The 55963-nt window shown below is 46.8% G+C and carries 63 protein-coding genes and 1 tRNA gene (2 of these 64 only partly in view); 56 read left to right on the top strand and 8 right to left on the bottom strand.

Annotated elements, in window-relative coordinates:
* The 4 genes from ACESPQ_RS15505 to ACESPQ_RS15490 all read left to right on the top strand — a co-directional run.
* Nucleotides 1–12 carry the 3' portion of a MutS-related protein gene (locus ACESPQ_RS15505; RefSeq protein WP_257335566.1) on the top strand. It extends 1779 nt beyond the left edge of the window, so the window shows 12 of its 1791 coding nt (coding positions 1780–1791); its start codon lies beyond the left edge, outside the window; its stop codon occupies nucleotides 10–12.
* Complete coding sequence (locus ACESPQ_RS15500) at nucleotides 9–2189, top strand: DNA topoisomerase III (protein ID WP_373144543.1); 2181 nt, start codon at nucleotides 9–11, stop codon at nucleotides 2187–2189. Before ACESPQ_RS15505 ends, ACESPQ_RS15500 begins: the two co-directional genes overlap by 4 nt.
* A gap of 4 nt (nucleotides 2190–2193) precedes the next feature.
* A complete protein-coding gene (locus tag ACESPQ_RS15495; RefSeq protein WP_257335569.1) occupies nucleotides 2194–2613 on the top strand; it encodes a VOC family protein in 420 nt (139 codons plus the stop codon).
* Between the two features lie 286 nt (nucleotides 2614–2899).
* The gene (locus tag ACESPQ_RS15490; RefSeq protein ID WP_002609186.1) at nucleotides 2900–3448 is read left to right on the top strand and encodes a GNAT family N-acetyltransferase; all 549 of its coding nucleotides are present in this window, start codon (nucleotides 2900–2902) and stop codon (nucleotides 3446–3448) included.
* A gap of 669 nt (nucleotides 3449–4117) precedes the next feature.
* Here the strand turns inward: ACESPQ_RS15490 and ACESPQ_RS15485 are convergent.
* Nucleotides 4118–4642, bottom strand: a complete 525-nt coding sequence (locus ACESPQ_RS15485) for an NUDIX hydrolase (protein ID WP_002609184.1) — start codon at nucleotides 4640–4642, stop codon at nucleotides 4118–4120.
* 46 nt (nucleotides 4643–4688) lie between these two features.
* Complete coding sequence (locus ACESPQ_RS15480) at nucleotides 4689–5399, bottom strand: N-acetylmuramoyl-L-alanine amidase family protein (protein ID WP_002609183.1); 711 nt, start codon at nucleotides 5397–5399, stop codon at nucleotides 4689–4691.
* Between the two features lie 134 nt (nucleotides 5400–5533).
* On the opposite strand from ACESPQ_RS15480, the gene ACESPQ_RS15475 reads away from it, so the two are divergent.
* From ACESPQ_RS15475 to ACESPQ_RS15360, 24 genes are all read left to right on the top strand, one after another.
* Nucleotides 5534–5974, top strand: coding sequence for a SpoVA/SpoVAEb family sporulation membrane protein (locus tag ACESPQ_RS15475; RefSeq protein ID WP_038274527.1), 441 nt, complete (start codon nucleotides 5534–5536; stop codon nucleotides 5972–5974).
* Between the two features lies 1 nt (nucleotide 5975).
* Nucleotides 5976–6974, top strand: a complete 999-nt coding sequence (spoVAD, locus tag ACESPQ_RS15470; protein ID WP_008727756.1) for a stage V sporulation protein AD — start codon at nucleotides 5976–5978, stop codon at nucleotides 6972–6974.
* Entirely contained in the window at nucleotides 6971–7324 is a 354-nt protein-coding gene (spoVAE, locus tag ACESPQ_RS15465) for a stage V sporulation protein AE (RefSeq protein ID WP_002609180.1), read from the top strand. Before spoVAD ends, spoVAE begins: the two co-directional genes overlap by 4 nt.
* On the top strand, nucleotides 7324–8700 hold the full coding sequence (locus ACESPQ_RS15460) for a spore germination protein (RefSeq protein WP_373144542.1): 1377 nt from the start codon (nucleotides 7324–7326) through the stop codon (nucleotides 8698–8700). The genes spoVAE and ACESPQ_RS15460 overlap by 1 nt, the downstream gene beginning before the upstream one ends.
* 357 nt (nucleotides 8701–9057) lie before the next feature.
* On the top strand, nucleotides 9058–9795 hold the full coding sequence (locus ACESPQ_RS15455) for a segregation and condensation protein A (protein WP_002609178.1): 738 nt from the start codon (nucleotides 9058–9060) through the stop codon (nucleotides 9793–9795).
* Nucleotides 9788–10336, top strand: coding sequence for an SMC-Scp complex subunit ScpB (gene scpB / locus ACESPQ_RS15450; RefSeq protein ID WP_002609177.1), 549 nt, complete (start codon nucleotides 9788–9790; stop codon nucleotides 10334–10336). Before ACESPQ_RS15455 ends, scpB begins: the two co-directional genes overlap by 8 nt.
* Nucleotides 10337–10825: 489 nt before the next feature.
* Complete coding sequence (locus tag ACESPQ_RS15445; RefSeq protein ID WP_257271881.1) at nucleotides 10826–10960, top strand: hypothetical protein; 135 nt, start codon at nucleotides 10826–10828, stop codon at nucleotides 10958–10960.
* A gap of 183 nt (nucleotides 10961–11143) precedes the next feature.
* Nucleotides 11144–12127: a D-alanyl-D-alanine carboxypeptidase family protein gene (locus tag ACESPQ_RS15440; protein ID WP_002609175.1), complete on the top strand. Its 984-nt coding sequence runs from the start codon at nucleotides 11144–11146 to the stop codon at nucleotides 12125–12127.
* The gene (locus ACESPQ_RS15435; protein ID WP_109770007.1) at nucleotides 12124–12696 is read left to right on the top strand and encodes a spore maturation protein A; all 573 of its coding nucleotides are present in this window, start codon (nucleotides 12124–12126) and stop codon (nucleotides 12694–12696) included. The genes ACESPQ_RS15440 and ACESPQ_RS15435 overlap by 4 nt, the downstream gene beginning before the upstream one ends.
* On the top strand, nucleotides 12689–13201 hold the full coding sequence (locus ACESPQ_RS15430; RefSeq protein ID WP_002609173.1) for a spore maturation protein: 513 nt from the start codon (nucleotides 12689–12691) through the stop codon (nucleotides 13199–13201). The genes ACESPQ_RS15435 and ACESPQ_RS15430 overlap by 8 nt, the downstream gene beginning before the upstream one ends.
* Nucleotides 13202–13230: 29 nt before the next feature.
* Nucleotides 13231–13560 carry a cell division protein SepF gene (locus ACESPQ_RS15425; RefSeq protein WP_002609172.1) on the top strand — a complete coding sequence of 110 codons (330 nt, stop codon included), beginning with the start codon at nucleotides 13231–13233 and terminating at the stop codon, nucleotides 13558–13560.
* Between the two features lie 61 nt (nucleotides 13561–13621).
* The gene (locus ACESPQ_RS15420) at nucleotides 13622–14359 is read left to right on the top strand and encodes a pseudouridine synthase (protein WP_373144541.1); all 738 of its coding nucleotides are present in this window, start codon (nucleotides 13622–13624) and stop codon (nucleotides 14357–14359) included.
* Nucleotides 14360–14583: 224 nt separating this feature from the next.
* Nucleotides 14584–15342: a 16S rRNA (uracil(1498)-N(3))-methyltransferase gene (locus tag ACESPQ_RS15415; protein WP_109770011.1), complete on the top strand. Its 759-nt coding sequence runs from the start codon at nucleotides 14584–14586 to the stop codon at nucleotides 15340–15342.
* Nucleotides 15326–16111, top strand: a complete 786-nt coding sequence (locus tag ACESPQ_RS15410; RefSeq protein ID WP_109770012.1) for an RNA polymerase subunit sigma — start codon at nucleotides 15326–15328, stop codon at nucleotides 16109–16111. Before ACESPQ_RS15415 ends, ACESPQ_RS15410 begins: the two co-directional genes overlap by 17 nt.
* Nucleotides 16112–16115: 4 nt before the next feature.
* The gene (mtaB, locus tag ACESPQ_RS15405; protein WP_002609168.1) at nucleotides 16116–17441 is read left to right on the top strand and encodes a tRNA (N(6)-L-threonylcarbamoyladenosine(37)-C(2))-methylthiotransferase MtaB; all 1326 of its coding nucleotides are present in this window, start codon (nucleotides 16116–16118) and stop codon (nucleotides 17439–17441) included.
* Complete coding sequence (locus ACESPQ_RS15400; RefSeq protein WP_002609167.1) at nucleotides 17419–18879, top strand: UDP-N-acetylmuramoyl-L-alanyl-D-glutamate--2,6-diaminopimelate ligase; 1461 nt, start codon at nucleotides 17419–17421, stop codon at nucleotides 18877–18879. Before mtaB ends, ACESPQ_RS15400 begins: the two co-directional genes overlap by 23 nt.
* Before the next feature lie 123 nt (nucleotides 18880–19002).
* Nucleotides 19003–19182: a 30S ribosomal protein S21 gene (gene rpsU / locus ACESPQ_RS15395; RefSeq protein ID WP_002609166.1), complete on the top strand. Its 180-nt coding sequence runs from the start codon at nucleotides 19003–19005 to the stop codon at nucleotides 19180–19182.
* A 233-nt stretch (nucleotides 19183–19415) separates the two neighbouring features.
* Nucleotides 19416–20312, top strand: coding sequence for an ABC transporter ATP-binding protein (locus ACESPQ_RS15390; RefSeq protein ID WP_257379261.1), 897 nt, complete (start codon nucleotides 19416–19418; stop codon nucleotides 20310–20312).
* On the top strand, nucleotides 20305–21102 hold the full coding sequence (locus tag ACESPQ_RS15385; protein WP_002609164.1) for an ABC transporter permease subunit: 798 nt from the start codon (nucleotides 20305–20307) through the stop codon (nucleotides 21100–21102). Before ACESPQ_RS15390 ends, ACESPQ_RS15385 begins: the two co-directional genes overlap by 8 nt.
* A 307-nt stretch (nucleotides 21103–21409) precedes the next feature.
* Nucleotides 21410–21610, top strand: coding sequence for a YabP/YqfC family sporulation protein (locus ACESPQ_RS15380; RefSeq protein ID WP_002609163.1), 201 nt, complete (start codon nucleotides 21410–21412; stop codon nucleotides 21608–21610).
* Nucleotides 21600–22526: a sporulation protein YqfD gene (locus ACESPQ_RS15375; protein ID WP_118002624.1), complete on the top strand. Its 927-nt coding sequence runs from the start codon at nucleotides 21600–21602 to the stop codon at nucleotides 22524–22526. The genes ACESPQ_RS15380 and ACESPQ_RS15375 overlap by 11 nt, the downstream gene beginning before the upstream one ends.
* Nucleotides 22527–22541: 15 nt before the next feature.
* Entirely contained in the window at nucleotides 22542–23528 is a 987-nt protein-coding gene (locus tag ACESPQ_RS15370; protein ID WP_002609161.1) for a PhoH family protein, read from the top strand.
* Nucleotides 23506–24186, top strand: coding sequence for a response regulator transcription factor (locus ACESPQ_RS15365; RefSeq protein ID WP_008727752.1), 681 nt, complete (start codon nucleotides 23506–23508; stop codon nucleotides 24184–24186). The genes ACESPQ_RS15370 and ACESPQ_RS15365 overlap by 23 nt, the downstream gene beginning before the upstream one ends.
* Nucleotides 24173–25393 (top strand): sensor histidine kinase, encoded by a 1221-nt coding sequence (locus ACESPQ_RS15360; RefSeq protein ID WP_109770022.1) that lies wholly within the window; start codon nucleotides 24173–24175, stop codon nucleotides 25391–25393. Before ACESPQ_RS15365 ends, ACESPQ_RS15360 begins: the two co-directional genes overlap by 14 nt.
* 51 nt (nucleotides 25394–25444) lie before the next feature.
* Here ACESPQ_RS15360 and ACESPQ_RS15355 read toward each other — a convergent pair whose 3' ends face one another.
* Nucleotides 25445–25825, bottom strand: a complete 381-nt coding sequence (locus ACESPQ_RS15355; protein WP_002609158.1) for a helix-turn-helix domain-containing protein — start codon at nucleotides 25823–25825, stop codon at nucleotides 25445–25447.
* A 249-nt stretch (nucleotides 25826–26074) separates the two neighbouring features.
* On the opposite strand from ACESPQ_RS15355, the gene ACESPQ_RS15350 reads away from it, so the two are divergent.
* Nucleotides 26075–26149: transfer RNA gene (locus tag ACESPQ_RS15350), tRNA-Glu, on the top strand.
* A gap of 396 nt (nucleotides 26150–26545) precedes the next feature.
* Nucleotides 26546–27034: a hypothetical protein gene (locus ACESPQ_RS15345; protein WP_002609101.1), complete on the top strand. Its 489-nt coding sequence runs from the start codon at nucleotides 26546–26548 to the stop codon at nucleotides 27032–27034.
* A gap of 54 nt (nucleotides 27035–27088) precedes the next feature.
* Here the strand turns inward: ACESPQ_RS15345 and ACESPQ_RS15340 are convergent, their stop codons facing one another.
* Together ACESPQ_RS15340 and ACESPQ_RS15335 are read right to left on the bottom strand one after the other, a co-directional pair.
* Nucleotides 27089–27379 carry a hypothetical protein gene (locus tag ACESPQ_RS15340; protein WP_002609100.1) on the bottom strand — a complete coding sequence of 97 codons (291 nt, stop codon included), beginning with the start codon at nucleotides 27377–27379 and terminating at the stop codon, nucleotides 27089–27091.
* Between the two features lie 387 nt (nucleotides 27380–27766).
* Nucleotides 27767–28354: a hypothetical protein gene (locus ACESPQ_RS15335; protein ID WP_109770366.1), complete on the bottom strand. Its 588-nt coding sequence runs from the start codon at nucleotides 28352–28354 to the stop codon at nucleotides 27767–27769.
* Nucleotides 28355–28525: 171 nt separating this feature from the next.
* On the opposite strand from ACESPQ_RS15335, the gene ACESPQ_RS15330 reads away from it, so the two are divergent.
* The 5 genes from ACESPQ_RS15330 to phoU all read left to right on the top strand — a co-directional run bounded on the left by ACESPQ_RS15330 (nucleotide 28526) and on the right by phoU (nucleotide 33168).
* The gene (locus ACESPQ_RS15330; RefSeq protein WP_002609098.1) at nucleotides 28526–29476 is read left to right on the top strand and encodes a substrate-binding domain-containing protein; all 951 of its coding nucleotides are present in this window, start codon (nucleotides 28526–28528) and stop codon (nucleotides 29474–29476) included.
* Nucleotides 29477–29554: 78 nt separating this feature from the next.
* Nucleotides 29555–30496, top strand: coding sequence for a phosphate ABC transporter permease subunit PstC (pstC, locus tag ACESPQ_RS15325; protein ID WP_002609097.1), 942 nt, complete (start codon nucleotides 29555–29557; stop codon nucleotides 30494–30496).
* Nucleotides 30493–31740, top strand: coding sequence for a phosphate ABC transporter permease PstA (pstA, locus tag ACESPQ_RS15320; protein ID WP_002609096.1), 1248 nt, complete (start codon nucleotides 30493–30495; stop codon nucleotides 31738–31740). The genes pstC and pstA overlap by 4 nt, the downstream gene beginning before the upstream one ends.
* Before the next feature lie 15 nt (nucleotides 31741–31755).
* A complete protein-coding gene (pstB, locus tag ACESPQ_RS15315; protein ID WP_109770024.1) occupies nucleotides 31756–32517 on the top strand; it encodes a phosphate ABC transporter ATP-binding protein PstB in 762 nt (253 codons plus the stop codon).
* 12 nt (nucleotides 32518–32529) lie between these two features.
* On the top strand, nucleotides 32530–33168 hold the full coding sequence (phoU, locus tag ACESPQ_RS15310; RefSeq protein ID WP_002609094.1) for a phosphate signaling complex protein PhoU: 639 nt from the start codon (nucleotides 32530–32532) through the stop codon (nucleotides 33166–33168).
* Between the two features lie 242 nt (nucleotides 33169–33410).
* Here the strand turns inward: phoU and ACESPQ_RS15305 are convergent, their stop codons facing one another.
* Complete coding sequence (locus ACESPQ_RS15305) at nucleotides 33411–35099, bottom strand: Na/Pi cotransporter family protein (protein WP_002609093.1); 1689 nt, start codon at nucleotides 35097–35099, stop codon at nucleotides 33411–33413.
* Nucleotides 35100–35389: 290 nt separating this feature from the next.
* Between ACESPQ_RS15305 and ybeY the strand changes: the two genes are divergently transcribed.
* From ybeY to ACESPQ_RS15255, 10 genes are all read left to right on the top strand, one after another.
* Nucleotides 35390–35857 carry an rRNA maturation RNase YbeY gene (gene ybeY, locus ACESPQ_RS15300; RefSeq protein ID WP_044904740.1) on the top strand — a complete coding sequence of 156 codons (468 nt, stop codon included), beginning with the start codon at nucleotides 35390–35392 and terminating at the stop codon, nucleotides 35855–35857.
* On the top strand, nucleotides 35826–36188 hold the full coding sequence (locus ACESPQ_RS15295; protein ID WP_038274515.1) for a diacylglycerol kinase: 363 nt from the start codon (nucleotides 35826–35828) through the stop codon (nucleotides 36186–36188). Before ybeY ends, ACESPQ_RS15295 begins: the two co-directional genes overlap by 32 nt.
* Complete coding sequence (cdd, locus tag ACESPQ_RS15290) at nucleotides 36185–36595, top strand: cytidine deaminase (protein WP_002609090.1); 411 nt, start codon at nucleotides 36185–36187, stop codon at nucleotides 36593–36595. The genes ACESPQ_RS15295 and cdd overlap by 4 nt, the downstream gene beginning before the upstream one ends.
* Complete coding sequence (era, locus tag ACESPQ_RS15285) at nucleotides 36592–37491, top strand: GTPase Era (RefSeq protein WP_002609089.1); 900 nt, start codon at nucleotides 36592–36594, stop codon at nucleotides 37489–37491. The genes cdd and era overlap by 4 nt, the downstream gene beginning before the upstream one ends.
* On the top strand, nucleotides 37491–38231 hold the full coding sequence (recO, locus tag ACESPQ_RS15280) for a DNA repair protein RecO (RefSeq protein WP_002609088.1): 741 nt from the start codon (nucleotides 37491–37493) through the stop codon (nucleotides 38229–38231). Before era ends, recO begins: the two co-directional genes overlap by 1 nt.
* Nucleotides 38232–38610: 379 nt before the next feature.
* Nucleotides 38611–39993 carry a glycine--tRNA ligase gene (locus ACESPQ_RS15275; protein ID WP_002609087.1) on the top strand — a complete coding sequence of 461 codons (1383 nt, stop codon included), beginning with the start codon at nucleotides 38611–38613 and terminating at the stop codon, nucleotides 39991–39993.
* A gap of 20 nt (nucleotides 39994–40013) precedes the next feature.
* On the top strand, nucleotides 40014–41780 hold the full coding sequence (dnaG, locus tag ACESPQ_RS15270) for a DNA primase (RefSeq protein ID WP_373144540.1): 1767 nt from the start codon (nucleotides 40014–40016) through the stop codon (nucleotides 41778–41780).
* A gap of 4 nt (nucleotides 41781–41784) precedes the next feature.
* Nucleotides 41785–42981 carry an RNA polymerase sigma factor RpoD gene (gene rpoD, locus ACESPQ_RS15265; protein ID WP_002609085.1) on the top strand — a complete coding sequence of 399 codons (1197 nt, stop codon included), beginning with the start codon at nucleotides 41785–41787 and terminating at the stop codon, nucleotides 42979–42981.
* Entirely contained in the window at nucleotides 42981–43643 is a 663-nt protein-coding gene (locus ACESPQ_RS15260) for a tRNA (adenine(22)-N(1))-methyltransferase (protein ID WP_002609084.1), read from the top strand. The genes rpoD and ACESPQ_RS15260 overlap by 1 nt, the downstream gene beginning before the upstream one ends.
* 140 nt (nucleotides 43644–43783) lie before the next feature.
* Nucleotides 43784–44296 (top strand): NUDIX hydrolase, encoded by a 513-nt coding sequence (locus tag ACESPQ_RS15255; protein WP_109770029.1) that lies wholly within the window; start codon nucleotides 43784–43786, stop codon nucleotides 44294–44296.
* A 198-nt stretch (nucleotides 44297–44494) separates the two neighbouring features.
* On the opposite strand, the gene ispH is transcribed toward ACESPQ_RS15255, so the two are convergent.
* Nucleotides 44495–45406, bottom strand: a complete 912-nt coding sequence (ispH, locus tag ACESPQ_RS15250) for a 4-hydroxy-3-methylbut-2-enyl diphosphate reductase (RefSeq protein ID WP_044904747.1) — start codon at nucleotides 45404–45406, stop codon at nucleotides 44495–44497.
* A gap of 200 nt (nucleotides 45407–45606) precedes the next feature.
* On the opposite strand from ispH, the gene ACESPQ_RS15245 reads away from it, so the two are divergent.
* From ACESPQ_RS15245 to ACESPQ_RS15235, 3 genes are read left to right on the top strand one after another with little or no spacing between them, the layout of a single operon-like run.
* The gene (locus ACESPQ_RS15245; RefSeq protein WP_002609081.1) at nucleotides 45607–46971 is read left to right on the top strand and encodes a DEAD/DEAH box helicase; all 1365 of its coding nucleotides are present in this window, start codon (nucleotides 45607–45609) and stop codon (nucleotides 46969–46971) included.
* Nucleotides 46968–47849, top strand: coding sequence for a deoxyribonuclease IV (locus tag ACESPQ_RS15240; RefSeq protein ID WP_002609080.1), 882 nt, complete (start codon nucleotides 46968–46970; stop codon nucleotides 47847–47849). The genes ACESPQ_RS15245 and ACESPQ_RS15240 overlap by 4 nt, the downstream gene beginning before the upstream one ends.
* 1 nt (nucleotide 47850) lies before the next feature.
* Nucleotides 47851–48381 carry a GNAT family N-acetyltransferase gene (locus ACESPQ_RS15235; protein WP_373144539.1) on the top strand — a complete coding sequence of 177 codons (531 nt, stop codon included), beginning with the start codon at nucleotides 47851–47853 and terminating at the stop codon, nucleotides 48379–48381.
* A 277-nt stretch (nucleotides 48382–48658) separates the two neighbouring features.
* Here ACESPQ_RS15235 and ispG read toward each other — a convergent pair whose 3' ends face one another.
* Entirely contained in the window at nucleotides 48659–49723 is a 1065-nt protein-coding gene (gene ispG, locus ACESPQ_RS15230) for a flavodoxin-dependent (E)-4-hydroxy-3-methylbut-2-enyl-diphosphate synthase (protein WP_002609078.1), read from the bottom strand.
* A gap of 142 nt (nucleotides 49724–49865) precedes the next feature.
* Between ispG and ACESPQ_RS15225 the strand changes: the two genes are divergently transcribed.
* The 8 genes from ACESPQ_RS15225 to comGD all read left to right on the top strand — a co-directional run.
* On the top strand, nucleotides 49866–51938 hold the full coding sequence (locus ACESPQ_RS15225; protein WP_002609077.1) for a peptidoglycan D,D-transpeptidase FtsI family protein: 2073 nt from the start codon (nucleotides 49866–49868) through the stop codon (nucleotides 51936–51938).
* A gap of 53 nt (nucleotides 51939–51991) precedes the next feature.
* On the top strand, nucleotides 51992–52141 hold the full coding sequence (rpmG, locus tag ACESPQ_RS15220; RefSeq protein WP_002609076.1) for a 50S ribosomal protein L33: 150 nt from the start codon (nucleotides 51992–51994) through the stop codon (nucleotides 52139–52141).
* Nucleotides 52142–52179: 38 nt separating this feature from the next.
* A complete protein-coding gene (locus ACESPQ_RS15215; RefSeq protein ID WP_002609075.1) occupies nucleotides 52180–52791 on the top strand; it encodes an MBL fold metallo-hydrolase in 612 nt (203 codons plus the stop codon).
* Between the two features lie 2 nt (nucleotides 52792–52793).
* Nucleotides 52794–53258 (top strand): GNAT family N-acetyltransferase, encoded by a 465-nt coding sequence (locus ACESPQ_RS15210; RefSeq protein WP_002609074.1) that lies wholly within the window; start codon nucleotides 52794–52796, stop codon nucleotides 53256–53258.
* Between the two features lie 116 nt (nucleotides 53259–53374).
* Nucleotides 53375–54370, top strand: a complete 996-nt coding sequence (locus ACESPQ_RS15205; protein ID WP_109770031.1) for an ATPase, T2SS/T4P/T4SS family — start codon at nucleotides 53375–53377, stop codon at nucleotides 54368–54370.
* On the top strand, nucleotides 54306–55313 hold the full coding sequence (locus ACESPQ_RS15200) for a type II secretion system F family protein (protein ID WP_257327202.1): 1008 nt from the start codon (nucleotides 54306–54308) through the stop codon (nucleotides 55311–55313). The genes ACESPQ_RS15205 and ACESPQ_RS15200 overlap by 65 nt, the downstream gene beginning before the upstream one ends.
* A gap of 22 nt (nucleotides 55314–55335) precedes the next feature.
* A complete protein-coding gene (gene comGC, locus ACESPQ_RS15195) occupies nucleotides 55336–55635 on the top strand; it encodes a competence type IV pilus major pilin ComGC (RefSeq protein WP_002609071.1) in 300 nt (99 codons plus the stop codon).
* On the top strand, nucleotides 55601–55963 hold the 5' portion of the coding sequence (comGD, locus tag ACESPQ_RS15190; RefSeq protein ID WP_002609070.1) for a competence type IV pilus minor pilin ComGD. The gene runs 45 nt beyond the window's last position; only the first 363 of its 408 coding nucleotides appear in the window; it begins with the start codon at nucleotides 55601–55603; its stop codon lies off the right edge, out of view. The genes comGC and comGD overlap by 35 nt, the downstream gene beginning before the upstream one ends.

Genomic DNA, 55963 nt, shown 5'->3' with positions numbered 1-55963 from the left:
GAGGAAGTATGAGCAAAACATTTGTACTGGCTGAAAAGCCGAGTGTAGGAAGAGAGCTGGGAAGAGTTCTCGGCTGTCCGATAAAAAAGGACGGTTATATGGAGGGAAACAAGTATGTGGTTTCCTGGGCACTGGGACATCTGGTAGAGCTGGCAGACCCGCAGGATTATGATAAACGTCTGGAAACCTGGGATATGCAGGACCTTCCGATGCTGCCGGACAAAATGCAGCTGAAGGTGATCTCACAGACCGCAAGACAATACAAGCTGGTAAAGAGCCTGCTGCACCGCGGAGATATCCGTGATATTGTAATCGCTACGGATGCCGGAAGAGAAGGGGAGCTGGTGGCCCGCTGGATTCTTGAAAAGGCGGGGGTACGCAAGCCGATGAAGCGTCTGTGGATTTCGTCACAGACAGATAAGGCGATCAAGGAGGGCTTTACGCATCTGAAGGATGCCAGAGAATATGAACCCCTGTACCGCAGTGCGGTATGTCGGGCTGAGGCAGACTGGCTCGTCGGGTTGAACACCACCCGCGCGCTGACCTGTAAATTCAATGCACAGCTTTCTGCCGGTCGTGTGCAGACGCCGACACTGGCTATGATTGTCGACAGGGAAGCGGAAATCCGCAAATTCGTACCAAAGGAATATTTTACACTGCGTGTGGATGCCGGTGCCTTTGTGCTGGATTATCGCAAGAACAACAATGTGTCCATAATGGACCGTAAGCAGGCAGAGACGCTCATGAAGCAGCTGAAGCACAAGCAGATTACGATTCAGGACGTGGAGCGCAAGCGTCACAAGGAACAACCGCCGCAGCTCTATGATCTTACCGAGCTGCAAAGGGATGCCAATCAGCGCTTCGGCTTCAGTGCCAAGGAGACACTGAATTATATGCAGAGCTTATATGAAACACATAAGCTGCTGACCTATCCCCGTACAGATTCCCGCTATCTGAGTCAGGATATCGTTGGGACACTGAAGGAACGGCTGCAGGCGATTTGTATTGATGTGTATGAGCCATTTGCACGTGACTTGCTGAAAAACGGCTATAAGGTAAGCCGCCGCTTTGTCGATGATACAAAGGTATCCGACCACCACGCCATTATCCCAACCGAGGAATATGTGGAGCTGAACAGGCTTTCACCAAATGAAAAGAAAATCTATGATCTGGTGGTTCGCAGGTTTCTGGCCGTACTGGGTAAACCGAGTGAATATGAGAAGACCAGAATTCATGCGGTGTGTGAGCATATGGACTTTTATGCCAGCGGAAGGATTATGATCAGTGACGGCTGGCGCGCACTCTATCAGAAAAACGAACGCTTTGATGAGGATGAAGAGCAGGATGATGATCAGAATCTGCCTTCTCTTGCGAAGGGACAGCAATATCCAATCAGGGATGTGCGCATCACCTCGCATTTTACCAAGGCACCGGCACGCTATACGGAGGCAACCCTGTTATCGGCTATGGAGCATCCATCGAAATTTATCAGTAACAGCCGTATGAAGGCTGTGTTAGAGGATGCGAATGGAATCGGTACCGTGGCAACACGTGCGGATATCATTGAAAAGCTGTTCAAAACCAACTATATTGAAAAACGCGGGAACTCCATCTATCCGCTAAGCAAGGGAATCCAGCTGGTATCGCTGGTACCGGAGGAGCTACGCTCTCCGCTGTTGACGGCGACCTGGGAGGAAAAGCTTACCGCAATCAGCAAGGGGAAGCTGAAGGATAAAAGCTTTATGAAGGAAATGCGCAGCTATGCCAGTGACCTAGTTGAAAAGGTGAAAAACAGTGAGGCAAGCTACCGCCATGACAATATGACGCAGAAGAAATGTCCTGAATGCGGCAGCAACCTGCTGGAAATCAACGGAAAGCGCGGAAAGCTCTTAGCCTGCAGCAGTCCTTCCTGCAAATACAAGCAGAATCTGTCGTTCACCAGCAATGCCCGTTGTCCGAAATGCCATAAGAAGCTGAATATAGTCGGAGAAAAGGAAAAGCGTCTGTATACCTGTGTGTGCGGCTTTCGTGAGAAATTCGACCGCTTCAATGAGCAGCTGAAGGAAAAGCGCAATGTTGCCGGACGTGCAGAGCTGCAGGATTTCAATAAAAAGCAGGAGGCTGAAAAAAAGCAGGAAAAGAGTGCCTTTCAGCTCGCCTGGGAAGCTGCACAAAAAGCAAAGGAGTGAGACTGTGAAACAGGCAATCGTTCACATTGCGCTTGTCGTACGTGATTATGATGAAGCCATTGAGTTTTATACGAACAAGCTGCATTTCACCCTTGTAGAGGATACCTATCAGCCGCAGCAGGATAAGCGCTGGGTTGTTGTGTCACCGCCGGGAGGTAACGCTACGACGATTCTGCTCGCAAAGGCTTCCAAACCACGACAGGAGGCTTTTATCGGTGATCAGGCAGGTGGCCGTGTCTTCCTGTTTCTTGCGACGGATGATTTCAAAAGAGACTATTGGGATATGAAGAAAAACGGCATTCACTTTGTACGAAAACCCAAAGAGGCGGATTACGGCACTGTTGCCGTATTTGAAGACCTGTATGGAAACCTCTGGGATCTGGTACAGTTTCAAGAGGGACATCCGATGTGTAAACGTCTGTAACGTGAATCGCCAGTACTGCAGCTGCACGTATACGGGTGGCTGCATTTTCTTATTGTATGCTGTGTTTGCGGATGAAATAGGATATCGTTAAGAAAAGGAAAACGCCTGCGCAGTAAAGCTTCACGGTGATGTCTATACCGGTGTTTGTTATGCTTATGATCATAATCACTGGCTTTATTCTAACAACGGGAAAAGGAATCAGGCAGTGCAAATCAATCTGCAGAGTGCCTGAAGGCATAGTTACAGTAACGCTAGCGTTAACATAAGAAAAGAAATGGAGAATACGATGAAGGAAATACAATTTTTAAAGGGAGAACGGGTGTATCTGCGCCCGTTTACAGAAGAGGATACGGATTTTTTTGATGTCTGGTACAACGATGCGCTGACAAGGGCGAAGATTGCCGCACCGTATCCGACAACGGCTGCACAGTCTTTACAATGTGTGCAGCGCAGCGGACATGACTGTATATGGCTGGCGATCGTTACCTGTGAGAAACATGAAGTAATTGGAGAAATCGGACTGCTGCGGATGTATCCTGCCTGGGGGACAAGTGATCTGACGATTATCATTCCCCATGAGGCACATCAGGGGAAAGGCTATGGCACAGAGGCAATCCGCCTGCTGATGGATTATGCCTTTGGCGATCTCGGCTTTCACAGGCTGGCCATCGGTGTTGTGGGATTCAATACAGATGCTTTACGATTTTACAAGAAAAACGGATTTAAGAAAGAGGGAATTCAGGAAGACGGCTATTACTACCATTATGAATACCACGATTTCATCATGATGCGGATTTTAAAGGAAGAATTTCTGCAGCTTATAAGACAAAAATAAATAAAACAGTGGCAAAATCCTGATTTCAAACAGGTCACTTTTATTGAGATACGTACGCTGTTATCAAATAGCATAATATGTCTTTTTCAAGTATGCGTATGGATATCCATTCTCGGTTTCTCTTTAAAAAATTTTGGAAACTATCGGGATACAGAGAAAATCTGTCAGAATGGCTAGGGTGGTGGAATCTTAGCGGATAAGGGCTAAATTTGCTTATTTCATTCAGGATGATTCACTATCTCACATGTAGATATGTATAACGGAAAGTAGATCAGAAAAGTGAGCAGTAGATGCATGATTGACATAATACTGACGAAGCGGTTGCAGGAGCTATCGTAGGTTATAATATACAAAAACGATGGAGAGGATAATTGGATTTTTATCTTAACCATCGCTTTTTCTATATTGTATTTTTCTTTTGGAATTCAGTTATTGCTCAAAAAATTGAAGCGATAAGATAAATGCTATACCTATCCAAAAAGATACGGAACAGGCCAGGAACAGTTTCTTATCTTTCTTTGCAATGAAACTAAATAGTATTTCAAACACTATGATTCCCATCAGGACACTGAGCATACAGATTTCCTTCCTTTACCGAAAAAATTCGATTGACCTGTCCTTTGGCAGGCAGAACCGTCACAGACTGTTTTATTGCTTGGCACCTTTCCCTCAGACAAGGTACAGGTTTGCATACTGTATGGCAATGATCGTTTTGGCATCTTTAATCGTCCCATCGTTCACCATAGCGGCAGCCTTGCGGATATCCACCCATAGCGTTTCGATTTCCTCATCCTCATCCATGGCGCGGGGATGCTCCACCGGAATCAGCTTTTTTGTCCAGTACAGATAGATTTTCTCACTGCAGAAGCCGGGTGTCGAGTACATGGCACAAAGCGTTTCCAGCCGTTCGCTCGTATAGCCGCTTTCCTCCTCCAGCTCCCGTAAACCGCACAGATACGGATCCTCTCCCTTTTCCAGCTTTCCTGCAGGAATCTCCAGAGTTTCCTTCTGAATTGCATAGCGGTACTGTTTGACCAGTAAAATTTTTCCATCCCTGATAGCGAGGACACCGACACCGCCGTCATGATGAATCACATCTCTGGGATATGTTTTTCCCTTGATTTCAACCTCATCCCGGCTCATGTGAAAGATCGTTCCCTCATATACCGGTGTAGAAGATATTTTTTTCTGCATTGTATTCACCTCGTGTTCTAATTATAACCTAGAAAAGGTGCGAAAGCTAGAGCTGTTCCAGGATTCCCTGTGCAATGCTTTGAGCGAGTGCATTCTGTCCTTCCTCGCTGCACATATAGGCTGCATCCGCACTGTCGGTGATGAAGCCAAGCTCCAGCAGCATGGCAGGCACAGGGTTGCTGTCAATCACATACAACGAGCTATCCTGTGTGCTTTTCAAGCCGCGATTCTGCGTGTATCCCAGCTGCATCAGCTTCTGCTCAATGGACTGCGCCATGGCTGTAATCGTATCATTTTCATAATCGATATAGGCTTCAAAGCCGCTGGCACCATCCCCGTATTCACTGGCATTGGTATGTATGGAAATATAATAATCCGCTCCTGCTTCCTCTCCAATGGCAACGCGGGTGCGAAGATCGTCCCTGTTATCATTTGACCATATGACCTCATCACTGGTGCGTGTATATACCACCGTATAGCCTGCCTTCTCCAGCTGCTCTCCGATTTTCTGCGTGATCGCAAGGGTAATATCCTTTTCATAAACCCCGTCATAGGAAATGCTGCCGGTATCATATCCGCCATGTCCTGCGTCCAGTACAATCACGTTACCCGTAGTGTAGGATGCTGCTTCCACCTGCAACGGGCTGCCTGTTGATGTGTCAGTAAGCCATGCATAGGTCTTTTGTGCTGCCGCACTCAGAGAACCAATCGCCAGACACAGCATAAGAAGGCGACCCCATCTTCGTATATTTCTCATGTAATCACTTCCTTTTTACAGCTACATTATCAGGGAAATGGCTGTTCGGCACTTGTTTGTTTCGTGATGTTTTTCTGAACTCGTTTTATAACTCCATAAAACATGTGCATACTAGCCATGAAGGAGTGATTATGATGGATAAGAAAACATTGCAGGATACTGCAAAAAAACATGTACCTGCTCAGCACAAGGGCAGAAATGCACTGATTGCATTCATCAGCGGAGGAGCTCTTGCTGTTGTGGCACAGCTGTTTATGATGCTGTGTATGAATATGTTCGATTTGGATAAGGATACCGCGGGTTCGGTGACCGTCGTTACGGTGATACTGATTACAGCAGTGCTGACCGGCTTCGGTGTCTATGATAAGGCAGCACAGAAATGCGGTGCGGGATTGTTTATTCCCATCAGCGGTTTTGCGAACTGTCTGACCTCCTGTGCGATAGAGGGGCGTACAGAGGGACCGATTTTCGGTATCGGCAGCAATATGTTTAAGCTGGCAGGCTCGGTTCTGACTTATGGAATCACAGCGGCATTCGTCTTTGGTACGATTCGCTACCTGCTTTTTGGTGCCTGATATGCATACAGTTACATTTAAAAACGTCTATGTACAGGCGCGCTCTACTGTTGTAGGGCCATTGGAAAAAGAGGGGCCGCTGGGAAGCCTTTTTGATAAGAGCTATGCGGATGCTTACTGCGGGGAGTCCAGCTTTGAAAAGGCGGAACGTGTCCTGCTGGCTGATGCCGTTGACCTGACCCTGCGTAAAGCAGGCAAGGGCGTAAGTGATATTGATCTGCTGGTCGGCGGTGATCTCATCAATCAATTGACCAGCTCGCATTATTTCGCCAAGGATCTGGAGGTTCCCTTTCTTGGAATGTATGGTGCCTGCTCCACTTCCTCTCTGGTTATCGGTAACGGCTCCGTATGGGTAGAGCATGAGCTGGCGAAGCAGGTTTTGGCCTTTACCAGCTCACATGTGGCAACTGCCGAGCGGCAGTTTCGCTTCCCCAACGAATATGGAATTCAGAAAAAGGAAACGACGACCTCGACAGTGACAGGCGCCGGTGCTGTATTGCTGTCAAATCAGAAAAGCAACATCCGGGTAACTGCCTTCACCCCGGGCAGAATCGTCGACTGGGATCATAAGGACGCCAATGATATGGGGCTGGCAATGGCACCGGCTGCCTATGATACGATTACCCGTCATCTGAAGGATATGCATCGTGAGCTGAAGGATTATGACATGATTGTTACCGGGGATTTATCAAAAATCGGATTCTCCTTTCTGGTTGATCTTATGAATCAGGAGGGCTATAACATTGATAACCGCCTGCATGACTGCGGCTTGATGATTTATGATTTTGAGCATCAGGATATCTTCTGCGGCGGCAGCGGATGTGCCTGCAGTATGTGCGTATCCATGGCAAAGCTGCTGAAGAAGCTTGAGGACGGGGAGTGTTCCCGCATTATGGTGGTTGCGACAGGTGCACTGCTTTCACCGGTGGCGGTTGCACAGAAGGGAACCATACCATGTATTGCACATGCCATCGTATACGAAAGGAGTGATGTGAAATGATGACTTTTATCAGCGCGTTTGTCGTCTGCGGCGGAATCTGCCTTGCAGGACAGCTGATCTATGATAATACCAAGCTTACAGCGGGGCATATCACTTCTTTATTTGTGGTGATCGGAGCGGCACTGGATACCTTTGGATGGTATGACAAGCTGTTGGAGTTTGCCGGTATGGGTGCCTCTTTGCCGATTACCAGCTTTGGACATTCTCTGATTCACGGTGCTCTGGCAAAAGCACAGAGTGATGGCATCATGGGGATTCTGCTAGGTATGTTTGACTTGACGGCGGCCGGAATCACCAGTGCCATTCTGTTTGCCTTTCTGGCAGCACTTGTGTTTCGCGCCAAATCCTAATGATGAAGCTGACACAGCGCCTGGAGGAAGTCCGCACTGCATTGTCGCCGTCCTTTGACATTGTCTACCGCCATGTCACGATTCAGAATACACAGGCATGGCTGATATTCCTTTCCTCCCTTTCTGACAGTGAGCTGATCGCATCTCTGGTGGAGGGCTTTGTAATCACAGCAGGAAATGATTTGCACATCACCTTTTATCCCGGTGCAGTTGATAAGGTGACCGATCAAAAAAAAGCAATCACCAATATGCTGAGCGGACAGTGTCTGGTGCTGATGGATAACAACGAGGTCTACTATTGCATAGAAACCAGGCATTATCCGGCAAGATCCACAGCAGAGCCGAATGTGGAGAAAAGCGTACGCGGAGCCCATGACGGCTTCGTGGAAAATGTTATCCTCAATGTCGGCCTGATCCGCCGCAGAATCCGCGATCCGCGCCTGGTTGTCACGATGAACAAGGAAGGTGTTAAGACGCGAACGGACGTTGCCTATCTGTATATTGACGGTCTGGTGGATGTGGATGTGCTGCATGATTTTGAAAGCCGTATGCATACACTGCCGGAGGCGGAAATCCTCAGCGAGCGAAATCTGGTGGAGCTGCTGTATGGGAAAACATGGAATCCCTATCCGCATGTCCGCTATTGTGAGCGTCCGGATATCTGTGCAATTCACCTGCTACAGGGGTATCTGATTGCACTTGTCGATAATTCTCCTACCGGTGTAATCCTTCCGACAACGTTTTTTGAACAGACCAAGCAGATTGAGGAATACACACAGACAACGCTGGTGGCAACCTTTACCCGTGTCCTGCGTCTGATCGGCATTGTGTTTTCTCTATATCTATTGCCGCTGTGGATTGCACTGGTCATCGACCAGAATCCGACATTGCTCAATATACCGATTCAGCATGTTAATGTGTATCAGTTTGGGTTTCAGGTGATTCTGGCGGATATCATTGTGGAATGGATCCGACAGTCTCTGATACATACACCGACCATCCTTTCCAGCATCATGAGCTTTGTGGCTGTGTTTCTGCTGGGGGATATGGCAATTGAACTGGGAGCCTATACAAAAGAGGTTCTCATCATGGTGGCCCTGGTCAATATCGGCAATCTGCTGACACCGAGCTATGAGCTGTCTCTGGCCAATAAGGTATTTCGAATCTTTATCGGCTTTCTGGCACTCATGTTCGGCATCAGCGGCTTCTGCGTCGGTGTCCTGCTGCACATTGTGATACTGCTGTCAACAAAGACCATCAAATTTCCATACCTGTATCCGCTCATTCCGTTTTCCTATAAGGAATGCGGCCGAATTTTATTCGGTGCACCTATCAAGGTCAACCGAGATACATCCTCTAAATCAACCAAGGGTTAATGAAGAACAGATGCGCATTTCTGTTCTTTCCCAGTATCAGGCTTCTGTTTGGTGTCTTCTGTGTTCCTTGGGGAAGGAAAGCGGGTAGGTTACAAAATGCTGTGGAGCCGACCGTGTCTTCTGTTAGGAAAGCTTGTGCGCATGGGAGCTTTTGCGGCTGTCTGTGGCAGGCAGCCTGTACCTTTTCCATACATGGGATGCATGTATCCTACATACAAAAAAGACTTGAAGAAGCTGTCATTCGTTTGTAAACAAGGCGATTCTGCATAAAAAAGATGAAAAATAAGGACTGTGTGAAAATTTATCTACATTTTCATGCGGTTTTTTGCTATAATAAAAAAATGCGAGGTGATTTCTATGGCGTTTACGGTGACAATCGATCAGTTTGAGGGTCCGCTTGACCTGATGCTGCATCTGATCAAGGATAATAAGCTGGATTTGTTCGAGCTGGATATGGACCTGCTGACGGATCAGTATCTGCATTATCTAAATGCCATGGAATCAATGCATCTGGAAATTGCAAGTGAATATCTGGCAGAGCTGGCTGGTCTGATTGAATATAAAAGCAAGAAGCTGCTGCCACGGGAAAAGGTTGTCATTGAAGAAGAGTATGAGGAGGATCAGCGGGAGAAGCTGGTTCGCCGATTGCTGGAATATCAGCGCTATAAGGAAATCAGCGAGCAGTTTGAACAGAAATATGAGGAACGCCAGCTGATGATGAGTAAGCCGATGAGTGAGGAAACACAGAAATGGCTGCATACAACGGTGGAAGGGGAATTTGTGGGGAATCCCTATGATCTCATTAAGGCGATGAACCGTGTGCTGCGCAGAGCGGCGCTGACACATCCTTATGAAACCAGAATGACGGTCAAGGAGTTATCTCTGGATGAGCGTGTTATACAAATTAAGAGCCGGCTAAAGAACTGGGTAGGAAAGATGAGCTTTGAGGAGCTGTGCAGTGACTGCACGGATCTGCACATGATTATCGTTACGTTTCTGTCCGTTCTTGATTTAATCAAGCATAAGGAAATGACCTTCCACATAGATGAAGAAGAAAACATATGGATCATTCGAGGTGAACAAGTATATGCATGAGCATGAAAAACGGGTTCTTGAGGGACTGCTTTTTCTGAGCGGTGATGAGGGACTGAGCATCGAGCAGCTGAACGGCTGTGTCGAGGAGCTGGATAAAAAGGAAATTGAAGTAGTACTGGATGAGCTGATGCAGGATTATCTTGCGGATGTGCACGGAATCGAGCTGGTTCGCTTTGGAGGAATTTATAAATTCGTATCCAAGGAGGCAATCCATCCGTATGCGCAAAAGCTGTTCAGCTCTACCAAGGTGGCAACGCTATCCAATGCCGCATTGGAAACTTTGGCAATCATTGCCTATAAGCAGCCAATCACCCGTGCAGAAATCGAGGAAATACGCGGTGTGAGCTGTGATATGATGGTGCGTAAGCTGCTGGCGAGAAATCTCATCAAGGAATGCGGCAGAAGCGATGCACCGGGCAGACCGTTTTTATATGAGGTAACGGAGGAATTTATGGATACCTTTAAGCTGGTCAGTCTGAAGGAGCTCCCGGAGCTTCCGGATTTCAAGGACACCATGGAGGAAGAGCTGTTTGAGGAATAGCTCTTTTTTAATATGGATGAAGACCGAGGCAGGACAGTGAAACAGAGTTCTTCCTCGATTTTTGAAGAAAGCTGTAAAAAACGTTGAGAAGATAAACGCTGCGTTGGCGGATACTTCTTCTTTTTCAGCTTTATGTGCGTAAGAACAGAAACAGATAAGTTTTGTTTTGTTACGTTTGTGGAAAAGTCACAACTTTTCCACTGTATAAAGGCAGGGTATTGTGGGAAACTGCAATCTTTTCCATATTTTCGCATATTATTCCACAATACTTTACACATGTATCATTGCAGACTATACTGTAAGTGTACCAAGGAAAGGTACTTAAAAAAGCTTATATACAGGCTGGTACTGCAGAAAACTGGATAGATACGGAAACGATATAATAAAAGAACGGATTCCGTGCACTGGTCAGCGAGTAGGTGGACACCTGTAAAGGCTGTGAGAATCCCGGAAGAAGAAACTGATGAGACTTATAAATACGAAGAACGTATGAGAATTAAGGAAGTCAGGAAACAGGTATTTGGAAGGGAAGCTCGGACATGGGGACGAAAGCAGGCAGAAATTGAAAAGAGCGAGTACGCCAGAACAACGAATGCTGTGAATGTAGGAAGCATGGAAGAGTAGCTCATAGCTGTGGATTACGGATATCGAAACTGGTGAGACTTATAAGTGCGGGAAACGTACGAGAGTTAAGGAAATCAGGAAACGGGTAGAGTCCGTAATGCACGTATATAGAAAAAGGAGAACGCAAAGGAAAAGGCGTTCTCTTTTTTTGCGTGCGCACATATACTTTCGTAGGTGATGTGAATGAAACGAAGTCTTTGTATCCTGCTGTGTCTGCTGCTGCAGCTGATGAGTGTCCATGCGGAGAGCTATGTGGTGTTGAGTGGTGCGGACAATACGATTGTAGAAGAAAAAAACAAGGATGAAAAGCAGAGTGTGGCATCTATTTCCAAAATCATGACCGCTGTGATCGCGATTGAGCATGGGCAATTGGATGAATCCTTTGCAGTTGATGATGAAATCAATAAGGCCTATGGAAGCAGTGTCTATCTGAAGCAGGGACAGCAGGTAACCATGCGGGATCTGCTGTATGGACTGATGCTGAGAAGCGGAAACGATGCAGCGGTGGAAATCGCAAAGCATGTTGCCGGCTCTCAGGAAGCCTTTGTTGAGCTGATGAATCGAAAGGCGGCAGAAATCGGCATGAGCAATACGACGTTTTCCAATCCCAGCGGTCTGGATGAGGAGGATGGCGGCAATATATCTACAGCCAATGATATGGCGGTATTGATGAGCTATGCGATGAAAAACAAAGAATTTCGTACCATTACCGGAAGCAAATATTATACGACTGACTGGAATATGCGCTGGAAAAATAAAAACCGTCTGCTGTTTGACTACCCCTTTACCGTCGGCGGAAAAACCGGCTTCACCAAAAAGGCCGGGCGGACACTGGTGAGTGCTGCTGAGCATGACGGGGTGGAAAGCATTGTGGTGACGCTGCAGGAGGGGGATGATTTCGCCTTCCATGAACAAAAGCATACCGAGGTGTTTCAGAAGATGGATGTGGTAACGATCATGCGCAAGGGTGACTATACGGTAAACGGCAGGAAATTCCATGTCCCGGAAACGCTGAAGGTAACACTGCATAAGGACGGCAGTGACAAGCTGCGCGTTAAGACACACTTTGACCATAAGGATTTTGTTGTTGAGGTACAGAAAAATGATGACGTGAATGTATACAGCTTCGCAAGTAAAAGGGCAAGGGGAGGAGGTCTGTTTTCGTGAATATCATCTGGCTGCTCATCGTGCTTGTCACGGTTCTCTACTGTCTGATGACCGGGAATGTGAGCATCATCAATGATGTTTTTCTCAATGTGGGCAAGGAAACCCTCGACTTTGTGATTCCGCTGCTGTGTGTGACCTGCTTCTGGAACGGAATTCTTTACATCGCACGGGATGCCGGAATCATTCATGGCTTGGAACGGCTGTTTCATCCTCTGCTGAAGCGGCTATTTCCGGATTTGAAGGACGATGAGGAAACACTGGGCTATGTGGCAACCAACGTGGTCGTCAACATGGTGGGGCTGGGCTCTGCGGCAACACCGGTCGGCCTGCAGGCGATGAAGGGCATGCAGCGGCACAATCCGGATAAGGATACGGCCTCCCGCTCCATGATCACCTTTCTCGTCTTGAATACGGCTGGTGTTACCCTGCTGTCCACGACGCTGATTGCCATGCGGGCCTCCTTCCACTCCCTGAATGTGACCGGCTTTATGCCCTATGCCATTGTATCGACGATGTTTGCCTCTGTTGTCGGTCTGAGTATTGACCGCTGGTGGAATTACCGTGATTAACACAGATTATATATTGCCGGTCCTTGTGCTGGTCATCGTCGCCGTCGCCCTGCTTCGCCGCATCAATGCCTACCATTCCTTTACCGAGGGTGTCAAGGACGGGATGAAGCTGTTTCTGGATATTTATCCCGCGCTGCTTGCCATGATGTGTGCAATCGCGCTTTTGCGCCAGAGCGGACTGATGGATATGCTGTGCAGCGCACTGGCTGCTCATATTGCGAATATCCCCAAGGAAATCTGGCCAATGGTAATCTTTCGCCCGATTTCCGGAAGCGCCTCTTTGGCAGTGCTGGTCGATATCTTTCAGGTTTGCGGTGTTGATTCGCTGGCCGGCAATATGGCCAGCATCATTCAGGGCTCTACCGATACGACCGTCTATGTGATCACCCTGTATTTTTCCAGTGTGGGAATCCGTAGAATCAAGAATGCGCTGGCGATCGGACTGCTGGCGGATGTGGCCGGGATTTCCATGGCCATTCTGCTGGCACTGTATGTGTTTGCGTAATAAAGATATAAATAACAGGAGGAATGAAAATGGCAGATATGAACGATGTAAAAAACAGATTAAAGAATATGCTGGCAGTGAATGAGGAAAAGGCTGCTGTGGCTGCGGAAAAAAGCGACCATGTTGTCTGTGTGTTTCGTCTGGACAGCTTTGATGATGTAGAGGCTGTGGGTGAGGCTTTGAAAAAGAATTTTCTGGTGTTGCTGGATATCACGGCATGCGATGAGGAGTGTGCACGCAGAATTCGTGACTTCATGAAGGGCGTTGCCTATCCGATGCAGGTATGGATTCAGGAGATGAGCGAGAACATTCTGGTATATCTGCCGGATGGCTATCAGATTCAGGAATTCCAGAATTAGTCGATTTTGCTTTTCAAAGCGCAGCATTTCATGTACAATACCCATGTGAGGTGTATAGTATATGGAACGATTACAGAAAGTGATTGCGGCAGCCGGAATCACATCAAGAAGAAAAGCTGAGGTTCTGATCAGCGAGGGAAGAGTCGCTGTGAATGGAGAAATCATAACAGAACTTGGATATAAGGTAAAGCGCGGTGATCTCATTGAGGTGGACGGCAAGGCGATTGAAAAGGAAGATAAGGTCTATTTTCTGATGAACAAGCCGAAGCGCACCATGTGTACTAGCGATGATGAATTCGGAAGACAGACCGTGGTGGATCTGGTGGATTGCAGGCAGCGTATTTTTACCGTGGGACGTCTGGATTATGATACCAGCGGGGTGATTATTCTAACCAATGACGGGGATTTCGCAAATGAGATCATTCATCCGCGATATCACATTCCCAAGGTGTACAATCTGACAATCAATGGCATATTGACGCCGGAGGATATGAAGAAAATAAAGGCGGGTATCGTGCTGGATGACGGCATTAAGACTCTGTCTGCGAAATATCGCATGACGGAAAAGGACACAGAGAAAAATCAGTGCAGCTTTGATTTGACGATTGTCGAGGGAAGAAACCGGCAGATCAAGCGGATGATGGAGGCGCTTGGCTATGAGGTGCGCCGTCTGCACCGCAGCAAGCTCGCCTTCCTGCATTGCAGTGATCTGCGGCAGGGAGAGTACCGTGTGCTGAAGCCCTTTGAGGTGAAGCAGTTGCGCAGTCTTGCTCAAAAGGGAGAAATGAAGCAGCGCTAGCAATCGCTGTTGGCTTTTTTGACAGGTGCAGCAATAACAGAAGCCATAAGGATATGCAGGCAGATATGAAAAGCCTGAACGTGAGCATGAGAAAAGAGGAACGAATCAGGCAAAGGATGTCGGATTCGTTTTTTGTGCTGTTTCCACATGTGTGCTTACGTTTCTGAAATGTTTTTTTTGTTGAAGAAACACAGAAAATGATGTATGATTAACGCGGTGATTTTATGCAGCAATATTTTGTAAATACACTGGCGATGCCAGGAAAATTGATACCGATGACAAAGGAACAGACACATCACATCCGCCGCGTTATGCGTATGCAGCAGGGGGATGTGATTCGTGTTGCCGACAACAGCGGCCGCGTACTGCTGGCGGAAGTGGAATATCATCAGGAGGAAGCAGCGGCACGAGTGGTAAGGGAAGTGCGTGATCGCTCCCGAACAAGTGTAGAGCTGATTCTTGCACAGGGGATGATCAAGGGGGAGAAATGGGACTATCTGCTGCAGAAAAGTGCAGAGCTGGGGGTGGCGGAAATCATTCCGTTTGTATCCAGTCGCTGTGTTGTAAAAATCAAGGATGAGAAATCGGAAAAGAAAATTGTACGATGGAATAAAATTTTATGTGAGGCCTGTGAGCAGTGCAAGCGCTCTACGCTGGTGCGTCTGCAGCCGCCCTGCACATTCTCACAGCTGTCGCAGATCGATGCCGACCTGCGGCTGATAGCCTATGAGGATGCCGATTGCAAAAGCGAGCGCCTGTGTGAGGTGCTGCGTGCACATCCATCCCCAAAGCGTGTTTTGATGGTGGTAGGCAGTGAGGGCGGCTTTTCGGCGGATGAGGTTGAAGCGCTGACTGCATCCGGCTTTCACCGCGTATCTTTAGGCGGACGGATACTGCGTGCGGAAACAGCGGCAATCTCGCTGCTGAATTCCATTGAGTTTTACTACGATATGGCAGGTGAAAAAGATGAAGACGATATATGATCGGCTGAATAAGGTGTATGATAAGACACTTCTGGATCAAAAGGATATCCGGAAGCATTACCGTACCATCTGCGACCTGCTGGAGGAATATCAAATTCCCCACGACGGGAAAAGCGATGATGCTGTGATACAGAATGAAATCGTCTATGAATCCCTGCTCGTAAAACGGCAGTTCGAGGATGTTTTTTTTGATACCTATGTAAAAATGTTCGATTACTGGTATGATCTGAATTATCTGGAGCGTAAGGCACAGATGAATGTGGATGTGGAACGCTTCGTGAAAGAGCTCCGGCATTTTGAGGCGGATGGTGAAACGATTTATATGCCTGCCTTTGCGCCGGGCTTTAATCATCTTTATCATACGGAAATCGTGCTGCTGGATTTGAAGCAGTATCATAAATTCATCCGGGAGTGCGCAAAGGAAGTGCAGTACAGGCGCTATGGTGCCAAGCCGTTTCAGTATGGCTTTTCCAGCTGTGAGCTGCTGGCGGAGGCGGATGAGGGCTATGTCGTCTTCCATCCGGTCCTGCATCGCTGGTATCTGTATGATGCAGGCGGATTAAAGCGCAGCGTATCCGTGGATATGAAGCAGGAGCTGCAGGAGGACTGGAAGCAGGAAATCGCACTACTTCTGTTAAAGGAGCAGCACGAAGCACTCGTTGCGTTTTTGAACGAGCATGCACTAATCAAAAAACGATTGGGCAGAAAGCTGGAAAAGCTGCTGGAGAAGCAAAAGAAAAAGCAGGAAAAGAAGGCAGACAAGGAGTGACGACATGACGACATTTGCAATAGCCACACTGGGCTGCAAGGTAAATACATATGAATCACAGGGCTATGAGAGTGCCCTGGTGGATAAGGGCTATGAACAGGTATCCTTTAAAGAAAAAGCGGATGTCTATATCATCAACACCTGTGCCGTGACCAATACGGCCGGCAGTAAATCCCGTCAGAAAATTCATGCGGCCATCGCTTTGAATCCGGAGGCGCTGATTGCCGTTGTCGGCTGCTATGCACAGACGGCAAGCGAACAGCTGGAGCAGGATGCCAATATTGATATTCTGCTGGGAAGTGATGGAAAAAGCAGACTGGCGGATATGATTGAGGAGGGTCTTCGAAAGAAGCGTCCGCAGAAGCTCATTCATGATGTCCGCAAGGTCAATGTGTTTGAGGCGCTTCCGATTCATCGCTTCGAGCATCAGACACGGGCTTTTTTGAAAATACAGGACGGCTGCAATCAGTTTTGCAGCTATTGTATCATACCGTTTGCACGCGGAGCGGAGCGCTCGTTGCCGGAGGATGAGGTACTTGCCATCGCACGAAGTCTGAGCGAAAGCGGCCATCGGGAAATCGTGCTGAGCGGCATCCATACCGGACGCTACGGCAATGGCATCAACAGCAGTCTGTGCCAGCTGATGAAGCGCATGGTGAAGGAAATTCCCAAGCTGCAAAGAATTCGTATCTCCTCGATTGAAATGAATGAAATCACGGATGAGCTGCTGGAATTTATAAAGGGGGAAGAAAAAATCGCCCGGCATCTGCATATTCCCGTGCAGTCTGCCAATACTACGGTATTGAAGAATATGAATCGTCCCTATACGATAGCATGGTTTATGGAACGGGTGGACTATATCCGCTCCCTTATTCCGGATATTTCCATATCCAGCGATGTCATTACCGGGTTTCCGCAGGAAAGTGAAGAGCAGTTTCAGGATACCCTGGATAATATCGCTCGCATGCGCCTAAGCTTTCTGCATGTGTTCCCGTATTCCCGCCGCGATCATACAGCGGCTGCGCAGATGAGCGGTCATCTGGAAAATAAAATAAAGAAAGAACGCGCATCAAGACTTGCGAATCTTTCCAAACAGTTATATACTGCTTATAAACAGAATTTCATTGGAAAGGAAGTTTCTGTCATTTTTGAGAAGGAAAAAGATGGAAAACTGATCGGACACAGCAGTGAATACCTGGAGGTCGCAGCAGCGGCTCCGCTTGCCTGGCTGCATACGATGCATACCGTACGCATCACGGCACTGGACGGGGATTTGCTGGTTGGCTGTCCGCTAAAGGAGGAGTCTTATGAAGCTGTCTCAAATGTTTGAAAATGCCCCGGAGATTGAAATTGCAGGGCTGTGCATCGATTCCCGCTGCGCCAAGGCGAATGATATGTATTTCTGCATGGAGGGCATGGTGCATGACGGGCATGAATTTATTGATGATGTCATTGAAAAGGGTGTAAAATGCATCGTGCATTCCAAGCCGGTGGACGATATGAAAAAAGGGGTAGCCTATATTCAGGTGGAAAATGTCAATCGCACACTGAATCGGGTGGCGTCCATGTTTTATGGGCATCCAAGCCGTAAAATGAAGGTGTTCGGTGTTACCGGAACAAACGGGAAGAGCACCATCACCAGCATTATTCGGGATGTATATTCCCATTTTGCGCCCTGTGGCTATATTGGAACGATATCCATCAGCTATGGAGAGGTGACTCTGCCGCCGTCTTTGACAACGCCGGATGCTGTACTGATTCATAAAACGATGAAGGATATGGTGGAGCATGGCATGCAGGCGGTTGCTTTGGAGGTCAGCTCGCACGGTCTGGAGCTGGGACGTGTGCAGAGCGTGGATTTTGATGTCGCTGTGTTCAGTAATCTGACCTATGACCATCTGGATTTTCACGGTACGATCGAGCATTACTTCGAAGCGAAGAAAAAGCTGTTCACCAATCTGAAAAAAGAGGGCGTTGCTGTGTTGAATGCGGATGATGCCTATGTGGATCAGCTGGCGGATGCTACCGAGGCCAGTGTTGTTACCTATGGCATTGACAATCACGCGACCTATCAGGCGGAAAATATCCGGATTGAGAAAACGGGATCACGGTTTACCCTGGTTCATGGAACAGAGCGCTATGAGGTTTCAACCAATCTGGTTGCCCTGTATAACATATACAACCTGCTGGGTGCTGTGGCCGCCATGGCGGAAAGCGGTATACCGATTGAACAGCAGCTGCCCTATCTCAATGATATCCGGCAGATTGAAGGGCGTATGGAACGTATTGACGAGGGACAGCTGTTTAATGTCATCGTCGATTTTGCCCATACTCCGGACGGTATGGAAAAGGTTTTTGAATATGCGAAGGATATCACAGAGGACGGACACAGCATTATTGCCGTGTTTGGCTCTGCCGGCAAGCGGGATACAAAGAAGCGCAGGGTCTTCGGCGAAATCGCGAGCCGTTATTGCGACAGCATCATTCTGACGGAGGATGATCCCCGGGATGAGGATCCGCGGGAAATCGCAAATGAAATCAAAAGCGGTATCAGCGATACGAATAATATTTTCATCGCGGATCGTTATGCCGCCATACGGCAGGCCATCGAGAGTGCCAATGTGAAGGATACCGTCCTGATTCTCGGCAAGGGGGATGAGGTATTCATGTATCGGGAGTTCGGACGTGAGCCGTGGATGGGGGATCACAATGTCGCTCGTCACTGCATCCGCAAATACAGTCTCGGACTGGAGGATGATGAAAAATAAGGTTGTAAAATAAGTATAAAAAAATTTTCTGTATGAATTTATAGAAAATGAACATATTTATGTTGCATTTTCATATGTTTTTCAGTATAATAATATTGCTTGCATCAGAAGGGAGGGTAAATCATGCCGAAAGTAGTACTTAAAGAAAACGAAGTTCTTGATGATGCTTTACGTAGATTCAAACGTCAAGTATCAAGAAATGGAACCCTTGCTGAAGCTCGCAAAAGAGAGTTTTACGTAAAACCTGGCGTTCGTCGTAAATTAAAGTCAGAAGCTGCGCGTAAAGCACGTCGTGGAAAATAGAAGAGGCCGATAGGCTTCTTTTTTTTATACTTCCGCTTGTGCATGGTGAATAGGCTTACCAAGGGAGCTGCTTTGTATAGGGGCTGTGGTGCGTGTATAGAGGAGCCGGCCAAAAGCTGGCGTGGTAAAAAAAGAAATTGAAAAAAGCTGCTGTGCAGGGGGTTGTGCAAACGAGTCAATCTGCTATAATCAGCATGAAGATGAGATACACCATGAACATGGGGAGGTATACTATGCAAATCATCGAAATAGAGCGTCTCAGCCGCGATTATAGAGAGGGGAGGGGAATCTTCGATATTTCCTTTTCCATCGCTGAGGGAGAGGTTTTCGGCTTCCTGGGGCCGAATGGGGCAGGAAAGACAACGACCATCCGTCATCTGCTTGGATTCCTGAAGGCAAAACAGGGTTCAGCGAAAATTCTCGGGATGGACTGCTGGAAGCAATCCGATGCCATTACCAGACAGCTTGGCTATATACCGGGAGAAATCAATCTCCTGAATGAAATGAGCGGTGAGGAATTTCTGCGCTTTATGGCACGTTACCGGAACATGCAGGACAGCGGACGGACACAGGAGCTGCTGGAGCGCTTTGAGCTGCGGCCAACCGGGGCCATACGTCGCATGTCCAAGGGAATGAAGCAGAAGCTGGGAATCGTAGCGGCTTTTATGCATGATCCCAAGGTGCTGATTCTGGATGAGCCGACCAGCGGACTGGATCCGCTGATGCAAAATGCCTTTGTCGAGCTGATTCAGGAGGAAAAGCAGAGAGGAAAGACAATCCTGATGTCTTCCCATATGTTTGAGGAAGTGGAAAAAACCTGTGATCGCATCGGCATCATCCGGAAGGGACATATGGCGGCAATCGAGGATACCGTCATCTTGCAGAAGAATAAAACGAAGACATACATTCTCACCTTTGCCGATTCCTCGCAGACACAGCGTTTTTTGCAGGAGCGACTGCAGATGAAGCAAATGAGTGAGCTGTGTGTGCATGTATATGTCCGGGAGGATCTCAAGGAGCTTCTGCAGCTGCTGCCGGCCTATGAGCTGCGCGATCTCAATGTCGCAACACAGAGTCTGGAGGATATCTTTTTGCAGTATTACGGAGAGAAGGGAGAAGCACATGAATAAGACACTGTTTCGTATGGAGTGGAAATCGGCATGGAAGCTGCTGCTGATTTTCATTTTGATTCTAGCGATGTATTTCAGCATTATGCTGACGATGTTTGATCCGGAGCTGGGCTCTGCGCTGGCGCAGTTTGAGAAGCTTATGCCGGAAATGATGGCAGCGGTTGGCATGAGCGGCACAGCAGCTACTCTGGTGGATTTCTTCTCAACCTATCTGTATGGCATGATCATGATTATGTTCCCGTTTTTGTTTTCTGTTATTCTCTCCCTGCGACTGCTTGTCAAAAAGGTGGATAACGGAAGTATGACCTATCTGCTGAGCTGTGGTGAAAAGCGAAGCCGTGTCTGGATGACTCAGCTGGCTGTGCTGCTGAGTGCGCTGTTTCTTCTAATTGCCTTCTGTACGCTTATGGGTATTGTTTGTAGTATACTCATGTTTCCGGGCGATTTGGATATTGCAGCCTTTCTGCGGCTGAATCTGGGATGCCTGCTGCTACAGACAGCATTGGCGTCCATCAGCTTTCTCGCTTCTTCCGCCTTGAATGAATATCGGCATGCCGCTTTGATCGGTGCCGGAACTGGTGTTGTATTCATCATGATACAGATGCTCGCCAATATGAAGGGAAATCTTGAAAAGCTGCAGTATGCGACGATTATGACGCTGTTTGACACACAGGGGCTGATTGCCAATGAAGCACAGGCATGGGCACGTCTGGGTGTGCTGCTTCTGATCGCTGGCAGCTGTCTGCTCATCGCCCGGCGAAGCTTTATGCAAAGAGATCTTTCCTTATAGTTGTCTGCGGCTGCTTTGAGGCATTTCCTGTATGTGCAGGACTGCCTCTTTTTTGTCTGCACTGTACATGCTTTATACATGAGCAGAAGCCCCTCTCAAAACAGCTTGTGTTCATAAAATAGAACTCCGTGATAATGAAAGCTTTACATGAAAGTGCATTCATGCGGGTGAAAAACAACATTTTATTTACTTTTAACAAAATTATAACATTTCCTGTTTATCTTTTCTTTATAATGGAAACGAAGGAGGATAGCATTCACAGGCATAAAACCTCACGCACAAACGTATTTTGTATAGAGGTGAGAGTATGCTTTCCATAGATAAGAATCAGGTCATGATTGAACATTACCGGGAACTGACCCTGGTGAGCGAAACGAGAATACAGGTGACGATGAAATCCTACCGTATCACGATAGACGGGGAGCAGCTGCATGTGCTGGCACTGGGAAAGGATGAGATCCTGCTGGAGGGCAGTGTGCAGAATCTGGCGTTCGCATATGAAAAATAGAAAGGGTTTCGGTCTTGATCAATGGAAAGTGCAGGCCTCTTGCGATGAGTTTTTATGGATTACAAAGAAAAATCAGCTGGAACTATACGATATTACTCTACATCGAAACTATATTCAGTTCTACGCATCCATTCTGCAGCGCCCGAAAATCTACCGCTGCTTTGAAACATGTGATCTGATCACAACCACCGGTATGCTGGGATATGCACTGCGCAGCCTGAAAAAGCCCTGTCGCATTGCGGCAATTCTGCTTTCTATCCTGCTGTGGTACGGTCTTTCGTCCATGGTATTTGAAATACAAATCAAGGGGGAAAAGGATGAAAGCCGGAAGCTGATTGCGGATACCCTGAAAAAGATGGAGGTTGTACCACCTTTTAAAAGCAGGGATGTCTCACAGCTGAAGACACAGCTGAAAAAGAATCTGGAAAATGATATCGCCTGGCTGGAAATTGAGAAACAGGGCAGCCGGTATCTGATTACCTATACGCCAAAGGAATTTGCCTCCTTATCCCAGCTGGGACATGAGGAGCTGATTGCACAGGAGGACGGTATGATTGAGCGCTTTGATATACAGCATGGAAACAAGCTGCACAAGGTCAATGAATTTGTGCATAAAGGTGATGTGCTGGTCAGCAATGTGCTGGAGGATTCCAAGGGCGGCAAGCAGGAGGTATATGTCAAGGGACGTGTCTTTGCCTATGTCTGGAAGGATATCACCGTGACGATGGACAAGACAAGGGAACCGAAGGCCTTTCAGTATTTTCAGCTGCTGTTTGATGCCAGACGCAAGGTGAGCGAGGACTTTCACAAGGACGATCGCATTTACAAGGAAAATATTTTGCAATTCTCTACAGATATGGGTAAAATAAAGATGGTGATTCATTACACACTGATCAAGGACATCACCACACCATAACGATAAGGAGCGCCTATGAGTGAACAATTTCGTATTGCATTAGAAGAATACCCGATGGAATGGATCGTAAAATTATGCGGAGCACAGGATAAGCATCTGGAGCTGCTGCGAAACGCCTTTTCCTGTGATATCATCATGCGGGACAATGAGCTGCGCATTCTCAGTGAGGATGCAGTTACCTTTCACAGCATTGAATCTGTGGTAAAGGCCCTGTTTGATATGATGGAGGCACATATTGATGTGAGTGGACGCGATATTGAATATGCCTGCCGTCTGGCCAAGCTGAATCGGCTGCAGGAGCTTTCCACGACATATCAGAAGGCGATCGGTAAAACGGTCAACGGGAAGCTGATTTATCCCAAAACGATCGGACAGCGGCATCTGTTTAAATGCATGTGCAACAGTGAAATCGTCTTTGCGACCGGAGTGGCCGGTACCGGAAAAACCTACCTCGCTGTTGTGTATGCGGCCGATCTGCTGAAAAAGGGAGAAATCCGCAAGATTATTTTGACCAGACCCGCCGTGGAGGCCGGAGAGAACCTGGGCTTTCTGCCGGGCGATCTAAAGGAAAAGGTGGATCCGTATCTGCGCCCACTCTATGATGCCCTGTATGATACGCTGGGACAGGAGCAGGTGGAGAAGCTGCTGGAAAAGGAAGTCATTGAAATCGCGCCGCTTGCTTATATGCGCGGACGGACGCTGGACAATGCCTTCATTATACTGGATGAGGCGCAGAATACAACTCGTGCACAGATGAAGATGTTTCTGACGAGGATGGGATTTCATTCACGCATCGTCATTACCGGGGATGTAACACAGATTGATTTGATTAAAAAACGTGATTCCGGCCTGCTGAATGCCAAGCATCTGCTGTCCGGGATAGAGGGCATCTCCTTTGTGGAGCTAACCAGCCTCGATGTAGTTCGTAATCCGTTGGTTCAGAAAATCATTGAACGATATGAGCAGGAGGAAGAACGATATGGCAAGGATTTTATTGATTGAAGACGAAGATAACATCCGCAAGATCATTGCATATGATTTGAAAAAAGCGGATTTTGATATCGTGGAATGCGGTGATGGTAGAACGGCTGTCGATCTGGCGATGAAAGAGGATTTTGATGTGCTGATCATCGACTGGATGCTGCCTCATGTCAGCGGAATCGATATCGTGAAAAAACTGCGCAGTGAGCACATTGACGCTATCTTTATCATGCTGACGGCAAGGGATGATGAAACGGATATCCTGTATGCCTTTGAGCAGGGCGTGGATGATTATATCACGAAGCCGTTTTCTCCAAGAGAGCTGCTGGCCAGGGTGAATGCCCATCTGAAGCGGCAGAACCGCAAGCAGGAGAAGCGGCTCAGTGTGGGGGATCTGTCCATGGATATGAAGCGGCGTGAGGCATATATCGGAGAGCGGATGATGACGCTGACAAAGAAGGAATTTGACCTGCTGGAGTATTTTATCCAGAACAAGGATATCGTATTGTCCCGTGACAGCATCCTGAACGATATCTGGGGCTTTGATTATGACGGAGATACACGGATTGTGGATGTGCATGTATTCAAGCTAAGAAACAAGCTGAATGCGTCGCATGTACATATCAGGTCATCCCGCGGAGTCGGTTATCTGCTGGAGGAAGTGCATGAAACGCAATAAATACGGGTATCTGGGATTGATTCTGGCCTGCATTGCGGTTGTGCAGTACAATTATCATTTGAATGAATATGTACTGCTGCTGCTCGTGGTAGTTTCGATTGCTTTGCTCTGGGAGTTTCTGGATCAGAAAAACCTGAACGTGCATCGCCGGGAGAATATCGAGCTGCAGGAGGAAATCAAATCGACTGCCAAGGATGCGCATTTGAAGAATAAGCAGCTGCTGACGGTCGTGACCAGTATACCGTTTCCGATGCTGCTGGTCGATCAGTTCGGCAATATCGTCATGCATAACAATGTCAGTGAGCTGTGTGAGGACGGTCCTGTCGGTGAGCATATGACCTATATGAGCAACGCCTATCTGCATCCTGTGCGGGAATTTATCAAGGATGCCTTTATTCTGGAAAAGCCGATGGATAAAATCATCGATATCAACGGTGTGGAATACCAGTCTATCAGTGTACCGGTGACAGCAAAGAAGAAGTACAGCGGCTGTCTGGTTCTGTTTCAGGATATTTCAAAAACACTGGAGGGGGAGAAGATGCAGAAGCGTTTTATCGCAGATGCGTCGCATGAATTGAAGACACCGATCGCCGTTATCAAGGGCATGGTGGAAATTTTAAACCGCGAGGATTTTGATGATGAGGAAACACGCCGCGAATTTATGGATCAGATTGAACAGGAAATCAACCGTCTGGATATTCTGGTGAAGGATTTGCTGCAGCTGTCCCGCCTCAGCCTGTCCACGGTTTTGCTGGAACGAGAGAAAACCGATCTTTGCCTTGTTATTGACAAGGCGGTGAAGTCACTGGAGAAAAAGGCGGAGAAAAAGGGACTGCGCATCGTGAAGGAGTATCAGAATCATGATCTGGTATTCTGCGATCCTTTGAAAATGAGTCAGGTTGTGTTGAATCTGTTGTCGAATGCCATCAAGTACAGCGATCGAGGCACGATTACCCTAAAAACGAGGGAAGAAGGCTCCTGGTATGTTTTGCAGGTAAGGGATGAGGGCCATGGTATTACCGCAGAGGATTTGGAGAAAATATTTGACCGCTTTTATCGGGTGGATGATGATCGCTCCCGAAGCAGCGGCGGCTCAGGACTGGGACTTTCCATTGTGAAATCCATTGTCGAGGCTCACCATGGGGAAATAAAGGTAGAGAGTGAATTTGATAAGGGAACGACATTTACGGTCAGATTGAAGAACTGATTTTCCAATGCTGATCGTGAATGTCATTTCTTTACTGAAAAAATTTATATTTTATATAAATTCGCTACGGTATTCCTCATAGGCGATCGTAGGTTTATAGAGGTATTTATCAAAGCGGCAGCTTTTCAGTTTCTCACAGCCATTACAAGCTCCCGGAGTACGATCTCTGCGTTTACAGTGGAACTTAGAATAATCAGGGCAGTTGACAGTACAATTCTTTCTCTCAAACTTACAGTGAGCATAGTTCTCGCATTCTAGAGAAAGTGTAGATTTATGAGAGAGATAACGGTGAGCACGGATTTCCTTATCTATCGTAGATTTATCTTTGCCTAGATTATCAGCAATAGCTTTTTTAGAAGAACCATTAACGATGCCGATCGCGATGACATTGCGATCGTCCTGAGTCAGATGTTTGTTTTTGTTCGTTGCCATATTCATCACCCTTTGTAATGTGTATGATAATAACCAGCGGTTACCTTCATCATAGATATAAAAAAGGATATATGAAAGACTAAATGCAATTGTAAGTGTAAATTCAACTAGATTGTTGTGTAAGAGTCTTTTCTACTTAGCTACTTTGAAAGTGGAATTTAACTTTTCACTTCAGCAAATTATATGAAATGTAAATTTGCTCTTGCGTTTGAAAAAGAATAATGCTATAATAGTCAAGCAAACAAAGATGTCGCGTTCGGCAAGCGGTCAAGCCACAGCCCTCTCAAGGCTGTATCACGGGTTCGAATCCCGTACGCGATACCATATGAAAATCGTGGACACTGTGATCAGTGTCTTTTTTGTATTTGAAAGCAACATACTGTATCTGTGCAATAAGGATATTGTGAGAAGAAAACACCGCATGTTAAAAGTTTAAGGCTTACTATCCGCAATTTGTTAATTTTCTCCCGCAATTGCTGAAATATATGCTATGATTTCTTTGCGGGTGACATAAAAAAGGCGATACCTTTGTTAATTGTTGAAATGTAAACTATAAAGCTGAGCGATATGTATTGCTAAAATGATAACACTATATGACAAATTTTGTTAAATTTCTCATATATCAAGGCGTGTTCGACAAAATATCACAAAATTTGCATTCTATACATAGTAAGATACAGGTGGGAAGAAAAAATGGGGAAATCGTAAGGAGGTAGTAGTATGGAATTGACACACAGCACAAGGCGATTTCTCAAAACAGCTGCTCCGGTGATTGGTAGTGCCGGGATGCTTTTTGCCTTTTACCAGTGGATGGTAAGCCGGAAGGGGCAGGCAGTTGAAGAGATGGAGTATGTACAAATACAGGAGCGGGAGCTTCTCAAAGACCTGTGGAATCGCTACGATATGTATCGGTCGGTATATCAAATCTGTGATGATTATCTGGATAATGACATGATGATGACCTCGCAGATGATCGATACGCTTAAAGAACGTCTAACGGATTGTCAGTCGTTATTGAGATTGAACAAGCCGTTCATAAGAAAGAGTGTGTGGGATGCATATGATGGACTGTTAAAGGCGCATAACCATTTTGTTGAAGTGGTCATGTGGGAGATGTGCGAACCAGAGGGGATGAATGCCTTTCTGCGTGACAGTCGCAGCGATATCTATGAAAGTGAAGCACTGCTGATTGAGCTATTGCGGGGATAACATACATAAAAAGCATTGTTTCAAACCGGTGGGGTGAATGAAACAATGCTTCTCTTAATTGAAATCTATGGTTGCCTGTGGATCGTGTTCCTTTAAAAGCTGGATCATTTCCTTACGTTTATCCTCAAAGCATTCATTCTGCGTGCGAAAGCAGGTACAGTGATGCTCGAAGATATCCAGCAGCTGCTCTACGGTGATCGTTTTATTCTTGCAGCCGGTGTTCTGTGAATTGATATTGATATTCCAGGTGCCGATATCATTAAGATAGGCAAAGCCAAGCTCTGTTATGGATAACGGATCGGCGCCGGCAATCACTGCTTTCTTAAAAATTTCCTTTACTGTCATAGCTCTACTCCAATCTTGCTGTGCTTACAGCCAACTGTTTAATATCATAGCGCGATATACTGTAAAATGCAAATGGAGAATAGTGTATTCTGACGCTTTTTTACGAGTCACTATACTGCATGACAGAAAAGGGCTGCGCTCCTGAAGCAGGCGGTTGTATTCTCGGGCTTTGATGTTCGATGTTCGTTTTAATAGGAAGCTGTTAGATGGAGATTGAAATTTCGGATATCACCGCTTGGAAAAGAAGAGGTGAACAGCCGCTGCAGAAGTTCAAGGCTGTATTGCGGAAGATCTGAAAAGGCAGGCGGGTAAGTCGATATCATAGAAATGAAATGAAAACAGATACTGTAGGTGTAATTCCGGCAGTATCTGTTTTTACGTATTTGTTTAGCGGCTGCTATTCGTGGGCATGATATTTTTGAAGCGGGTCATAATATCCAGATTGACAAGTGCTGTGTCCTGATTGTTTTTCAGGTAGCTGCGCCCGTAGGAGAAGGTATCCTGCGGTGTAATGCCATATGCAGCCAGCCGCTTTCGTACTTCTGCCTCATAGGTCCTTGCCTCCTGCAGGGCAGCTCCTGTGCAAATTTTCTTAGAATCAAAGGCATGGATGGCATCATCCATCATAACATCACAATCTCCGTTTTTAATTTTCTTCAGCGTGTTATTTTGATAGGCAGCTGCCTGTACCCACTGAAAGCTCATGGCATCCGTTTTCTTTGTGGTGATTTCCATTGTGTAATAGCTTCCGCCTTCTTTGTTTTTGTCGGTTTCCATAAGATAATCGAATATCAGATCCTGATTCTCCAGGCTTAGATAGAAGCATTTGTCATCCAGTGCAACAATACTGTATGTTACATCCCTGTCCTGCAACGCCTTACTCATGGCCTCGTTTTCCGGAGGTATCCCCTTGCAGCCGCTGCAAAGAAAAACGGCTGCCGAAGCTGTGAAAAAGCCTCGTAACAATTTATTCATAATCGCCATCCCTTTTTATCTCTTGTCATAAGTATAGCACATTATACTACCGGTTTGAATGGCACCGGATATAAAACATTTTTACATTTTAACGATTGCTTAACAATCTCTTCATTATCCGTTAACATAGGTGTCGTATGATAGAACCGTATTCAAGGAGGAATATGAAAAATGAACATGTGGAAAAAAACTATGACGGCTACCGTAGCCTGCCTGATGACATTCTCACTGGCAGCCTGCGGATCCAGCGATGAAGGAAAAACAGCAGGTGTCAGCGGTGATATCAAAGTATATACGCGAGATTCATCAAGCGGAACCAGAGAGGCATTCGAAAAGGGAGTGGACTTTGAAGGAAGTCTGACAAAGAATGCTATCGAGGTATCCAGCAATGACGATATGGCAGCCAAGGTAGGAGCCGATAAAAACGGTATCGGCTATACATCCCTGTCCACCGATTTCGAGAAAAACGGTGTCAGCGCTCTGCAGTATGAAGGGGTCACAGCGAGCAGTGAAAGCGTACTGGATGGAAGCTACAAGCTGCAGCGCCCGTTTATGTATGTAACAAGGGCAGCAGGTGATTATGGAAGTGATGACAAGGAACAGCTGGTGCAGGCATTCCTGGACTTCATGCAGAACTCTACAGAAGGTATGGCGATCGTTAAGAAAAACGGCGGGGAAGTTGATGAAAGCAAGGCAAAGCCTTGGGATGAGCTTTCCAAAAAATATGAAGCTGTATTAGGGAAGGATAATTCCGCAATCACCATTACGACCTGCGGCTCAACATCCGTAGAAAAAACGGTGAAGGCTTCTCTGGAGGCGTTCTCTCCAATGGCAGGAAACTTCAAATTCACTATGAATCAGTCCGGAAGCGGAGATGCAGTACCAAGAGTGCTTGGAAAAGAAAAAGACGGTCCGAACAAAGGGGATATCGGCTTTGCTTCCCGTGCTTTTAAGGAGGATGGCTCCGAGGATATTTCCAAAGCTATGGAAAGCGGACAGTACTGCATCGATGCGGTAGTCGCAGTTGTAAATAAGGAAAATACAGATGTTACATCCTTGACACAGGCACAGCTGAAGAGCATCTTCACAGGTGAAACGCTGAAATGGGAAGACATCAAATAAAGAAAAGAAGCTAAAAACGTGACTTGCAAGACAGCCTGGATTTCCAGGCTGTCTTATGATGATAAGGATTGGTGAAGAATGAAAAGTTATGTACGAGATAGCATCAGTACAGAGAAAAATCGAAAAAAGCTGAAAAAGGATCAAAGGATGAAGGCAATCTTTCTTCTGGCGGCATTGCTGTCGTCCAGTGCGATTGCCATCATCATTATCTTCATCAGTGTCAAGGGGATTTCTCCCTTTTTGAGCGGCTATTCCTATGGGCAGCAGGATATTGTCTCCTTTCTGACCGGAATGATGTGGCGTAAGGATCAGGGAATCTATGGTGTTGGCTTTATTGTTATCAATACGCTGGTTTCGGCATTCGGCGCACTGGTGATCTCCTTTCCTCTGTCTGTACTGACGGCATTGTTTATTGCAAAAATAGCACCCAAGCATGTCGCAGAGGTCATGACGACGGTAGTGGAGCTGCTTGCCAGTATACCTTCTGTTGTATATGGTGTATTTGCATCCGGTACGATTACCGTGCTGGTCAGCTCGCTTGCATCCTCCCTTGGCTTTGTGACGGCTGGAGGAAGCTCTTTGCTGGCAGTGATTCTGTTGCTGGCGATTATGATATTTCCAACAATTACATCCCTGTCAATCACGGCAATCCGCTCTGTAGACAGAGAAGTGGAGCTTGGCAGTCTTGCACTTGGCGCCACGCGGACACAGACGAATTTCAAGGTTATTCTGACAAGTGCCAAATCCGGAATCTTTGCCGGAGCGATATTGGGCATCGGCAGAGCCTTCGGAGAAGCTACAGCTGTTGCCATGGTAGCGGGAAACAAAATGTTTGGACCGACCGTTAATGTGTTTGATACGACAAGGACACTGACAACAACCATGCTGGCCGGCTTAAAGGAAACGACCGGACTGGATTATGACATACGATTCTCGGCAGGTCTGGTGCTGATGGCAGTCATTCTGCTGTCCAATCTGCTCTTGAATCTGATGAAGAAGAAAGTGGGGAATATGAAATGATACAGACACCCTCCCATCAGAAAAGGAAGCGCCGGTTGTTTGATGGCTTGTGCAACGGGGTAACCTACCTTTCCAGCGGACTAAGTGTATTCGTGCTGATTGCAATTTTTGTCTTCATCTTTTCCAAGGGCTTTTCATCTCTGGGCATTGATCTTCTGAAGGGAAATTACTGGTCTAAGAATTATCTGACCAGTGTGGAAACAACGAAAAATCATCCCGGCAGCTTTGAACGGCCGTCATCCTTGAGTGAGGAAGCGTCCTTCTCCTCGAAATGGGGAATCGGCTTTGTGGATACCAAGGATCAAAACGGCGATGCTATCGTTCTGGTCGAATACATTGATGAGGCATCTCCCTTCCATTATATGAAGGATGAAAGCATTAAGGATAAGGATGTTTCCCTATCTACGGAGGTTGGCTTTCAGGTGGAAAACCTCGGCTATCGGACCAAAAGCGGAGCGACGATGATTGCGGGCAACATCATGTCGCAGAATGCAGCTGAGGTGGCACAGGCACTGGACAGCTCCGCACAAAGCATTACCAAGGTGTATTACAAAACACCGGGCGGCGGTATTCGCGGCTCGATTATATCCACCCTGTATCTGATATTGATTTCGCTGCTGATTTCACTTCCACTGGGAATTGCATCTGCCATTTATCTGCATGAATATGCAAAGCCGAACAGGCTGACATCATTGATTCGCAGCGCCATTGAAATGCTGACGGGCGTACCAAGCATCATCTTCGGTTTGATGGGGGTTGCTGTACTGTTTCCGATTACGCAGCTGTTTGGGGCAACGACGACCAATATCCTGCTGGGCAGCTTCACCATGTCCATCATTCTGCTTCCCACCATCATCCGTTCCACCGAGGAAGCGCTGATCGTTGTACCGCAGTCTTTGCGGGATGCATCATTATCTGTAGGCGCCAATCAGTCACAGACGATTTTCAAGGTTGTACTGCCCTGTGCGGTCCCGGGAATTTTAACCGGCGTATTGCTGAGCATCGGACGTGTAATTGGAGAAAGCGCGGCATTGATCTATACCATGGGAACCTATGTCAATGACACGCCGACCCTTATGTCGCAGGGAACCAGCCTTGCCGTGCATATTTATAACATCATGAGCAGTGAGCAGCCCAATTTTGAACTGGCCAGTGCAATCTCCATTGTGATTCTGGTGTTCGTACTGATTTTAAATATCTGTGTGAAGCTGCTGAGTAAAAAGCTCAATAAATCCTGGTATTAGAGGAGGAATTCGTATATGAAGAAGGAACCTGTGTTCCATGTGGAGCACCTGAATCTGTTTTATGGAGAAAAGCATGCCCTGAAGGATATCGGCATGGATATCGAACAGAATAAAATAACCGCACTCATTGGACCGAGCGGCTGCGGGAAGTCTACCTTTCTGCGCTGCCTGAACCGCATGAATGATCTGATTGAGGGCTGCCGTATCGATGGAACGATCGAGCTGAATGGGGTGGATGCCTATGGCTCCGAAATGAATGTTGTGGATTTGCGCACGCAGGTGGGGATGGTGTTTCAAAAGCCGAATCCGTTTCCGATGTCAATCTATGACAATATCACCTACGGACCGAAGTGTCAGGGAATCAAGGACCGCAAGACACTGGATGCCATTGTTGAGCAGTCCTTAAGGAAAGCGGCCCTGTGGGAGGAGGTCAAGGATCGGCTGAATGATTCTGCATTCGGTTTATCCGGCGGGCAGCAGCAGCGCTTGTGTATCGCGCGTGCAATCGCCATGGAGCCGGAGGTAATCCTGATGGATGAGCCGACCAGTGCCTTGGATCCGATTGCGACGAACAAGATAGAGGATCTGATGGAGGAATTGAAAAAGGATTATACGATTGTTATCGTTACGCATTCCATGCAGCAGGCATCACGTGTAAGTGACTACACAGCCTTCTTTCTGCTTGGTGAGGTTGTGGAATTCAATAAGACGAGCAGGATATTCCAGCAGCCATGTGACAAGCGTACCGAGGATTATATTACAGGAAGATTTGGATAGAAGGAGGAACCTATGATCAAAATTGATAAAGAGCTGGATACCATGGAGGAAAACGTGCTGAAAATGGGACAGAAGGTTGTCCGTATGCATGAAAAGGTTGTACAGGCCTTAAATTCCCCTAATAAGGAAATCGAGCTGGAAATCGTACAGTCGGATGATATTATCAATCATCTGGAGGAGGAAATCAACGATCAGGCAGTACGCTCTTTGGCGTTGCTGTCCCCGGTTGCCAGTGATCTTCGCAAGGTGGTGGCTGACATCAAAATCGCTTCCGAGCTGGAGCGTATCGGTGATTATGCAAAAAACATTTCCATTTTTCTAATCAAGCACGATGATATGGATGCCTCTATTCTCGATTATGCACAGGCCATGGAAAAGGGCTTTATCGCCATGCTGCAGGAAACGATGACCTGTTATGAGAGCCGGGATATCGATACAGCCTTTGAAATCCCGGAAAAGGATAAGGAAATCAATGTTCTGTATAAGGAGCTGAAAGAGAAAATCCGTCATGATGATTCCAGCTATCTGGTGGAGCACATCTTTGAAATATCCTCCATGCTGCGTAACATTGAGCGGGCAGGGGATCATACAAAGAATATCTGCGAGCATATCATTTATATGATAAAGGGACAGCATTACGACTTTGGATAGATGCTTCGGTTTGCGTAAAAAAGCTGTTTCAACAGCTTAGGGCAATCAGGTATTTGCGTTCTTTGGTGCGGCCCTTTGTGATTTCTGGAAAGGATAATGTGGGTGGTGAGGGATCAAACGCTTTGGTAAAAAAGTGTCCCATCACCCAATGTGCTGTGTTCACAAAAAAGCATCTTCACCATGTTTCCATGATTCGACAGCTGCACAAAAAAAGCTCTGCACACCGGCAGGGCTTTTGCATGTTAATCATCCGTTTCGTTTGGGCGAAGGTCCAGTGTCATAGCTTCCTCATTTCCTTCCTTCACGATATTCCAGATATGGTCACCAATACGCTCCAGCGTACCGAGAATATCCACAAAGATACTGGCAGCAACACCGCTTCCGCAGACCTCTCCGGCCATACGCTTGAAGTGACGCTGTCTGGCTTTTTCTTCCACCAGGTCCAGATAATTCTCTTTATCGTTGATCATCTGAATATAATGTTCTTCGCGGGTAGAGAAATAATTCAATGCAATCTCATTCATTTCCAGAACGGTTTCATACATTTCATTGACATCCCCAACAGCCTCGTCTGTGAAGGCTCCCTTGTCTTCATAGGTCAGCTCATAAAATTCATTCAGATTCATCGTTAAATCGCCAACCCGTTCGATATTCTTGATAATCTGCAGATTGTTGATGAATTCATCTGTATCGTGCTCACTCAGACTGTTGTGGGCAATCGTCATCAGGTATTCGGTAATCTTGGAATCCAGAGAATTGATAGCATCCTCGTACTGACTGGACATACCCCGGTATTTACCGCTTTTCTTATTGAAATACTCCTGACTCGCACGGATACAATCGGAAGCAAGCTCTCCCATTTTTACCGTTACCTGCTTGGATACGCCAAGGGCTCCGGCAGGAAGTGATGCGGCTAGCTTTGGATCCAGACCCTCCAGATCGACTTCGATGCGCTCCTCCTCACCCGGTATGATCTTCTTGATGACACTGACCATCAGATTGATACAAGGATAAGCGAGGATGGATATGACAATGGTTCGCAAAATGTGGGCAATGGCAATCTGCATCATCGGTGAGATGCTGTATTTGTCTGATAAAAAGGCGATGAAATCCACATACGGTGTCAACAGGAACATGAAAATCACAGAACCGATGGTGTTGAACAGAACATTGACAGCAGCGGCTCGTTTGGCCGAGGTGCTGCCGCCGATGGACGCAAACACGGCGGTTACTGTTGTCCCGATATTGGAGCCAAAGACAAACGGCAGGGCAGCTGTCAGCGTCATGGCTCCGGAATCGTAGATTTTCTGTATGATTCCTACAACCGCAGAGCTGGACTGCACGACGGCGGTCATCAGGGTACCGCTGATAAAGCCGAGAATCGGCTGATTCTGCATAGTCGTTGCCAGTGTCGTAAAGAAATCCATCTGTCCCAGCTTGCTCAGCTCGTCTCCCATCAGCCGCAGACCGAAGAACAGCAGACCGAAGCCCAGAACGATCTGTCCCATATAGGTCTGTTTCTTCCGCTTGGCAAACAGGGTGATCAAAACCCCCAGGAATACGAAATACAAGGCCAGTGCCTCTACCTTTAATCCGATTAGAAATGCGGTTACGGTCGTACCGATATTCGCTCCGATGATGATGCCGATGGATTGCTCCAGACTCATCAATCCGGCACGTACAAAGCCGATGGCAATGGCACTGGTGGCACTGCTTGACTGAATAAATACGGTAATGATACTACCCACAAGGATTCCCTTCCAGGGCTTGTTGGTGTAACGGTCGATATACTCTCTTAATTTTTCTCCCGCGATGCTTTTCAGACCATCTCCCATGAACTGTATTCCGAACAAAAAGAGCGCCAGACCTCCAATGATGAAGTCCCAGCTGATATCTGCCGGTGTCATGGCGGAAGCTGCAATATGTAACATAAGATTCCTCCCAAAAAAAACTCTAAAATTACATGGTAGCAAGGTAATTTTAACAGAATTTTTACATTCTGTATATAAATTGAAAGGCGTTTTTACAATTTCACGTCAGAAAAGCCCTTTTGATCGGATATGGCGTACAGCTCGTGCTGTGACAATCTTTTTCTGCTATTCATTTGCACGCCGCTCGTGTTATAATAGGGTATATGCCTGTATAGGATACAAAACCTAGAAAGCGACGACGCTATGTAAGGTTGCATATGGGGATATACGGTTAAGAATCGAGGTGGCTTATGGAAATCAGTGTATTTAATCAGAGCGGAGAACGGCGCTGGTCGCGCTATGCCTCCGATTTCAGAACGATCAGTGAAAAGACACAGCAGGTTTTAAAGCTGGAAGGGCTCAGGAGTGCCTCCGTAATCTTCGTGACACCCCAGATGATTCATGAAATGAACAGGGATTATCGCGGTATCGACCGGCCGACTGATGTCATCAGCTTTGCCATGAAGGACAGCGAGGATGCATATGAGGTCATGGAGGGGGAGGAAGAGCTCGGTGATATATTCATCAACATAGAAGCGATTACAGCGCAGGCGGCGGATTACGGTCACAGCTTGCGAAGAGAGGTCTGCTTTCTGTTTACGCATGGGCTTTTGCACCTGCTGGGATACGACCACATGACACCGGAGGATGAGGCTGTGATGTTTCAGCTGCAGGATGTGATACTGGATGATATCGTTCCTAAAAAAATACGGAAATAAATTCCGGTATGCATTTGCCGGTCTTATGCATGGGCTGCTGCATGACCGTAGCATTGTGCTGCAGACAGTTCTGGGAATGGTTGTGCTTGCGGTCTGTGCTTGTCTGGGGCTGGAGGCGATGGAATGGTGCGTCATTCTGATCGTCATTGGTGCTGTGATTGCACTGGAATATATCAATTCCGCTCTGGAAACGATTGTGGACATGGTGTCGCCGCAATACAGTGAGGGAGCGAAAAAAGCAAAGGATTACGCAGCTGCAGCTGTGCTGGTGATGTCGCTGGCGGCGGCAGCTGTTGGAATCGTAATCATAGGAGGAAAGCTGTTTTTATGAATGTGAATGAACAATATCAGGAGCTGCTGGATGCGGCGTTTGCTGCCATGCAGCATGCATATGCACCATACTCCCGCTATCATGTGGGAGCTTGTGTGAAAACTAAGGATGGAACGCTGATTCCGGGGGCTAATATAGAGAATGCTTCCTTCGGTCTGACGAATTGTGCCGAGCGAAGTGCGATATTTGCCGCTTATTCTATGGGCTATCGCAGGGAGGATATCGTAGCGATTGCCATTGTGAGTGACGGAACGAAGCTTGCGGCGCCCTGTGGTGCCTGTCGGCAGGTACTGGTGGAGCTGCTGCAGCAGGATACTCCCATCGTGTTAAGCAACAAACAGGAACAGAAAATAACAAGCATCGCCGAGCTTTTACCGATGTCCTTTACGAGTGAGGATGTTTTATGAGCTATAAGTCAGGATTTATTTCCATTATCGGCCGTCCGAATGCAGGCAAAAGCACCCTGCTAAATGCCATCCTGCAGGAAAAGGTAGCCATTACAACGCCAAAGCCGCAGACAACACGGAATAATATATCAGGGATATTGACGCGGGAGGATGCGCAGTTTGTCTTTGTGGACACACCGGGAATTCATAAGCCGAAGCATGAGCTGGGGCGTACTCTGAACCGCAATGCATATACGGCGATTGCTGAGGCGGATGTGAATTACTGGATGGTGGATGCCACACAGCCCTTTGGCAGTGGAGACGAATTCATTCTGGAAAAGATGAAAAGCGCACAGATTCCGGTATTTCTGATTCTTAATAAAATCGATCTGCTGGATAAGGAGGCGGTGCTTACGACCCTGAGTAAGTGGCAGAGCCGCATGCAGTTTGCGGAAATCTTTCCGGTATCTGCGCTGAAACGCGAAAATGTGGAGCATCTTTTGGAGGTGACAAAGTCGTATCTGCAGGAGGGCGTGAAGTATTTTCCGGATGATATGATCAGTGACCATGGAGAAAATTTCCAGATTGCGGAAATCATCCGGGAAAAGGTATTGTATAAAACAAATGAAGAGGTCCCGCATTCTGTTGCGGTCATCGTGGAAAAAAAGGAAGAAAGCGATACCCGCATGGAGCTGTCGGCTCTCATCGTCGTGGAGCGCTCCTCGCAAAAGAGTATACTGATTGGAAAGCAGGGAGCGATGATTCGCGGCATCCGTCTTGCAGCCCAGAAGGAGCTGAAGGAAAAATTCGGTAAAAAGGTGGAGCTGGAGCTGTATGTGCGTGTCGAGAAGAACTGGCGCAATCGCAGCAGCAAGCTGCATCAGCTGGGTTATCTAGAGCTGGAAGAAGGGAAATAATGCAGGAGGAAGTGTGCGGAATCCTGGTGGATGTGAAGGAGTATCGGGAACATGATGCCCTGTTGAAGGTATTGTGTGAGGATGGCTCCCTGCTCAGTGTGAGCGCCCGTGGAGTTCGTAAGGTCACAAGTAAGAATGCTCCTGCCGTACAGCTGTTTACACTGGCACGTCTGCAGCTGAATTATCAGCAGACTGCTTCGATACAGTCTCTACGCCGGGCAGAAATTATAAACAGTTATCGCAAAATTCGGGAGGATCTTGTAAAGCAGAGCATTGCCTCCTACTTCTGTGAATGCATATACCGCAGTGGCTTTGAGGAAAATGTATACATCCTGCTAAAGCAAAGTCTGGATATTTTACAGGATGCAAAGCATCCGCTGCAGATACTTTGTCTGTTTCAGGCTGTTATGAATCGCATGCATGGAATTGAACCGTTTGTGGATGGCTGTGTCCGCTGTCAGAGCACGCAGCATATTCAGGCAGTGTCGCGAAGAGATGGCGGCTTTGTTTGCAAAAGCTGTCTGCGATATGGCGATCATGTCATACCGCGCAGGGATTTGAAAACCTTTCGTCTTCTCTGCAAGGCAGAGCTGGAGCATTATGAGCTGATTGAGAGACTGGAACCGTTTAGCAGTGAAAACTTTGAAGAGCTGTATGGCTTTTTTGAAGATTATGGCGGCATAGCGCTGAAAAGTGTGCGTTTTCTTCGAACCCTGTTCGCTATGGAGGGGCACATGTAAGCTGGATGCGAAATGCCTGCAGAATGTAAATGAAAAGCAATCCTACAAGGGAATTCTCTATAGGGCTGCTTTTTTTGATTATTGTACCGGTATTTTTACGCACGTACTGCCTGTAGATGGACAACGGGCAAAGCGGCCTGCATCAAAACGAAAAGAAGATAAACGCCGGTGCTTTTATGACGCTGCCTTTACTGTACAGGGAAGAATTTCAATTGGAAAGGGATTCTTCTTTTTATTTTTTTACTTTGTTATTCTAATTGGGGAAAACACGTTGACATTTCCTTTAAAAAAGTGTTATATTATAGTGTATTCTTGTAACTATTTTCATAGTTTCATGAGCATCACCGGCGGGTGAATTTTTTTTGAAAGGGGCATAAACATGAACAACGAGAAATTATTTGATACTGTAGTAGCCCATGCGAAAAACAGTGGTTTTGTGTTTCAGGGATCTGAAATCTACGGCGGTTTGTCCAATACGTGGGATTTCGGTCCTTTGGGAGTCGAACTGAAGGAAAATATAAAAAAAGCCTGGTGGCGTAAATTCATTCAGGAATCTCCATATAATACAGGTATACAGTCTGCGATCCTGATGAATCCGGCAGTATGGGTTGCCAGCGGTCATGTCGGCGGATTCTCCGATCCATTGATGGACTGCAAGGAGTGTAAATCCAGATTTCGTGCCGATCAGCTGATTGAGGACGCTACAAACGGTGAGGTTAGCGTTGAGGGCTGGAGCAATGAAGCAATGATGGATTATATTGAAGAGCATCAGCTGAAATGTCCAAAATGCGGAGCGCATAATTTTACGGATATCCGTCAGTTTAATCTGATGTTTAAAACCTTTCAGGGTGTCGTAGAGGATGCGAAGAGTGCTATCTATCTGCGCCCGGAAACGGCACAGGGGATGTTTGTCAATTTTAAAAACGTACAGCGCTCCATGCGTAAGAAGCTGCCATTTGGTATCGGACAGATCGGTAAGAGCTTCCGTAATGAAATTACACCGGGAAACTTTATTTTCCGTACCAGAGAATTTGAACAGATGGAGCTGGAGTTCTTCTGTCAGCCGGGAACGGATATGGAATGGTACCAGTATTATAAGGATTACTGTATGAGCTTTTTGACGAATCTGGGTATTAACAGCGATCATCTGCGCTTTCGTGATCATACAGCAGAGGAGCTGGCTTTCTATTCAAAGGGTACCTGCGATATTGAGTATAATTTCCATTCCCAGATTGGTTGGGGTGAGCTGTGGGGAATTGCGGACCGAACCGATTATGATTTGAAGCAGCATCAGGAAGCCAGCAAGAAATCGCTGGAATATCTGGATCCTGCAACGAACGAAAAATATCTGGCCTATTGCGTGGAGCCGGCAGTCGGTGTTGAACGACTGATGCTGGCATTTATGTGCGATGCCTATGATGAGGAAGAGCTGGAAAACGATACCCGTATCGTCATGCATCTGCATCCGTTCCTAGCTCCGATCAAGGCCTGTGTCATGCCGCTTTCCAAAAAGCTGAGCGACAAGGCGATGGAGGTGTTCCAGCTGATTGCACCAGTGGGAAACTGCGATTATGATGAGGCGGGAAGCATCGGAAAACGATACCGTCGTCAGGATGCCGTTGGTACACCGTTCTGTATCACTGTGGATTTTGAAACAGAGAATGACAACTGCGTAACCGTACGCCACCGTGACAGCATGGAACAGGAGCGCGTGAGCCTGAAGGATCTAAGCGCGTATATCGAAGAGCGAATTAAGCTGTAAAACAGCGGGGAGTGATGTTCTTGGCACGCTTGAGTGAACAGGAAATCAGCCAGATTCGTGCAAAAGCTGATATCGTAGATGTGATTGGACGCTATGTGCCGCTGACAAGAAAGGGAAAGAGCTATAAATGCGTCTGCCCGTTTCATGACGATCATGATCCGTCAATGTCCATAGCTGCCGATAAACAGATTTACAAATGCTTTGTGTGCGGAGCAGGCGGCAATGTATTCACGTTTGTACAGAATTATGAAAAAATATCCTTTATCGAGGCGGTTTACAAGGTTGCCGAGTATGCCGGTGTGACTTTGGAGCATACTCTTGATGTCACCCCTCGGATAAAGGATCCGCACCTGCAGGCACTGCATAAGGCATGCCGGGAGGCTATGGAATTCACCCATTATCAGCTGGATACGCTGGATGCGAAAAACGTCAAGGAATATCTGATGAGACGCAATATTACGGAAGAAATTATCAAGCGCTTTGAAATCGGCTACAATCCGATGGATGACGCCCTGTATCGCTTCCTGCATGCCAAAAAGCATGCGGATGATGATCTTGTGTCCGCAGGTCTTGTACGTGTTACCTCCCTCGGAATGAAGGATGTGTTTTCGCATCGTATCATGATTCCCATTCATGATGAATTCGGAGAACCGGTCGGCTTTACAGCCCGGCGGGTTGCGGAAAATGAAGAAGCAAAGTATATCAACACTACGGAAACGGATATCTACAAAAAAGGAAATCTGATTTTCAACTATCATAGAGCCAAGCAGGAGGCCAGAAAAGCAAAAAAAGCCTATCTGGTGGAAGGCGCCATGGATGTGCTTGCACTGGAAAAGGTGGAGCTGCACAATGCAGTGGCTACGCTGGGAACGGCAATGACCAAGGAACAGCTGCGCCTTTTGCAGCTCCTGCATGTACCGATCGTCATCTGCTATGACGGAGATAAGGCCGGTCGCAACGCCACCTACAAATTCGGTAAAATGGCCAAAGAGGCACAGCTGCCCTTTGAAATTGTAGACAATAAGTACGGTCTGGATCCGGATGAAGTCATTGATGTATACGGGAAGGATGAGCTTCGCGCACTGCTTGATAAGACGATATCCTGGATTGATTTCCTCTTTGAATACCTGCTTGGGCGGTATAATTTGGACAACTACTCTCAGAAAAAGGAATTCGCGCAGGAAATGGCTTTGGAAATTCAGGCACTGCAGGATGATTTTGAGAAACAGAGCTATTTCATTCGTTTGCGGGAGCTGACTGAATTTGATATGCAGGTGGAGCAGCCCAAAGAGGAACGCAGGGCGATTCATCAGCCGCAGCCCCCGCGGCAGAGCTTTTTGACCTTTCCGAAAAGTGGAAGAAGTCATGCCGAGCATGAAATCCTCTCTCAGATGCTGAATGGAATTGCTGCAAGCAATCTGTTCAAGGAGGAGCTTGGATTTTTAAAGGATGATACCGGCAACAAGCTTGCGATGTACATCATTGATTATTATCGAACACACACCACCCTCGCTGTCGCTGAGCTGCTGGATGTGATTCGGGAGGAGGACGTGAAGGCACTTCTTCTGGAAATCGCAAACTGGGAGCTTGCCCGAGAGGATGTGGATATGGCTGTACTGCAGGAAGCAATCGCCAAGGAAAAATCCTGCTTTCTGGATGATAAGATACAGCTGTTGAATAAAAAAATACGATCTGTGAATGATCCCATGGAAAAGGCTAAGCTCGCCGTGGAGAAAAATCAGCTGATCAAAGAGCGTGAGGAATGGCGCAGCGCGGGAAGGAAGTAAGGATATGAAGAACACCAAGAAAAAAGCTGTTTTGCAGGAATACAAGACACTGGAAGATATCAAGCAGGAATTCCTGGACGAATACAAACAGAATGATGTCCTCTATCAGAAGGATGTTATGGATGCCGTGGAGCATCTGGCAATGACAGATACAGATTTTGATGATCTGTTTCAGTGGTTTTCCGACAATGATATTGAAGTAAAAAATGAAGACGATGATGTCGATCTGATGGATGATGACGCTTTGGTCGCAACCGAGGATGACGATGATATTGATTTTCTGGATGACGATACCGATGAAGAGGATACGCTTGCTGCCGATATCGAAAATCTGGAGCAGTCCTTTGCCAACTCTTCCCACACAAAAATCAATGATCCGGTAAAAATGTATTTAAAGGAAATCGGACGCGTTGAGCTTCTGGATCCGAAAGAGGAGCCGGAAATTGCGCGGCGCATTCAGGCAGGTGATGAAGAGGCAAAGAAAAAGCTGATTTCTGCCAACCTGCGTCTGGTTGTATCCATTGCGAAGAAATATGTTGGCCGCGGTATGCTGTTTCTGGATCTGATTCAGGAGGGAAACATGGGTCTGGTTAAGGCGGTTGAGAAATTCGATTATACCAAGGGCTTTAAGTTTTCAACCTACGCGACATGGTGGATTCGTCAGGCAATCACACGTGCCATCGCCGATCAGGCAAGAACGATTCGTATTCCGGTACATATGGTGGAAACAATCAACAAGCTGACACGTATTCAGCGTCAGCTGGTGCAGGATCTTGGAAGGGATCCCTCTGCAGAGGAAATCGCAGCAAAAATGGAAAACATCTCTCCGGAAAAGGTGCGTGAAATTCAGAAAATCGCACTGGAACCGGTATCTCTGGAAACACCGATCGGTGAGGAGGACGATTCTCATCTGGGTGATTTCATCGAGGACAAGGAAGCTCTGTCACCGGATGAATATGCCAACAATCAGCTGCTGAAGGATGAAATCAATACGGTGCTGCAGGGTCTGACCGAGCGTGAGGAAAAGGTATTGCGCCTGCGTTTCGGTTTATATGATGGCAGAACCCGTACACTGGAGGAGGTTGGAAAGGAATTCAACGTTACTCGTGAACGAATCCGTCAGATTGAGGCAAAGGCACTGCGTAAGCTGAAGCATCCTACACGCTCCAAGCGTCTAAAGGATTTCGTCGATAAGCCATAATGAAGCTGAGTACACGATTACATACGATTTTTGATATGGTACAGCCCTGTGGCGTTGCTGCGGATATTGGCTGTGATCACGGCTTGCTGCCTATCGCCCTTATACAGTCGGGAAAATGTGCACACGTGTATGCGTGTGATGTACGAAAGGGTCCGCTATCACGGGCACAGGAAGCCATCAGACAATACGGTCTGCAGAATTCCATCACCACAAAGCTGTGTGACGGTCTGCAGGGTCTGGAGGATGATGTGGAGGTTGTCGTTATTGCCGGTATGGGATATGACACCATTTGCAGGATTCTTATGAAAGGTGATAAGCAGCTGAAACATTATAAGCAGATAATTCTGCAATGCAATACACATGTCGAGGATATGCGCCGCTGGCTGCATCAAAACGGTTTTACAATCGATGCGGAGCAGCTCGTAAAGGATCATCACTATTATCAGATGCTCTCCGTACATAAGGAGCCATCTGATATGCGGGAAGACCAGTATCTATTCGGTGTGTATCTTGATCGGCATCCACTATTTAAAGAGTATTGGACGTATATTCTGGAAAAGCAGAAAATAATCATACAGCACACACAGCCGCATCATGACGGATATGCAGCTGCTGTTGAGAAAATCAAAACAATTGAAAAGAAGCTGAAGGAGCTGGACTAAATACCGGTTCCTTTTTTGGTACGTCTATAAGAGCTATAGGAATCGCAGGCTATACGCAGCAGGCATGAAAGCTGTTAGGAATAGGGATTGTTCGAATGCGGGAATTTCTGATATAATATTCACTGGAAAGAAGTGAGTACATGGAACTTTGGGATCTGTATGACGCACAGCGGCAGCCGATGAATAAGCTGCAGATGCGGGGCAAGCCAATACCGGAAGGCTATTATCATATCGTTGTCTTCATTTGGACATTCACCTATGACGGCAGACTGCTGTTAACAAAGCGGGATGCCTGCAAGCCCGGCGGTTTGCTTTGGGAGGTTACAGGCGGCTCTGTATTACATGGAGAAACCTCGCAGGAGGGGGCAAAACGGGAGCTGTATGAGGAGACCGGTATCTCCTGCAGAGTGGAGCAGCTGCAAAAATTGCATACCAAGGTAAAGGGGCAGGGGATTTACGATCATTATCTGCTGCAGTATCCGGTAGAGCTGGATAAGCTGCAGCTGCAGGAAAAGGAGACCATCGATGCCATGCTGGTTGATCAATCCACATTCGAGGACATGATGCGGGTTCATATTCTGACACACCCGCTGCAGCTTTGGTACCATGAGCTGAAGGATACGCTTGCTGTTTACTTCCAAAAAAGCAGATAGCGGCAGGTCTGAAGGGGAAATCCTTACCTGTGTAATGTGAATGGTTAGGCTACTGCATATGCGTGCGACAATGGGAAGGCAGCTTTATAATCAAACAACAGGCACTGCTTTCCTGTATGTAAAACAAGAAGGAAAAAGGCAGACGTCCGCCATCGTCTACCTTTTTTCGTGCTAATTACTTTCCTATCCTGCTATGTATTATGACAATATTTCAGACAGTCTTATCTGCGGCTTACATTTCCCCGGCGCATAATCCTCCAGATATGCGATAACCTGTGCTGTCAGATACGTTGGCGTACTAGCTCCCGAGGTTACCGCCACACGTCCTGCATTGCATAGCTGCTCATCCTGAATATCATTGACATCATCAATCAGATATACCTGATGAATGCCCTGATCACGGGCGATCTGCGCGAGCCGGTTGGAGTTGTTGGAATACCTGTCACCAACCACATACAATACATCGATTTGCTTGTCCTTCAAATCGGCAACTGCCTGCTGGCGTATACGGGTTGCGTTGCAGATTTCCTCACAGAAGACAGCCTTCGGATACCGTTCACGTATTGCCTCAAACAGTGCTTCAATATCAAAAATAGACATGGTTGTCTGGTTGGTGACAAACACCTGTGCCAAAGGAGGCAGGGTATCCAGATCCTGTTGCGTACTGATCAGATGCACCTTCTCACTGAGCGATAAAACGGCCTCTGCCTCCGGATGACGCGGCTTTCCGATATACAGGACATCACAGCCGTTTTTCAGCTGCTCCATAACGATATCCTGTGTTTTGACCACATCCGGACAGCTTGCATCAACACATTGAAGTCCCTTCCGAAGTGCCTTTTCCTTTACTGCAGGGGAAATACCGTGTGCGGTAAAGATGACGATTCCTTCTTCAATTTCATCTAGCAGCTCCAGTCGGGTTTTATTTTTATCATCAACGGGATAAATATGCAATTCCTTCAGTGCCTGCATAACATAGGAGTTATGCACCAGCATACCCAGAACATAAATCGGGGTATCCGGATGCTCCTGTGCTGTTTTCTTTGCGATAAGAATGGCATTGATAACACCCTTGCAATATCCACGCGGTACGACCTTTATAACTTCCATGTACTTCACCTCAGATATCATTATACAGGAAAAGCCCGGCACATGCATAGAATTTTGCCGCAGATTATGCCATAATAAACGTATACGATATGCAAGGTAATAGAAAAAGAGCGCACGTATTACAGAAAAAAGAAATTGTTTTACAACTTTCAGATTTCCTGTATAATAAAGAAGCTGCTTATTTGTATAAGGAGGTATTTATGAGCAAATATACGGATTACAACTTTCGTGAGGCCACGAAAACATTTATAAACCTGGAAGGCTTCAAAGAGCCTACACCGATTCAGCAGGCGGTGATCCCGCTGGCATGCAAGGGAAGAAACATCATTGGTATTTCCGATACGGGTACCGGAAAAACACATTCCTTTCTGATTCCGATTATGGAGAGGGTGGACAGCAGTCTGTCTGTGATTCAGGCAGTTATAACGGCACCGACCAGAGAGCTTGCCTTACAGATTTATAATCGCTGTGAAAAAATGAGTGAAGCAGACCCGAAGCTTCGCATCCGTCTGATTACCGGCGGTATGGAAAAATCCAGAATGAACGAACAGCTGAAGGTACAGCCGCATATCGTCGTGGGAACACCGGGACGTATCAAGGACCTGTTTTTACAGGAACAGACCCTGCGTGTGGATACCGCTGATATCATGGTTGTCGATGAAGCGGATATGACACTGGAGTTTGGCTTTCTGGAGGATGTGGATGCCATTGCCGGAAAAATGAAAAAGAATTTACAGATGATGAGCTTTTCAGCAACGATTCCGGTTGCATTGCAGCAGTTTTTAAAGAAATATATGGATAATCCAAGTACGGTGCATATTCAGGAGCAGAGTGATTTTCATCCGAAAATCGAGCATGTGCTGATACCGTGTCAGGAAAAGAGCTATGAAGAAAAGCTGATGGAGCTGTTAGCGACCTTTACACCATATGTATGTCTGATTTTCGCTAACACGAGAACGCAGGCCGCAAGTGTTGCCGGGATGATGCGGGATGCCGGATACGGTATTATCGAGCTGCACGGGGATTTGACACCGCGAGAGCGAACAAAGGCGATGAAGGATTTGGTAAATATACAGAAGTCCTATGTGGTAGCGACGGATATCGCTGCGCGCGGTATTGATATTGAAGGGATTTCTCATGTGATTTCATTGGGATTTCCAAAGGAGCTGGATTACTATATTCATCGAAGCGGACGTACCGGACGTGCCGGTCGGGACGGTATCTGCTATGCCCTGTATAAAAAGCAGGATGATGCCATGATCCGCTCCCTGGAGGTTAAGGGAGTCGGCTTCAAGCATCGCAATCTGAAAAACGGCACCTGGAGTGAGCTGGAGCCGCTGCATCGCAAAAAGGTCAAAAAGGATGATCCGCTGGAAAAGGAAATTTCCAAAATCGTTTCCAAAAAGAAGAAAAAGGTGAAGCCGGGCTATAAGGTGAAACGGAAGCAGGAAGTGGAAAAGCTGAAGCGTAAGGCACGCCGCCAAATGATTCAGGAGGATATTCAGCGGCAGAAAAAGGAACGTGCAAAGCAAAGGGTCATGGAGAAACGGGGTGGACAGGAATGAAGCTGGGCTGTCATGTTTCCATGTCTGCGCCGGATTATGTGCTGGGATCGGTAAAAGAAGCGATCAACTATGGCGCCAATGCGTTTATGCTGTATACCGGTGCACCGCAGAATACACGACGCAAAGCTATGCACGAACTGAAAATAGAGGAAGCACACAGCCTGATGAAGGAGCATGGGATTGACGAAGGCAGTATGATTGTGCATGCTCCCTATATCATCAATCTGGCAAACTGTGTACGGGAAGAGACCTTTGCGCTGGGCGTGGAGTTTTTACAAAAGGAAATAGCTCGCGTACAGGCGCTGCATGCAACGGTTCTGGTGCTGCATCCCGGAAGTCATGTGAAGGCCGGAGAAGAAGAAGGTCTCAAGAAAATCGTTGAGGGTCTGGATCTGGCAATGCAGGATGTACAGGATGTTCAGATTTCCATTGAAACAATGGCCGGCAAGGGCAGTGAAATCGGTTATAGCTTTGCGCATATCCGTTATCTGATGGATCATGCAAAATACGGTGATCGTCTGCGTGTCTGTCTGGATACCTGTCATATTCATGATGCCGGCTATGATCTGTCCGACTTTGACAAGGTGCTGGATGAATTTGACGCTGTTATCGGTCTGGAACGTCTGGCCTGTATGCATATCAATGATTCCAAAAATGTACAGGGAGCACGTAAGGACCGGCATGCGAATATCGGCTTTGGCGAAATTGGTTTTGAAAAGCTGAATGCCATTGTACATAATGAACGTGTAAAGGATGTTGTAAAGATCTTGGAAACACCGTATGTTGAGAATCATCCGCCATACCGTCAGGAAATCGCCATGCTGAGAAGCGGTGTGTTTGATGAACAGATTATGGAGAAAATCAAGGGAGACATCTGATATGGAAATATGTGAACTGGATATTGCCGCATATCGTGGCAAAGCCATAAAGGTTCAATACACGACATCATATGTTTGTGAAGCAGTCGTCAGTCAGGACGCAGCTTGCTTTGGCGTAATGTTTCAGCGCACGGCTTTACCAAAACCGCTGTCCTGCGGCTTTGATGATGTTTGGGGCAGTGAATGGCTAAAGCAGCCGGAGCTGTATGGCGTATGTGTGGATGGACAGATTGCCGGTCTTTTAGAAATCTGCATGGAGAATTGGACGCAGAGATTGCGGATCACCAATCTGTTTATAGAGCCAGCCTATCGGGGAAGAGGCTGCGCTACCCGTTTGCTGGAGCATGCCAGACAGCTGGCAATGCAGCGTGATATCCGCTGCGTTCTGCTGGAAACGCAATCCTGTAATGATCCTGCCATACAATGCTACCTGCGCAGCGGCTTCGTGTTTCTGGGCTGTGATTTGAGTGTTGCAAGCAATCAGGATATACAAAGAAAAAATGTCCGCATTGAAATGGGCTGTTATCTGTAATTGATTGGCCGTTCAAGAATGCAAAGGAATAGGACAAACCCCAATAGCAAAGGTACATCTTTTCAATACACTTTCAGGCTACATTCCTTTCAAATACACATATCATAAAAGGAAGTTTCTATTTGCGAAGGGAAATGAAATTGTTGTATTATATGTTTTAGGATGCATAAAAAAGAATTCAGTGTTACCGTTATGATTGGTAGCAGTGAATTCTTTTACTTTCTAAGCAAGGGGTGTATAGATTGATATTGCCATGAACTGATGCCGTGGGTTTATATCAGCTGTGTTCTTTTTCAAATGCCAGAATCTCTTCCTTCAGCCGTGCCACCATCTGTTCCTGCGGCAGCTTTTCAATAATCTCTCCCTTTTTGATGAGCAAGCCCTCGTTGCAGCCGCCGGCAATCGCGATATCCGCATGCTTCGCCTCTCCTGGTCCATTTACTGCACAGCCCATAATCGCCACATTTACATCACAGTTTATAGTCTGCAAAAAGGCTTCCATTTCATTTACAACCGGCTGCATATCCCACGCTGTTCTGCCACAGGTCGGGCAGGCAATCAAATTCGGCGTGTTTTTCAATAAACCGCAGCATTTTAACAGCTGCTTGACGATTGTTATTTCATTCACCGGATCCCCGTTGACACTGATGCGAATCGTATCACCGATACCCTCATTTAATAATGTTCCCAGTGCCATGCTGCTTTTGATTGCACTGCCGATGAAGGTGCCCGCTTCCGTTACACCCAGATGCAGCGGATAGGGGAAGGCTGTGGATGCCATGCGGTAGGCATCGATACAAAGCAGTGGATCACTGGATTTAAAAGACAGGCAGATGTCATGGAAGTCCAGCTCCTCCAGAATCTGCACATGGCGCTGTGCGCTTTCCATCATGCCCTCAGCGGTAGGTCTGCCATACTTTTCATGAATGTCCTTTTCCAGAGAACCGCTGTTAATGCCGATGCGAATCGGTATATGGTATTCCTTACATACCGCCACAACCGCCTTCACATTTTCTTTGCTGCCGATATTTCCCGGATTCAGACGTATCTTATCAATGCCGGCCTTTACCGCAGCGATGGCCAGTCGATAGTCATAATGGATATCCGCAACAAGCGGGATATGTGTACGCTTCCTGATTTCAGTGATGGCAGCTGCATCCGCTTCATCTATAATCGCCATGCGCACCAGCTCACAGCCAACCTGTTCCAGCTGTAAAATCTGTGCCATTGTGGCCTCTATGTCACTTGTTCGTGTATTGCACATGGACTGAATAACTACTTTATTCTGTCCGCCGATCGTTATATCTCGTACCTGAATACTTCTTGTTTCCGTTCTTTTCATGTCGTTTCACCTCATGTCTTCATTATAGCAGAAGTCGCTTGCGAAAAGCAATCCGCTGCCCCATTACGAAAATCTTACAAATTTTCAAATGTATGGAATCACTATTTTGTTTATGGTATACTAATGGGCAGGAGGTGTGCGCATGATACGAAATCCTTTTCGAGATCTTGATCAAAAAAAATTAAGCAGAAGCTCTGATGTTCTGAAGACGCAGAACGATTATTTTAAAATCGTAAACAGGCGCATCTTTATTTTCGGTATTATCATTTGTCTGATTTTTGCCGTTGTTTCTGTACGGCTGGTTTTCCTGCAGATAAGAAATCAGGAGGACTATGCAGCGAAGCTGGAAAATTACTCATCGCAAAAGCAGACGGACAGTACGGCGCGCGGGGAGATGGTGGATCGAAACGGAAAGGTCATTGCAAAGACCGTTTCCTCTCATAATATTGTCTACTTTCCTCCCAAGGATACAACAAGTGAGGAACAATGGGAGCTGGCACAAACCTTTGCCAAGGATTTTAAGGTAGATCACAAGGGTATGACAAATTCGGATTATCAGGATTTGTATATGTTTTTACATAAGGATGAAAAAGGAAATAAGGACTCCGGGAAGAACCTGTTGTCTGAACAGGAGAAGGAAACACTGACAGCAGAGGAACAGGAAAAGAAAATCAGAAGCCGGATCACGATGAAAATGGTGGATGAGCTGGCGGATGATGATATAAAGGATGCTTTTTCAGTTTACCTGTCTATGCGCAAGCTGCCCAACAATCAGAATAAGGTGATTCTGGAGGATGTGGACAGTGATAGTGTCGCAAAGCTGATGGAAAATAAAGACAAATACCGGGGCTTTGATGTGAATCTAGGCTCCTGGAAGCGGGAATATCCATATAAGGATACGCTGCGTGATGTGCTGGGAAGTATTACGACCTCCAAGCAGGGTGTACCCTCCGAGCTGCGCTCCTATTACGAAGCGATGGGGTATTCGCTGACGGATCGTGTCGGGCAAAGCGGTCTGGAAAAGCAGTATGAGGATTTACTGAGCGGCACACCGAGAGTCAGTGAGATATCGTATGATTCCGATGGTACAGCCATTATGAATGAAACAAGCAGCGGCAAGAATGGTTATGATTTGCATCTTACCATCGATGTGGAGCTGCAGAAGAAGGTTGATGACATTCTGGAGGATACATTAAAGAAGTATGCAGGCACAGCAGGTCGTGAAAAATTCAAGAAAGCGATCGTTGTCCTCATGAATCCTCAGACCGGTGAAATTTATGCGATGAGCGGTAAATATTTGGATGAGGATGGGAAAATTCAGAACTATTCCAGTGGTGCGTATTTGGATGCCTTTGCGTCCGGTTCCGTTGTGAAGGGCGCTACGGTGTATATGATGCTGGATCAGGGAATTCAGACACGCTACAGTACCGAGCAGGATGAACAAATGAAAATAGCGGGAACTCCATTTAAGCAATCGTTCAACACATATGGTACGGTGAATTCGATTCGTGCATTAGCGGTATCCAGTAACGTTTATATGTTTAAGTCTGTTATAAAATTAGCTGGCGGTAATTATGTATATAATCAGCCACTGGGCATCACAAATGAAATGGCGCAGAAAACCTTCAAGCTGATGCGGAATTATTATTCTATGTTTGGTCTTGGTACAAAAACAGGATTGGATGTCCCAAATGAAGCACAAGGCTTTACAGGGAATACTATGAATCCTGGATTATTACTAGATTATTCCATCGGGCAGTATGATAACTATACGCCGATTCAGCTTGTGCAGTATGCGGCAACCATCGCCAATGGCGGTAAAAAGGTACAGCCGAAGCTGGTTAATACGGCAACGGAAGTAAATACAGATTATACAGTATATGAAAATAAAACACAGGTGTTGTCAGCTTTGCCGGGAAGCAAGGAGGATTTGGAAACGATCCAGATGGGCTTTCGCGAGGTGGTTGCAGGAGAGCATGCAATCGACCCTATCAAGGCATTGGATGTACAGGTAGCTGCAAAAACCGGTACTGCCGAGGTAGGAGATTATACCAACGCTTCTCTTGTCGGCTATGCGCCATATGATAAGGAAGCCAAGGTGGCATTTGCCTGTTCCGTACCGGAATCTGCAACAAATGATCAAAGCGTTGCCGGAAACCTGTGCGCCTACAATATCATGCCGGAAGTTTTAAAAGAGTTTTTCAAAAAGTATTAGCTTTTTTGTAAAGAGTATGATATAATTTTCAAGCAAGTACGAGGAGGGACAACATGAGAGATAGAATCACGTTCAAATGTTCAGAATGTGGCGAAGAAAACTACATCGGGACACGTAATAAACGTAAAAATCCAGAACGTATGCAAATTCAGAAATATTGCCCACGTTGTAACAAGAAAACTTTACATAAGGAGAAAAAATAAGAAGGGCCGACTACGGTCTTTTTTATTCGGTGACTGACATGAAAAAGATGGATACTTTTGTTTTGGGTATGGTGCAGGTAAATACCTACCTGTTGTGGGAAGAGAATCATGTACTGATTGTTGATCCCGGAAGCAAATCTCACAAGCTGCAGGAAACGATTGATTCACAAAATGGTGTTGTGGATGCGATTGTGCTGACACATGGACACTTTGATCATATTGCCGGTGTGGATGCGCTTGTTAAGAAATATCACTGTCCTGTTTATATCAATGAGCTGGATATGGCGATGCTGCAGGACCCGATGCTGAACTTCTCCTATCAGGCTCCTGTTGTTGTGAACAGTCCGGTAACAAAGCTGAAGCCGGGTAAAAACAGCATCGGTGCCTTTACGCTTCAGGCAATCGACGCCCCCGGACACAGTGAGGGAAGTACCATGCTGCTGTGGGATGATAATCTGATCTGTGGAGATGTCATCTTTCAGGGGAGCATCGGACGTACGGACTTACCGACCGGCAGCAATACCAAAATGATGCAGACGCTTCGGATGATACGGGAAACACTGCCTTCAAAGCTGAAGGTGTACCCGGGGCACGGACCGGATACGACGCTGGATATGGAATTTCGCTATAACCCATATCTGCAGTTCTGATTATGACAATCATTACGGCGACGCAGTCTCATATACGGGAAATTCTGAGGCTGTATGAGGTTCTATATGCAGACATGGCAAGACTGCAGCCCTTCAGCTATTGTCGGGGTATGCAGGATGAGGAGTTTTTAAAAACGATGATCCGGCTGGAGGATTGCGACATCCTGCTGGCTGTGGAAAATTCCTGTATTTTCGGTTTGGCACTGGTGATGAAGCAGCTGACACCGGCGGATTCCTTTGTGATTCCGCATGCATATGCCACGCTGATGGATCTGGTGGTCAGCCGGGAAGCCAGAGGTCTTGGTATCGGTAACCGCCTGCTGCTTGAGGTGGAGCACTGGGCCAGAGAACGGCATCTGGAATATGTGGAGCTAAACGTATTGCAGGAAAACCGGAGTGCTCAGAGGCTTTATGAAAAGCATGGCTATATGACGGCGGTTAAAACCATGAAAAAGAATTTAAAATGATACATTTTTAAGAAAACGGGATAATTCTCGTTTTTTTTTACCTTTTTTCAGAATAATTTAGGAGTTTTGCCATTTTGAAACGTATAGAAGTATGTAAATAGAAAGAAGGTGAGAGTATGAAGGAAAAATTTGAACAGCTGCTGCACATGGTGGAACGCAAGCGGGCTACCGATGTACACTTCACATTGATGCAGCACAGGCTGCATGTACAGGTACGCGGATGGAATGGTCTGGAAACTGTTCAGAACGCTGCATTTGATGAGGGCTTGTTCTGTTATCTGAAGTACATCAGTAATCTGGATTTAGGAAACACTCTGCAGCCGCAAAGCGGAAATTTTCAGTATGAGTTTCGTCAGGAGCTTCTGTATTTTCGCTTCTCCCTGCTGCCGACGCTTGAAAAACAGACAGCGGTACTGCGCGTGCTGAACAACCACAAAGAAATATCACTGGAAGATCTGAGCTTAGACAGCAAGCAGACAGCCAGCTTTCTGAACTGGACGAAAACAAGAAGCGGACTCATCGTATTGAGCGGTCCCACCGGCAGCGGGAAAACGACAACCCTGCACGCGATATTGAAGCGGATTGCTCAAGAGAACAGACTGCATGTCGTATCGCTGGAGGACCCTATTGAAATCTTTGATGACAGCTATTTGCAGCTGCAGATCAATGAGGCAGGCGGCTTTACCTATGAGGAAGGAATCAAGGAGCTTTTGCGTCATGATCCGGATGTCATCATGATTGGAGAAATACGTGATCCATCCACGGCACGTATGCTGCTTCGATGCGCATTAAGCGGACATCTGATATTTACAACGATTCATGCCAAATGCTGCAGTGAGGCAATCAAGCGTCTGCTTGAATTCGGCTTGCGCAGGGAGGAACTGTATCATACACTGAGTGCTGTTTGTGCACAGCGTCTGTACAAGAAAAAGGGAACGCAGGAAAGGGTGTGTATATATGAAATACTGGAACAAAATGAGCTGGATGCTTACTTCCGTGAGGAACAGCTGCCTCAGCAGCATCGTGATATTTTTCAGGAGATTCAGCTTGCTGTTTCAAAAGGAATTGTTGCACAGGAGGAAGCCGTCATCGACCTTCCATATGCGCAATGAGGAATGGCGCTATCTGCATGATCTGCTGCAGAACGGCTATCCCTATCTGGAGGCTTTACAGCTGCTGGACAAGGATACCACAAGAATCAGAGAAGAACTGGAGCTGGGACACAGCATCGAGGAAATTTTGATAACACAGGGAACAGGGCGCTTTTTTGAGCATCTTTCCTTCTTCCTGAAAATCACCTCCCTGAGCCGGGCTATCGACAGCTCCCTGCAGCTGTATAACTTTGAACGGAATCTGCTATCCCGTCTTTTAAAGAAAACGGCTTATCCGCTTTCCATCTTTGTGTTTGCCTATGTGATGCTGCTGGTATTCAGCACTGCCATCATTCCGCAAATGCTGCAAAGCTTTGATCAGGGGGAGGACTTTCAAGGGCTGCTGCTCGGTGTGAGTCTTCTGCAGGGAGGCTGCAGGTTAATTGGTGTTTGTGCACTGTGTTTACTGGCTGGTGCATTGTATCTGAGAAATAAGCCTGCCATACGGAATGCATTGGTTTTAAGAAGCACGCGCCTGTGCAAGCTGGTATCCCATGTGGAATCCTATCTGTTCGCCGGCTACATGGTTGAACTGCTGAAGCAGGGTATACCGACACGAACCGCCCTGCAGTATCTGGAGCAAATTCGAAAAGGCTCCCTGTTTTGTGAATTACATAAGCATTTGATGAACGGCCTGCAAAATGGTGAGGATATCCTCTGTGTGATTGAGCGTGAGGTGCTGCTGAACGATATCTTCAAGCAGTCGTTTCGCATTGGCAGCTCTACCGGTTCTTTGTGCAGTATGCTGCAGACAGGGCTGCAGCAGCAGGAACGTACATGGGAGCGGCTGCTGAAGCGTACGGCAGTCACCGTGCAGTGCATTGCATACAGCTTTGTGGGTGTTGTGGTTTTGCTTGTATACCAGATTATGCTGATCCCGCTTACAATGCTGGAACAGATGTAGAAATTGGAAAGGAATTGAACTTATGAAAAATAACAAAGGCTTTACCATTCTGGAAATGATGATCGTATTATCCATTATCGCACTCGTATTTCTGCTGACGCTGCCCAACATTCAGCAGAAGGAAAAAATCATACGCAGCAAGGGCTGTGAGGCACTGATTGAGGTTGCCAATGCACAGATTCTTTTGTATGAGGTGGAGAATCTGAGTCCGCCGAAAAGTATGTCCGATTTAATCAGTAAGGGATATTTAAAGGATACACAGCGCCGATGCCCGAATGGAGACACCATTGAAATCAGCAATGGACAGGCCGCCGTGCGATAGCGGGTTCACCCTGGTGGAAATGCTGCTTGTTTTGCTTCTGCTCTCTGTGCTACTGCTTGTGACACCGCTGCTGAAGCGGCAGCAGCGCATCCTGCTGCGTATGGATGTGCAGCAGATACGTGAAATCTGTACGAAGGCTCAGGCACAGGCGATAAGAGAACACAAAAGCATCCCTATAAAGATTCAGGGCAGTAAGGTATATTGTAATCGTGAGATCTATTCTTTGCAGTCGTCCACCAGCTGTTCGTCCATGAGCTTTCACTATACCGCACAGGGAACGATTTCAAAGGCCTTCACGCTGAACTGCCGCAGTGCCTCCTCCACTGTT

Source organism: Clostridium sp. HGF2 (assembly GCF_964240115.1).
GTDB classification, from domain to species: Bacteria; Bacillota_I; Bacilli_A; order Erysipelotrichales; family Erysipelotrichaceae; genus Clostridium_AQ; species Clostridium_AQ innocuum.
The sequence above is the reverse complement of the archived record's forward strand: the minus strand, read 5'-3'. Positions and strand labels throughout refer to the sequence as shown.

Excerpts from the sequence above, each read along its gene's own strand:
- ACESPQ_RS15455 (WP_002609178.1), top strand. The coding sequence starts at position 9,058 with ATGGCGTTTACGGTGACAATCGATCAGTTTGAGGGTCCGCTTGACCTG.
- ACESPQ_RS15485 (WP_002609184.1), bottom strand. The coding sequence starts at position 4,642 with ATGCAGAAAAAAATATCTTCTACACCGGTATATGAGGGAACGATCTTT.
- ACESPQ_RS15225 (WP_002609077.1), top strand. The coding sequence starts at position 49,866 with ATGATACGAAATCCTTTTCGAGATCTTGATCAAAAAAAATTAAGCAGA.
- comGC (WP_002609071.1), top strand. The coding sequence starts at position 55,336 with ATGAAAAATAACAAAGGCTTTACCATTCTGGAAATGATGATCGTATTA.
- ACESPQ_RS15475 (WP_038274527.1), top strand. The coding sequence starts at position 5,534 with ATGGATAAGAAAACATTGCAGGATACTGCAAAAAAACATGTACCTGCT.
- rpsU (WP_002609166.1), top strand. The coding sequence starts at position 19,003 with ATGCCGAAAGTAGTACTTAAAGAAAACGAAGTTCTTGATGATGCTTTA.
- phoU (WP_002609094.1), top strand. The coding sequence starts at position 32,530 with ATGATCAAAATTGATAAAGAGCTGGATACCATGGAGGAAAACGTGCTG.
- ybeY (WP_044904740.1), top strand. The coding sequence starts at position 35,390 with ATGGAAATCAGTGTATTTAATCAGAGCGGAGAACGGCGCTGGTCGCGC.
- ACESPQ_RS15400 (WP_002609167.1), top strand. The coding sequence starts at position 17,419 with ATGAAGCTGTCTCAAATGTTTGAAAATGCCCCGGAGATTGAAATTGCA.
- ispH (WP_044904747.1), bottom strand. The coding sequence starts at position 45,406 with ATGGAAGTTATAAAGGTCGTACCGCGTGGATATTGCAAGGGTGTTATC.
- ACESPQ_RS15330 (WP_002609098.1), top strand. The coding sequence starts at position 28,526 with ATGAACATGTGGAAAAAAACTATGACGGCTACCGTAGCCTGCCTGATG.
- ACESPQ_RS15205 (WP_109770031.1), top strand. The coding sequence starts at position 53,375 with ATGAAGGAAAAATTTGAACAGCTGCTGCACATGGTGGAACGCAAGCGG.
- ACESPQ_RS15390 (WP_257379261.1), top strand. The coding sequence starts at position 19,416 with ATGCAAATCATCGAAATAGAGCGTCTCAGCCGCGATTATAGAGAGGGG.
- recO (WP_002609088.1), top strand. The coding sequence starts at position 37,491 with ATGCAGGAGGAAGTGTGCGGAATCCTGGTGGATGTGAAGGAGTATCGG.
- ACESPQ_RS15245 (WP_002609081.1), top strand. The coding sequence starts at position 45,607 with ATGAGCAAATATACGGATTACAACTTTCGTGAGGCCACGAAAACATTT.
- ACESPQ_RS15415 (WP_109770011.1), top strand. The coding sequence starts at position 14,584 with ATGCAGCAATATTTTGTAAATACACTGGCGATGCCAGGAAAATTGATA.
- pstB (WP_109770024.1), top strand. The coding sequence starts at position 31,756 with ATGAAGAAGGAACCTGTGTTCCATGTGGAGCACCTGAATCTGTTTTAT.
- ACESPQ_RS15425 (WP_002609172.1), top strand. The coding sequence starts at position 13,231 with ATGGCAGATATGAACGATGTAAAAAACAGATTAAAGAATATGCTGGCA.
- ACESPQ_RS15345 (WP_002609101.1), top strand. The coding sequence starts at position 26,546 with ATGGAATTGACACACAGCACAAGGCGATTTCTCAAAACAGCTGCTCCG.
- rpoD (WP_002609085.1), top strand. The coding sequence starts at position 41,785 with ATGAAGAACACCAAGAAAAAAGCTGTTTTGCAGGAATACAAGACACTG.
- ACESPQ_RS15460 (WP_373144542.1), top strand. The coding sequence starts at position 7,324 with ATGATGAAGCTGACACAGCGCCTGGAGGAAGTCCGCACTGCATTGTCG.
- ispG (WP_002609078.1), bottom strand. The coding sequence starts at position 49,723 with ATGAAAAGAACGGAAACAAGAAGTATTCAGGTACGAGATATAACGATC.
- ACESPQ_RS15235 (WP_373144539.1), top strand. The coding sequence starts at position 47,851 with ATGGAAATATGTGAACTGGATATTGCCGCATATCGTGGCAAAGCCATA.
- ACESPQ_RS15275 (WP_002609087.1), top strand. The coding sequence starts at position 38,611 with ATGAACAACGAGAAATTATTTGATACTGTAGTAGCCCATGCGAAAAAC.
- ACESPQ_RS15305 (WP_002609093.1), bottom strand. The coding sequence starts at position 35,099 with ATGTTACATATTGCAGCTTCCGCCATGACACCGGCAGATATCAGCTGG.
- ACESPQ_RS15380 (WP_002609163.1), top strand. The coding sequence starts at position 21,410 with ATGCTTTCCATAGATAAGAATCAGGTCATGATTGAACATTACCGGGAA.
- ACESPQ_RS15480 (WP_002609183.1), bottom strand. The coding sequence starts at position 5,399 with ATGAGAAATATACGAAGATGGGGTCGCCTTCTTATGCTGTGTCTGGCG.
- ACESPQ_RS15360 (WP_109770022.1), top strand. The coding sequence starts at position 24,173 with ATGAAACGCAATAAATACGGGTATCTGGGATTGATTCTGGCCTGCATT.
- ACESPQ_RS15340 (WP_002609100.1), bottom strand. The coding sequence starts at position 27,379 with ATGACAGTAAAGGAAATTTTTAAGAAAGCAGTGATTGCCGGCGCCGAT.
- ACESPQ_RS15215 (WP_002609075.1), top strand. The coding sequence starts at position 52,180 with ATGAAAAAGATGGATACTTTTGTTTTGGGTATGGTGCAGGTAAATACC.
- ACESPQ_RS15295 (WP_038274515.1), top strand. The coding sequence starts at position 35,826 with ATGATATCGTTCCTAAAAAAATACGGAAATAAATTCCGGTATGCATTT.
- ACESPQ_RS15210 (WP_002609074.1), top strand. The coding sequence starts at position 52,794 with ATGACAATCATTACGGCGACGCAGTCTCATATACGGGAAATTCTGAGG.
- ACESPQ_RS15500 (WP_373144543.1), top strand. The coding sequence starts at position 9 with ATGAGCAAAACATTTGTACTGGCTGAAAAGCCGAGTGTAGGAAGAGAG.
- ACESPQ_RS15445 (WP_257271881.1), top strand. The coding sequence starts at position 10,826 with ATGAGAATTAAGGAAGTCAGGAAACAGGTATTTGGAAGGGAAGCTCGG.
- rpmG (WP_002609076.1), top strand. The coding sequence starts at position 51,992 with ATGAGAGATAGAATCACGTTCAAATGTTCAGAATGTGGCGAAGAAAAC.
- spoVAE (WP_002609180.1), top strand. The coding sequence starts at position 6,971 with ATGATGACTTTTATCAGCGCGTTTGTCGTCTGCGGCGGAATCTGCCTT.
- spoVAD (WP_008727756.1), top strand. The coding sequence starts at position 5,976 with ATGCATACAGTTACATTTAAAAACGTCTATGTACAGGCGCGCTCTACT.
- ACESPQ_RS15375 (WP_118002624.1), top strand. The coding sequence starts at position 21,600 with ATGAAAAATAGAAAGGGTTTCGGTCTTGATCAATGGAAAGTGCAGGCC.
- cdd (WP_002609090.1), top strand. The coding sequence starts at position 36,185 with ATGAATGTGAATGAACAATATCAGGAGCTGCTGGATGCGGCGTTTGCT.
- ACESPQ_RS15335 (WP_109770366.1), bottom strand. The coding sequence starts at position 28,354 with ATGAATAAATTGTTACGAGGCTTTTTCACAGCTTCGGCAGCCGTTTTT.
- pstC (WP_002609097.1), top strand. The coding sequence starts at position 29,555 with ATGAAAAGTTATGTACGAGATAGCATCAGTACAGAGAAAAATCGAAAA.
- ACESPQ_RS15410 (WP_109770012.1), top strand. The coding sequence starts at position 15,326 with ATGAAGACGATATATGATCGGCTGAATAAGGTGTATGATAAGACACTT.
- ACESPQ_RS15255 (WP_109770029.1), top strand. The coding sequence starts at position 43,784 with ATGGAACTTTGGGATCTGTATGACGCACAGCGGCAGCCGATGAATAAG.
- ACESPQ_RS15240 (WP_002609080.1), top strand. The coding sequence starts at position 46,968 with ATGAAGCTGGGCTGTCATGTTTCCATGTCTGCGCCGGATTATGTGCTG.
- ACESPQ_RS15440 (WP_002609175.1), top strand. The coding sequence starts at position 11,144 with ATGAAACGAAGTCTTTGTATCCTGCTGTGTCTGCTGCTGCAGCTGATG.
- ACESPQ_RS15420 (WP_373144541.1), top strand. The coding sequence starts at position 13,622 with ATGGAACGATTACAGAAAGTGATTGCGGCAGCCGGAATCACATCAAGA.
- era (WP_002609089.1), top strand. The coding sequence starts at position 36,592 with ATGAGCTATAAGTCAGGATTTATTTCCATTATCGGCCGTCCGAATGCA.
- mtaB (WP_002609168.1), top strand. The coding sequence starts at position 16,116 with ATGACGACATTTGCAATAGCCACACTGGGCTGCAAGGTAAATACATAT.
- ACESPQ_RS15385 (WP_002609164.1), top strand. The coding sequence starts at position 20,305 with ATGAATAAGACACTGTTTCGTATGGAGTGGAAATCGGCATGGAAGCTG.
- ACESPQ_RS15365 (WP_008727752.1), top strand. The coding sequence starts at position 23,506 with ATGGCAAGGATTTTATTGATTGAAGACGAAGATAACATCCGCAAGATC.
- ACESPQ_RS15260 (WP_002609084.1), top strand. The coding sequence starts at position 42,981 with ATGAAGCTGAGTACACGATTACATACGATTTTTGATATGGTACAGCCC.
- ACESPQ_RS15355 (WP_002609158.1), bottom strand. The coding sequence starts at position 25,825 with ATGGCAACGAACAAAAACAAACATCTGACTCAGGACGATCGCAATGTC.
- ACESPQ_RS15490 (WP_002609186.1), top strand. The coding sequence starts at position 2,900 with ATGAAGGAAATACAATTTTTAAAGGGAGAACGGGTGTATCTGCGCCCG.
- scpB (WP_002609177.1), top strand. The coding sequence starts at position 9,788 with ATGCATGAGCATGAAAAACGGGTTCTTGAGGGACTGCTTTTTCTGAGC.
- pstA (WP_002609096.1), top strand. The coding sequence starts at position 30,493 with ATGATACAGACACCCTCCCATCAGAAAAGGAAGCGCCGGTTGTTTGAT.
- ACESPQ_RS15370 (WP_002609161.1), top strand. The coding sequence starts at position 22,542 with ATGAGTGAACAATTTCGTATTGCATTAGAAGAATACCCGATGGAATGG.